General features: G+C 57.9%; 49 protein-coding genes and 2 tRNA genes (1 of these 51 only partly in view). 26 read left to right on the top strand and 25 right to left on the bottom strand.

Features of this window, described 5'->3' with window-relative positions; all coding sequences use genetic code 11:
* The 3 genes from tgt to DSM3645_RS11985 all read right to left on the bottom strand — a co-directional run.
* Window positions 1-523, bottom strand: the start of a protein-coding gene (tgt, locus tag DSM3645_RS11995; protein ID WP_002652442.1) for a tRNA guanosine(34) transglycosylase Tgt. Its footprint begins 596 nt before the window's first position; 523 of the gene's 1119 nt are visible here — the first part of the coding sequence; its start codon is at window positions 521-523; its stop codon lies beyond the left edge, outside the window.
* 151 nt (window positions 524-674) lie between these two features.
* The gene (locus DSM3645_RS11990) at window positions 675-1964 is read right to left on the bottom strand and encodes a DNA-directed RNA polymerase subunit alpha C-terminal domain-containing protein (protein WP_237564807.1); all 1290 of its coding nucleotides are present in this window, start codon (window positions 1962-1964) and stop codon (window positions 675-677) included.
* A gap of 226 nt (window positions 1965-2190) precedes the next feature.
* Window positions 2191-2263: transfer RNA gene (locus DSM3645_RS11985), tRNA-Thr, on the bottom strand.
* Window positions 2264-2959: 696 nt separating this feature from the next.
* Here DSM3645_RS11985 and DSM3645_RS11980 point away from each other — a divergent pair.
* The 3 genes from DSM3645_RS11980 to DSM3645_RS11970 all read left to right on the top strand — a co-directional run bounded on the left by DSM3645_RS11980 (window position 2960) and on the right by DSM3645_RS11970 (window position 6668).
* Entirely contained in the window at window positions 2960-3907 is a 948-nt protein-coding gene (locus DSM3645_RS11980; protein WP_002652440.1) for a diacylglycerol/lipid kinase family protein, read from the top strand.
* A 68-nt stretch (window positions 3908-3975) separates the two neighbouring features.
* Complete coding sequence (gene kdsA, locus DSM3645_RS11975) at window positions 3976-4803, top strand: 3-deoxy-8-phosphooctulonate synthase (protein ID WP_002652439.1); 828 nt, start codon at window positions 3976-3978, stop codon at window positions 4801-4803.
* A 17-nt stretch (window positions 4804-4820) separates the two neighbouring features.
* Window positions 4821-6668, top strand: coding sequence for a hypothetical protein (locus DSM3645_RS11970; protein ID WP_002652438.1), 1848 nt, complete (start codon window positions 4821-4823; stop codon window positions 6666-6668).
* Between the two features lie 53 nt (window positions 6669-6721).
* On the opposite strand, the gene DSM3645_RS11965 is transcribed toward DSM3645_RS11970, so the two are convergent.
* On the bottom strand, window positions 6722-7585 hold the full coding sequence (locus tag DSM3645_RS11965) for a phosphoribosylaminoimidazolesuccinocarboxamide synthase (RefSeq protein ID WP_002652437.1): 864 nt from the start codon (window positions 7583-7585) through the stop codon (window positions 6722-6724).
* A 188-nt stretch (window positions 7586-7773) separates the two neighbouring features.
* On the opposite strand from DSM3645_RS11965, the gene DSM3645_RS11960 reads away from it, so the two are divergent.
* The 4 genes from DSM3645_RS11960 to DSM3645_RS11945 all read left to right on the top strand — a co-directional run bounded on the left by DSM3645_RS11960 (window position 7774) and on the right by DSM3645_RS11945 (window position 11704).
* Entirely contained in the window at window positions 7774-9255 is a 1482-nt protein-coding gene (locus DSM3645_RS11960) for a hypothetical protein (RefSeq protein WP_002652436.1), read from the top strand.
* Between the two features lie 56 nt (window positions 9256-9311).
* Window positions 9312-10226: an SMP-30/gluconolactonase/LRE family protein gene (locus tag DSM3645_RS11955; RefSeq protein WP_002652435.1), complete on the top strand. Its 915-nt coding sequence runs from the start codon at window positions 9312-9314 to the stop codon at window positions 10224-10226.
* A 47-nt stretch (window positions 10227-10273) separates the two neighbouring features.
* The gene (locus DSM3645_RS30895; RefSeq protein WP_002652434.1) at window positions 10274-10462 is read left to right on the top strand and encodes a hypothetical protein; all 189 of its coding nucleotides are present in this window, start codon (window positions 10274-10276) and stop codon (window positions 10460-10462) included.
* Window positions 10463-10711: 249 nt separating this feature from the next.
* A complete protein-coding gene (locus DSM3645_RS11945; RefSeq protein ID WP_050769358.1) occupies window positions 10712-11704 on the top strand; it encodes a 3-keto-disaccharide hydrolase in 993 nt (330 codons plus the stop codon).
* 79 nt (window positions 11705-11783) lie between these two features.
* Here the strand turns inward: DSM3645_RS11945 and DSM3645_RS11940 are convergent, their stop codons facing one another.
* Complete coding sequence (locus DSM3645_RS11940; protein WP_002652432.1) at window positions 11784-13460, bottom strand: SpoIIE family protein phosphatase; 1677 nt, start codon at window positions 13458-13460, stop codon at window positions 11784-11786.
* A gap of 168 nt (window positions 13461-13628) precedes the next feature.
* Here DSM3645_RS11940 and DSM3645_RS11935 point away from each other — a divergent pair.
* From DSM3645_RS11935 to DSM3645_RS11925, 3 genes are all read left to right on the top strand, one after another.
* Window positions 13629-13699: transfer RNA gene (locus DSM3645_RS11935), tRNA-Gln, on the top strand.
* A 56-nt stretch (window positions 13700-13755) separates the two neighbouring features.
* Window positions 13756-14943, top strand: coding sequence for a S1C family serine protease (locus DSM3645_RS11930; RefSeq protein WP_002652431.1), 1188 nt, complete (start codon window positions 13756-13758; stop codon window positions 14941-14943).
* Window positions 14944-14964: 21 nt separating this feature from the next.
* Window positions 14965-15642: an HAD family hydrolase gene (locus tag DSM3645_RS11925; RefSeq protein WP_002652430.1), complete on the top strand. Its 678-nt coding sequence runs from the start codon at window positions 14965-14967 to the stop codon at window positions 15640-15642.
* Window positions 15643-15690: 48 nt separating this feature from the next.
* On the opposite strand, the gene DSM3645_RS11920 is transcribed toward DSM3645_RS11925, so the two are convergent.
* Window positions 15691-16554 (bottom strand): tetratricopeptide repeat protein, encoded by an 864-nt coding sequence (locus tag DSM3645_RS11920; protein WP_002652429.1) that lies wholly within the window; start codon window positions 16552-16554, stop codon window positions 15691-15693.
* A 153-nt stretch (window positions 16555-16707) separates the two neighbouring features.
* Between DSM3645_RS11920 and DSM3645_RS11915 the strand changes: the two genes are divergently transcribed.
* The 4 genes from DSM3645_RS11915 to DSM3645_RS11900 all read left to right on the top strand — a co-directional run bounded on the left by DSM3645_RS11915 (window position 16708) and on the right by DSM3645_RS11900 (window position 21334).
* Complete coding sequence (locus DSM3645_RS11915; protein ID WP_002652428.1) at window positions 16708-17799, top strand: M24 family metallopeptidase; 1092 nt, start codon at window positions 16708-16710, stop codon at window positions 17797-17799.
* 100 nt (window positions 17800-17899) lie between these two features.
* Window positions 17900-18373: an acetyl-CoA carboxylase biotin carboxyl carrier protein gene (gene accB / locus DSM3645_RS11910; RefSeq protein WP_002652427.1), complete on the top strand. Its 474-nt coding sequence runs from the start codon at window positions 17900-17902 to the stop codon at window positions 18371-18373.
* A gap of 33 nt (window positions 18374-18406) precedes the next feature.
* Window positions 18407-19753, top strand: coding sequence for an acetyl-CoA carboxylase biotin carboxylase subunit (accC, locus tag DSM3645_RS11905; RefSeq protein WP_002652426.1), 1347 nt, complete (start codon window positions 18407-18409; stop codon window positions 19751-19753).
* Window positions 19754-20038: 285 nt separating this feature from the next.
* The gene (locus DSM3645_RS11900; RefSeq protein ID WP_002652425.1) at window positions 20039-21334 is read left to right on the top strand and encodes a 6-phosphofructokinase; all 1296 of its coding nucleotides are present in this window, start codon (window positions 20039-20041) and stop codon (window positions 21332-21334) included.
* A 126-nt stretch (window positions 21335-21460) separates the two neighbouring features.
* On the opposite strand, the gene hisB is transcribed toward DSM3645_RS11900, so the two are convergent.
* From hisB to rlmKL, 4 genes are all read right to left on the bottom strand, one after another.
* On the bottom strand, window positions 21461-22054 hold the full coding sequence (gene hisB / locus DSM3645_RS11895) for an imidazoleglycerol-phosphate dehydratase HisB (RefSeq protein ID WP_002652424.1): 594 nt from the start codon (window positions 22052-22054) through the stop codon (window positions 21461-21463).
* A gap of 2 nt (window positions 22055-22056) precedes the next feature.
* Window positions 22057-23118: a histidinol-phosphate transaminase gene (gene hisC / locus DSM3645_RS11890; protein ID WP_002652423.1), complete on the bottom strand. Its 1062-nt coding sequence runs from the start codon at window positions 23116-23118 to the stop codon at window positions 22057-22059.
* A 23-nt stretch (window positions 23119-23141) separates the two neighbouring features.
* Complete coding sequence (hisD, locus tag DSM3645_RS11885; RefSeq protein ID WP_002652422.1) at window positions 23142-24503, bottom strand: histidinol dehydrogenase; 1362 nt, start codon at window positions 24501-24503, stop codon at window positions 23142-23144.
* Window positions 24504-24608: 105 nt separating this feature from the next.
* Entirely contained in the window at window positions 24609-27008 is a 2400-nt protein-coding gene (gene rlmKL, locus DSM3645_RS11880) for a bifunctional 23S rRNA (guanine(2069)-N(7))-methyltransferase RlmK/23S rRNA (guanine(2445)-N(2))-methyltransferase RlmL (protein WP_002652421.1), read from the bottom strand.
* A 179-nt stretch (window positions 27009-27187) separates the two neighbouring features.
* Between rlmKL and DSM3645_RS11875 the strand changes: the two genes are divergently transcribed.
* The 4 genes from DSM3645_RS11875 (at window position 27188) to DSM3645_RS11860 (ending at window position 33657) form a co-directional block, all read left to right on the top strand.
* Complete coding sequence (locus DSM3645_RS11875; protein ID WP_002652420.1) at window positions 27188-28216, top strand: threonine aldolase family protein; 1029 nt, start codon at window positions 27188-27190, stop codon at window positions 28214-28216.
* A 219-nt stretch (window positions 28217-28435) separates the two neighbouring features.
* Entirely contained in the window at window positions 28436-30982 is a 2547-nt protein-coding gene (locus tag DSM3645_RS11870; RefSeq protein ID WP_002652419.1) for a serine/threonine protein kinase, read from the top strand.
* Window positions 30868-31449 carry a hypothetical protein gene (locus tag DSM3645_RS11865; protein WP_131282478.1) on the top strand — a complete coding sequence of 194 codons (582 nt, stop codon included), beginning with the start codon at window positions 30868-30870 and terminating at the stop codon, window positions 31447-31449. Before DSM3645_RS11870 ends, DSM3645_RS11865 begins: the two co-directional genes overlap by 115 nt.
* A gap of 81 nt (window positions 31450-31530) precedes the next feature.
* Window positions 31531-33657, top strand: a complete 2127-nt coding sequence (locus tag DSM3645_RS11860) for a hypothetical protein (protein WP_002652417.1) — start codon at window positions 31531-31533, stop codon at window positions 33655-33657.
* A gap of 17 nt (window positions 33658-33674) precedes the next feature.
* Here DSM3645_RS11860 and aroF read toward each other — a convergent pair whose 3' ends face one another.
* The gene (gene aroF, locus DSM3645_RS11855) at window positions 33675-34676 is read right to left on the bottom strand and encodes a 3-deoxy-7-phosphoheptulonate synthase (protein WP_261339715.1); all 1002 of its coding nucleotides are present in this window, start codon (window positions 34674-34676) and stop codon (window positions 33675-33677) included.
* Window positions 34677-34978: 302 nt separating this feature from the next.
* Complete coding sequence (locus DSM3645_RS11850) at window positions 34979-35695, bottom strand: sensor histidine kinase (protein WP_116344484.1); 717 nt, start codon at window positions 35693-35695, stop codon at window positions 34979-34981.
* A gap of 330 nt (window positions 35696-36025) precedes the next feature.
* Between DSM3645_RS11850 and DSM3645_RS11845 the strand changes: the two genes are divergently transcribed.
* Window positions 36026-36289 (top strand): hypothetical protein, encoded by a 264-nt coding sequence (locus tag DSM3645_RS11845; protein ID WP_002652413.1) that lies wholly within the window; start codon window positions 36026-36028, stop codon window positions 36287-36289.
* Between the two features lie 62 nt (window positions 36290-36351).
* Here the strand turns inward: DSM3645_RS11845 and nadD are convergent, their stop codons facing one another.
* Entirely contained in the window at window positions 36352-36972 is a 621-nt protein-coding gene (gene nadD, locus DSM3645_RS11840; RefSeq protein ID WP_002652412.1) for a nicotinate-nucleotide adenylyltransferase, read from the bottom strand.
* Between the two features lie 38 nt (window positions 36973-37010).
* Between nadD and priA the strand changes: the two genes are divergently transcribed.
* The 3 genes from priA (at window position 37011) to rnhA (ending at window position 41912) form a co-directional block, all read left to right on the top strand.
* The gene (gene priA, locus DSM3645_RS11835) at window positions 37011-39368 is read left to right on the top strand and encodes a replication restart helicase PriA (protein ID WP_131282475.1); all 2358 of its coding nucleotides are present in this window, start codon (window positions 37011-37013) and stop codon (window positions 39366-39368) included.
* A gap of 110 nt (window positions 39369-39478) precedes the next feature.
* Window positions 39479-41389, top strand: coding sequence for a sensor histidine kinase (locus DSM3645_RS11830; protein WP_002652410.1), 1911 nt, complete (start codon window positions 39479-39481; stop codon window positions 41387-41389).
* A 64-nt stretch (window positions 41390-41453) separates the two neighbouring features.
* Window positions 41454-41912, top strand: a complete 459-nt coding sequence (gene rnhA, locus DSM3645_RS11825; protein ID WP_002652409.1) for a ribonuclease HI — start codon at window positions 41454-41456, stop codon at window positions 41910-41912.
* Between the two features lie 94 nt (window positions 41913-42006).
* On the opposite strand, the gene DSM3645_RS11820 is transcribed toward rnhA, so the two are convergent.
* The 3 genes from DSM3645_RS11820 to DSM3645_RS30445 all read right to left on the bottom strand — a co-directional run bounded on the left by DSM3645_RS11820 (window position 42007) and on the right by DSM3645_RS30445 (window position 43972).
* Window positions 42007-42315, bottom strand: coding sequence for a hypothetical protein (locus tag DSM3645_RS11820; RefSeq protein ID WP_002652408.1), 309 nt, complete (start codon window positions 42313-42315; stop codon window positions 42007-42009).
* 53 nt (window positions 42316-42368) lie between these two features.
* Window positions 42369-43385 carry a DUF1559 family PulG-like putative transporter gene (locus DSM3645_RS11815; protein WP_002652407.1) on the bottom strand — a complete coding sequence of 339 codons (1017 nt, stop codon included), beginning with the start codon at window positions 43383-43385 and terminating at the stop codon, window positions 42369-42371.
* A gap of 422 nt (window positions 43386-43807) precedes the next feature.
* Entirely contained in the window at window positions 43808-43972 is a 165-nt protein-coding gene (locus tag DSM3645_RS30445) for a hypothetical protein (protein WP_002652405.1), read from the bottom strand.
* Between DSM3645_RS30445 and recG the strand changes: the two genes are divergently transcribed.
* Together recG and DSM3645_RS11800 are read left to right on the top strand one after the other, a co-directional pair.
* On the top strand, window positions 43971-46064 hold the full coding sequence (gene recG, locus DSM3645_RS11805) for an ATP-dependent DNA helicase RecG (protein WP_002652404.1): 2094 nt from the start codon (window positions 43971-43973) through the stop codon (window positions 46062-46064). The genes DSM3645_RS30445 and recG overlap by 2 nt on opposite strands.
* Window positions 46065-46154: 90 nt before the next feature.
* On the top strand, window positions 46155-46421 hold the full coding sequence (locus tag DSM3645_RS11800; RefSeq protein WP_002652403.1) for a hypothetical protein: 267 nt from the start codon (window positions 46155-46157) through the stop codon (window positions 46419-46421).
* On the opposite strand, the gene DSM3645_RS11795 is transcribed toward DSM3645_RS11800, so the two are convergent.
* The 9 genes from DSM3645_RS11795 to rpmB all read right to left on the bottom strand — a co-directional run bounded on the left by DSM3645_RS11795 (window position 46418) and on the right by rpmB (window position 55226).
* Window positions 46418-47245, bottom strand: a complete 828-nt coding sequence (locus DSM3645_RS11795) for an alpha/beta hydrolase (RefSeq protein ID WP_002652402.1) — start codon at window positions 47243-47245, stop codon at window positions 46418-46420. The genes DSM3645_RS11800 and DSM3645_RS11795 overlap by 4 nt on opposite strands.
* 268 nt (window positions 47246-47513) lie before the next feature.
* Window positions 47514-48668, bottom strand: coding sequence for an aminofutalosine synthase MqnE (mqnE, locus tag DSM3645_RS11790; RefSeq protein WP_002652401.1), 1155 nt, complete (start codon window positions 48666-48668; stop codon window positions 47514-47516).
* Between the two features lie 145 nt (window positions 48669-48813).
* Complete coding sequence (gene bioA / locus DSM3645_RS11785; protein WP_002652400.1) at window positions 48814-50175, bottom strand: adenosylmethionine--8-amino-7-oxononanoate transaminase; 1362 nt, start codon at window positions 50173-50175, stop codon at window positions 48814-48816.
* Window positions 50176-50277: 102 nt separating this feature from the next.
* Window positions 50278-50565, bottom strand: coding sequence for an SAM hydroxide adenosyltransferase (locus tag DSM3645_RS11780; protein WP_002652399.1), 288 nt, complete (start codon window positions 50563-50565; stop codon window positions 50278-50280).
* A 115-nt stretch (window positions 50566-50680) separates the two neighbouring features.
* A complete protein-coding gene (locus DSM3645_RS11775; protein WP_002652398.1) occupies window positions 50681-51469 on the bottom strand; it encodes an SAM hydrolase/SAM-dependent halogenase family protein in 789 nt (262 codons plus the stop codon).
* Between the two features lie 9 nt (window positions 51470-51478).
* On the bottom strand, window positions 51479-52951 hold the full coding sequence (gatB, locus tag DSM3645_RS11770) for an Asp-tRNA(Asn)/Glu-tRNA(Gln) amidotransferase subunit GatB (protein WP_002652397.1): 1473 nt from the start codon (window positions 52949-52951) through the stop codon (window positions 51479-51481).
* Window positions 52948-54489 (bottom strand): Asp-tRNA(Asn)/Glu-tRNA(Gln) amidotransferase subunit GatA, encoded by a 1542-nt coding sequence (gene gatA, locus DSM3645_RS11765; protein ID WP_002652396.1) that lies wholly within the window; start codon window positions 54487-54489, stop codon window positions 52948-52950. Before gatA ends, gatB begins: the two co-directional genes overlap by 4 nt.
* A 126-nt stretch (window positions 54490-54615) precedes the next feature.
* The gene (gatC, locus tag DSM3645_RS11760; protein WP_002652395.1) at window positions 54616-54906 is read right to left on the bottom strand and encodes an Asp-tRNA(Asn)/Glu-tRNA(Gln) amidotransferase subunit GatC; all 291 of its coding nucleotides are present in this window, start codon (window positions 54904-54906) and stop codon (window positions 54616-54618) included.
* Between the two features lie 41 nt (window positions 54907-54947).
* Window positions 54948-55226, bottom strand: a complete 279-nt coding sequence (rpmB, locus tag DSM3645_RS11755) for a 50S ribosomal protein L28 (RefSeq protein WP_002652394.1) — start codon at window positions 55224-55226, stop codon at window positions 54948-54950.
* A gap of 531 nt (window positions 55227-55757) precedes the next feature.
* Between rpmB and DSM3645_RS11750 the strand changes: the two genes are divergently transcribed.
* Complete coding sequence (locus tag DSM3645_RS11750) at window positions 55758-57371, top strand: SulP family inorganic anion transporter (RefSeq protein ID WP_002652393.1); 1614 nt, start codon at window positions 55758-55760, stop codon at window positions 57369-57371.
* Window positions 57365-57514 (top strand): hypothetical protein, encoded by a 150-nt coding sequence (locus DSM3645_RS31315; RefSeq protein ID WP_237564805.1) that lies wholly within the window; start codon window positions 57365-57367, stop codon window positions 57512-57514. Before DSM3645_RS11750 ends, DSM3645_RS31315 begins: the two co-directional genes overlap by 7 nt.
* Window positions 57515-57671 lie beyond the last annotated feature (157 nt).

The raw sequence follows: 57671 nt of genomic DNA, 5'->3' as shown, positions 1-57671 counted from the left end.
GACAGCGCGCGGCCCAGCGAATTGAGCGATCACACGCTTGGCGAATCACGTCGGCTTCGTTTGGCAGTGCGACCACATGGTCCAGCACCATCGCTACGTCGCTGCCGAGCGCTTCCTGGATCTCGATCGAGCGTTCCGGCGACAAGGAGACTTTCGAGCCGTCAATATGCGACCGGAAAACGGCGCCTTCTTCCGTGATTTTCGCCATCTGGGCGAGACTGAAGATCTGGAACCCGCCGCTATCGGTCAGGATCGGTCCACGCCAACCCGAGAACTCGTGCAGCCCTCCTAGCTCGCGGACGATCTGCTCACCGGGGCGGAGCGAGAGATGATAGGTGTTGCCCAAGATCATCTCGGCGCCGGTCTCCCGAACCAGTCCGATCTCTAGCCCTTTGACCGTTCCCTGCGTACCAACCGGCATAAAGGCCGGCGTCTGCACTAGTCCATGCGGCGTATGAAATACGCCGCGTCGCGCCTGGCCGCTTTGTTGCAGCAAATCGTAGCGAAATGGTCGCTCGCTCACAGATATCACCGGCCAACTCTTCTCTTCGTAGCCCGAAGCGCAAGCGAGGGAAATGTGCGCCGAAATGCGAACATGGTTCGAAATAGCTCACCGCATTTCCCTCGCTTGCGCTTCGGGCTACGAAGAAACTGCGGTAGGCGTTCCCAAGACACTAGTCGCCGCGCAACTTTAAGTTGCTGGCGGTCAACTTTTCGCGAACTTCGTTCAAGCTGGTCACGCCGAAGTTTTTGCACTCCAGCAGTTCGTCGCCGGTGCGACGCACCAGTTCGCCGATCGTCGAAATCCCCAGACGAACCATGCACTTGCGAGCACGAACCGACAGGTTGAGCTCCGAAATCGGGCGATCCAGCAACGCTTGCTCGTCGGGCGAAAGCCCGGCGACTTCGATGGTCGGCTCCGGCTGTCCCTTGTCGGACGAGAACTGGCCCAGCTCCAAACCCTTCGAGTTGAGCATCTCGCGAATTTCAACCAGCGAGGTTTCGCCAAAGTTCTTACTAGAGAGCAGCTCTTGCTCGGAGCAACGAGACAGATCGCCCAGCGTCTGGATTCCCATCTTCTGCAGGCAATTGCGACTGCGAACCGACAATTCGAAGTCAGTGACCGGGATGCTGAGGACCTGAGCGATACGATCTCGCTTCTTCTGCGCTTCTTCGTCGTAGAACATGTCGCTCGACGCTTGGGCGTCTTTGAGGAACATGCTGGCGCGAGGTTCGTTCGGATAGGCGTCCAGAATGCGGGAATAGCAATGAGCGGCACGTTCGTACTCGCCGCGATCTTCCGACAGGATGCCCAAGTTGAGCAGCGTGCCGACGTGCGTCGGGAAGCAAGCAGCCGCCTTTTGATAGTAGCCGAGCGCTTCTTCGTCATTGCCGCGGCGATCATTTTCGAGCGCCAGGCCAAACAGGGCGCCAGCATGCGTCGAATCCGACTCGACGGCTCGTTCGTACAACGCGACGACTTCCGAAGGATTTCCACCCAACGCGGCGACCGTGGCCCCGCGCTGATACAGGTAATCGGCCGTTTGCTCGATCGGACCAAACAGATCATCCAGTTGCTTCATCGCGACGTCGTATCGATTGGCGGCGCGAAGCGCTTCGACGATCGCCAATTGACAATCATCGCGGTTGTAGCCGGCGGTTTGCGCGGCCTGATAACCTTCGATCGCTTTATCAAATCGGTTCAAAGCGTAGTTCGCTTTGCCGAGATAGAAATGGGCCAACGCTCCGCCGTCCGCATTCGACAAAACGTCGATCGAACGGATATTGCGGCCCAGGATGTACATGCAAACGCCCAGGCGAACATTGGTCGCCGGCGATCGCTCAGGCTGGCTCGACTCCAACTCGGCCACACTGTCACGCAAGACCGCGAAGCTCGCGTAGTCTTTCGAGAGAAGACGAATGATCTGGCGAATCTCTTCTGGGCCGAATGTCGTGTTGGACATAACGACATGCTTTAAGTCAAATTCCAAACCCTGAACCATCCGTCGATTCTCCCAAATCAAGTGGTCGGCGAAACGCATCGTCGTCCGAGACGAGCGACCGAAATGCCGAAGAGCCCCGAACAATCGCGGGTTACTTCATGGCGAACGGCATAGAAGCGTCGCTTCGAGGGGGAAGCCCTCGCCATGAACTCGGCGAAATTTCTAGCGGAGCATGCGATCACAAAAGAGCCAGCGGTGGGAGTTGAACCCACAACCTCAGCATTACGAATGCTGCGCTCTGCCAATTGAGCTACGCCGGCAATGCCGGAAACGAATAATAGTGCCACAAAGGACACGATTCGTGAAGGGGGGATCAGTCCTAGAAGAATTTTTCGTGCCAAGAAACGCACGCTCGGCAAAAAAACTTCAATTCAACGCCCCGGCCAGATCGGTAGCCAAGAAATAAAACTGGGGCCAACTGCCGCGCCAACACGTGTCAGCACACTGGATCGTCAGGGGCAAGGCAAACCACCCAGTGCAGAACGACAGCGGCCCCACGGGCCAGCTTGCCACCTCCTCCGAGGAGATGGCGAGAAACCGTAGTTGCAACCGGCGGACCAATGACACTGAAATATGCCGCGGAAATCCACAAACAATTACACAGCATGAACTTAAAAATTTCACACAAGCCTCAATCGAGCGTTCTCAATCTGAGACAACCGGAAATCCGTTGGACCTTGCTACATGCGAATGAAACATTCCCCCCATACAGGCCGTTTTCGAGCCTTTTGCGCACATAGCCGTGCATCAAAATTGCGATAAACCGATATCACAAAATGACTTAGAGACACACCAGGCTGTTTCATTTTGAGAATTGCCGAGGAAAGGCCCCCAATCGGCTTAAAATTCGTCTCAATCTGAAACAATATTCGTGAGGAAACCCGGCTATCTCTATCAAGGCCGTTCGATACCATGGAAGTTTCGCGCTTCCGCTAACTCTCCCGCTAAGAGCCAACGTGAATTTTCCGCCATTCCAAGTAGACGAGCCTGGGAGGATCGTCCTGTTCCATAATCCGATCGCTGGCCCTCTGCATCGACATGACAAAATCGATCGTCTGAAGCTAAGGCTGCGGAAGAAGGGATACGACGTTACCAGCGCGACAACGCTGGCCGAACTCGAAACCGTCATCGACTCGTCCGTTCGCTTGGTGATCTCGGCCGGAGGAGATGGAACCGCCGCAGCTGCGGTTGCGCGGATTGGCCCCGACGTGCCGTTGGCGATTTTTCCGACCGGGACCGAAAACGTTTACGGAAAATACCTGGGCATCAGCAATTCGACCGATGCGTTTATTGACTTCCTCTCCAATGCCGTCGTCTGCCAGCTGGACGCTGCGACCGCCAACGGTCAATTGTTTCTATTGATGCTCGGGGTCGGCTATGACGCCGAAGTGGTCCACCAGGTCGCTTCGCAGCGCAAAGGGCATTTGACGCAATCCGCCTATTTCGGCCCGATATTGCAGACTTCGTGGCGCTATCCGTTTCCGGATTTGCAGTTGGAACTAGAAAACGAATCAGGCGAGATCGAACACCATACCGGCAAATGGGTCTTTGTCGTCAACGTGCCGCGATACGCATGGGGCATGAGTTTCGCGCCGCAAGCCATTCCCTGGGATGGGCTGCTCGACGTCTGCATATTGCAGCAGGGAGGTCTAGGACGCGGAATCGGCTATCTTTATTCGCTGCTGCGCGGCGGCTGGAACGCGCGTCGCGACATCACTTATCGACGATGTCGTCGCGTGCAAATTGCCAGCGACGCGCAGGACGTTCGCTTTCAAACTGACGGCGATCCAGGAGGAGCTTTGCCGGTGGAGATCGTGGTCGATCCGGCCCGGTTCCGCTGTTTAGTTCCACGCGAATTTGCCGAAAACCTACGACAAATCGCGAGTAGCGCGACGGTTTTATGAAGTTCTCGCGCGGCCCTGGGCAAGCGTTCCAAGTAGAATCAAACTGAAACTTATCCGAAGGAGCGAACGTGGGCGGAACGGCCAAAATCAACAACCTAACGTGCGGCGACGGTCAACCTTTACTGGTTGTCGCCGGACCTTGCGTGATCGAGAGTCTAGATCTGACGCTGTCGATCGCTTCCCGGCTCAAAGAGATCGCCGCCAACTTGCCGATCCAACTGGTCTTCAAAGCGTCGTTTGACAAGGCGAACCGCACCAGCGGCGGCGCTTTTCGCGGCGTCGGCATCGACGAAGGACTTCGCGTGCTGGACGAAGTCCGCCGGCAACTCGAGCTGCCGGTGACGACCGACATTCATGAATCGACCCAAGCGGCGAAAGTCGCCGAGGTGTGCGATCTGCTGCAGATCCCCGCTTTCTTGGCCCGGCAGACCGATTTGCTGCTTGCCGCGGCGAACACCGGCAAAGCGATTAACGTAAAAAAAGGGCAGTTCATGGCCCCTTGGGACATGAAGCATGTCGTCGCCAAGCTGAAGGAGGCCGGCAATCCCAACGTGATGCTGACCGAACGCGGTACTTTTTTTGGCTACGGCCGGCTGGTCAATGACATGCGCGCGCTGCTGGAGATGTCGTCTCTCGGCGTACCGGTCATTTACGATGCGACCCATAGCGTCCAAGAACCAGGCGGACTGGGCGGCGCGACCGGCGGCAACCGAGCGATGGTGCCTCCCATGGCGCGAGCGGCGGCGGCGGTCGGTATCGACGGCCTCTTTTTTGAAACTCATCCCGATCCTGACAAATCGCCCAGTGACGGACCGAACATGGTTCCGTTGGATGCGGCGGAAAAACTCCTTCGACAGGTGCTCGCGGTTCGCGAAGCTGTTTCCCAAAACCAATAGCCCACGATTCGACAACCATGCGTTTCTCTTCCTTATTCGCTTTGCTGACGTTGACTTCGCTCATCTTGGGTTGCGGTGGTTCAAAACCGAAACCCAAGCCCTCCAGCGGATCAAGTTCTGCGGCGACGACCGCCGCCCAAAAAACGTCGAGCGACGCCCAAGCGGACGTGCTGCAACAAGCGCTAGTGCTGCTCGAAGATCTCGATCAATTCAACGCTGAAGTTGTGCAGCGCGAAGTCTTGCAATCGCTAAATCGCTGGTTGCACAATCGCAAACTCGACGCAGAGTGGACGCCCGATCCAATGATCGCGGAGTTGCCGGAAGAAGTTCGCAACATGTTGCGGATGCAAAATCTGGCGACCAGTTATTTTCGCGATCCCAAGTATCCCAATACGTTTCGCGGCAGCGACTATGACTACATCGAAGGCTGCGTCTGGGCCTTCTCACTCTCCAACTACATTCGCCAACAGGGCGTGATGTCGGCGGATATGACCGACTGGTTCAAGTCGCTGCCAGAGTCCTTCTCGAACAACCAGCGCGAAGACTTGAAGACGGCTTACTTGCTGTTCGACTGGACCATCCGCAATATCCAGCTTCGCAACGAGGCCAGCCAGTTTGCCCCCGGCACAGCGCGAGAACCTTGGGAGGCCTTGCAAATTGGCTATGGAGATTCGGTCGAGCGAGCGCGGATCTTCATCAATCTGGCCCGGCAGCAAGGTCTTAACGCCTTCGCTTTGGAACTCGCCGACGCCGACGGAAAACCGCAGTCCAGCGTTGTCGGCGTCGAAATCGCCGGCCAGATTTATCTGTTCGATGCGGCCTATGGTTTGCCTGTTTCGGCAGGGAAGGGCATCGCAACGCTTGCCGAAGCACGGCAAGCAGACGCGGTCAGCAAAGCGATGACTTCATCGAAATACGCCTATCCCTACTCGACCGAGAGCTTTCAAAACGCGACCGCATTGATTGACGCGTGCAGCACTTCGTTGCTACAAGCCGCCGCGGCGTTTGAATCGCAACTGACCGGCAAACTCCGCTTGCGACTGGCCGTCGAACCGCGCAAGGTCGCCGAAAGCTTGCAGAACGCCGGCATCGAGCAGGTGCGGATCTGGGATGTTCCGATTGTGGCCGAAGATGGCCTTCGTCTGCGACTGCGGGATTTGCCGGTCGCCGGCGCCGCGGAACCATCCCAGGCCCAACTCTTCTATCAGGAGCGCCAACTCTATGACCAAAGCTCTCCTCTGGCGATCGGCCGTTTGCTGCACCTGATGGGGCGATTCAACAACGAAGTCCAGCGCCCCGGCGCTCGTAAGATGTACTTGTTTGCTCGTAGTTTCGAGCTGCAGGTCAACAAGCTCAACTTCCGTGAGCAAGTCGAAGCGCTTCAATCCCAAGGGATGCGCCTGCCGCGCGATGTCGAGCAGCAACGATTCTTTGTGGAGCAGATGATCCAGAACGCCAAAGGAATCAAGATGATCGCCAGTTATCAACTGGGACAGATCGCACTCGACAGCGCCCAGTATCCATCGGCGATCGATTACTTCGAGATCCGCACGCTGAAAGAATTTCCGCTCATCCCGTTCGCTTCGCAAGCTCGTTACGGATTAGCCCGAGCCGATATGGCGATTTCGGAAGATCCGAAGCTGACGCCAGAAGAGCAGACCGCCGCTCTTCAGACCGCTGTTGATTGGCTCACTTCCGTCGACGATCTCGCATCGCCGCAACGACGCGGCAATACTTTATTGGCGGAACGCCTAATTCCGCCGGCAGCGGCGCCCGAGAAAGAGCCGCTTGACGACAAAACGTCGACGGACACTTCCGAAGACGCAAAACCCGCTGCCGATAAGACGCCCGCCGACAGCGAATAAGTCGGCGGGGCCCTATTGCACGTCGAGCTACGAAGAAATACGCAACGTCGACGTTATTTCCACGGGAACGTCTGGCCGGTCAGTTCCTCGAACGCTTCGATGTATTTCGCTCGCGTTTGGTTAACGACCGCTTCCGGCAACTGCGGCGGCGTGCTGTTTTTGTCCCAGCTGGTCGTTTCGAGGTAATCGCGGACGATCTGTTTGTCGAAGGACGGAGGACTGACGCCAACTTGGTACTGATCTTCGGGCCAGAAGCGCGAGCTGTCGGGGGTCAAGACTTCGTCGATCAGCAACAACTCGCCGTCAACGATCCCCCACTCGAACTTCGTATCGGCGATGATGATCCCTTTTTCACGCGCAAAAGCGGCGCCGCGCGTGTAGATATCGAGACTTTTCTCTCGCAGGGTCGAAGCCAACTCTTCCCCCACGATTTCGCACATCCGCTCGTACGAGATGTTGATATCGTGACCAGACTCTTCCTTGGTCGCCGGCGTAAAAATTGGCGTTTCCAGCTGGGCGCTCTGATCGAGTCCCGCAGGCAAGGGGATGCCGCAGACAGTGGAGCTCTGGCCATATTCTTTCCAGCCCGATCCGGCGAGATAGCCGCGCACCACGCATTCGATCGGCACGACTTCGGTCTTGCGGACCAGCATGCTGCGTCCATCGAGCGAAGCCAGATCGGTTCCGCTGGGCAGATCGGCGTCGGCCACATTGATCGAAATCATATGGTTCGCCACGCCGAGCTTCTCAAACCAGAAGCGACTGATTTGCGTTAATACCCGACCTTTGTCAGGTATTACTGACGGCAGCACATAGTCAAATGCACTAGTGCGATCGGAAGCGACCAGGAGCAACTTGTCTCCCAGATCGTAGATATCACGAACCTTGCCATGTCGGACGGGCAAATCGATAGTCATTTCAAGCCACTTGCGATTGAGTCAGAAACCCCCTAAGGCCGGCAATCTTAACAGACAGGCAAAAGGATTGGCTAGCACGGGTCAAAAAGCATAGATGCACGATTTCCGTAAACCGATTAGACTAGAGAGCTTACGTGCCAAAATCTGCGGCCATTCCTGTTTCCGCTTATGCAAGAGGTTCGCGCCCCGTGGGAGCACTGCGATTCTATGCGCCGCCGATAGAGCGACTTTCGCGGCGTTTCGACGCTGCCTATGTCGTTGATTACGACCAAGTTCCGCGCCGATCCAAGGTGCAGCACGACGGCAAAATCCTCTCCATCGATTTCGAGGGAGACGATTCGGTCAAATTGCGCATCCCCTGGAACGTGGACGAGTTCCAGTCGTACTTTCTCGCGACCTGCTCCTTGCGACCTCGTACCGAGCCCTATCATCTGGCGTTGGAAGTTGCGCGGGGGGTTCTTTCTCGCCTAAAAGCGTTGATCGCGGTCTGCGATGGCGCCGACATCGAACAAACCGAAGCCTTCTATGCGGCGCTGGGGGAAGCGATCGAAGCGTTTACCATCGCCGCTACCTCCGACCATCACAGCGAAGCGTCGCAAATCGCCTCCCAAGAATGCATTGGCCATACGGCCGAAGCGTTCGCGCAGCTCACCAACGTCTATCGCGACGCGGCGATCGACTTCATTCAAGAGCATGCGCCTCACCGGACTTTTTTGTACGGCGTGAACATTCGCAACGAACACCCATCGGCGGACGCTTCGGCGCTGCTGCGACCGGCTTTTAACACGGCCGTCGTCTCTCCGGTCTGGAAAGATTGCGAGCCGAACGAGGGGCGCTTCGACTTTGAAAAAGTCCGCGAGCAAATTCGCTGGTGCCGCAGCCAAGGAATGCGGGTCGTCGGCGGACCGGTCGCCAATCTGGACGACTTGAACGTCCCCGACTGGCTTTATCTGTGGGATAACGACTTCAACAGTCTGCTCGGTTTTCAGTTGCAGTACGTCGAGACCGCGACGCGCAATCTGCATGGGATGACCGATCTCTGGTATTGTTCGTCCGGCGTCAATACGACGCGGGCCTTTCATCTGACCGAAGAACAGCAATTGCGTTTGCTGGTAGGCTCGATTGAAACGATGCGCCGCAACGATCCGCAAACTCCGGTGCTGGTCAGCTTTGACCATCCTTGGGGCGACTACCTGAGTCATGCTCACCGAGATCTAGCGCCGATTCACTTTGCTGAAGAAATCGTACGCGCCAATCTGGGCGTGACCGGCGTCGGCGTCGAGTTGAATTTTAACGATTGTGAGGGCGCCATTTTCCCTCGTGATCCGTTTGAGGTGATTCGCCTGCTCGATCAATGGGGAATGCTGGGGCTGCCGCTCTTTGTAACGCTAACGTTTCCCAGTTCGCGCCGGTTTGACAAACGCGCGGCGCATCAGATTTCGGACCACGAATCGCCGACTTTCCCGATCAGTCGCCGTCGCCAGCGGCAATTTGTCGAGTCGCTTGTGCCCCTGATTTTGTCGCATCCCCAAACGCAGGCGATCTTCTGGAATCAGTTCACGGATGCGACGGCGCACGTTTATCCCAATGCCGGTTTGTTCGATCGTCGGGATCGTCCTAAGTCAACGCTACGAAGTTTACGAGAAATTCGTCAGCACTATTTGACTTAACTCTCTCGCCGGGTTCCACTAGCAGGAAGTTCCGCCCCCATGACGTTAGGCCCCCCATGTACAAGTCCGCTTTCGCCGCAGGCATCTTCTGCCTAACGACCATCTCGCTTTGCTTCGCTGAGCCGATCGCCGGAATTGGTCCGATTGGTGAAGTCCGTACTTTGCAAAAGGACTTTGGGTTCACCGAAGGCGCCGCTTCCGATGGCGTAGGCAATCTCTACTTCACCGATATCCCCAACAATCGCATTTATCGCCGGACGCCCGACGGTACGATCGCTGTTTTTCTGGAGCCATCGGGCCATACCAACGGCACGATGGTTCGCGACGATCGACTGCTGATCTGTCAGATGGATGGGCAGTTGGCCAGCGTTTCGTTAAGCGGCGATGATTTACAAGTACTCGCGGGCAAGTACCAAAACGAACGATTCAACGCGCCGAACGACTTGGTTTGCGATCACTACGGCGGCGTCTACTTCACCGATCCCCGCTATCGAGCGCCGACTCCTTGGCCGCAAAAGGTCGAAGCCGTTTATTATCTCTCGGCGGATAACGTCGTGACGCGATTGATCGACGATATCATCGCACCCAACGGCGTGATCCTGTCACCCAACGAAAAAACGCTGTACGTCGTTCCTTCGATGGAAACCAAACTGTACGCCTACGATGTTTTAGGACCGGGGAAAATTGGCGAAAAGCGGGTCTTGTGCCAATTTCGTCAGCCCGAGGGCGAAGACAATCAAGGCGGCGACGGTCTGACGATCGACGAACATGGCAATCTGTACGTAACGACCAAACTCGGCGTACAGGTGATCAGCCCGAAAGGGGAGATCCTTGGAATCATTGAATTTCCTGAGCATCCGGCAAACGCAACGTTTGGCGGTCCCAAGGGAAAGACATTGTTTGTGACGGCCCGTACCGGGCTTTACTCTGTGGAAATGAGCGTTCGGGGACACCAATTCCCAGGCGAATAACGCGCGCTCAGCTTTTAGTTTCTCATATATTTTGGGGGAAGTTACGTATGAAGATGTGGATCTCTGCTGCGATGTTCTGCGGCGCGGCTTTGTTGGTTGGTTGTGGCGGTACTGCCGAAACTCCGTCGGAAACTCCGGCCGAAACGCCGGAAGTGACGTTGCCGGCCGAATCGACCGAAGCTCCGGCGACTCCCGCCGCCGAAGACAAGCCGATGGAAGAAGCCAAACCTGAATAAGGCGGCGCTTCTGCTGATTTAAACGACGATGAAAAGAGGCTGGGGCCCACCAAGGTCGCAGCCTCTTTTTTTGCGCCAATCGCACCGCGGAAGTCTCAATTTGCTCGATTTCTTGCAAGCACGCTCTAACACCTTGCAATTGGTCACAATGCAAAGCAGACTATTCTAGGCTTTTTGCCTAAACGTCCCGTGCACTTTGATCGCTACGCCTGCCCTATGCTTCGCAATATCACACCGCTTTTCGTGCTCATGTTTCTTTCGTCACTCTGCTTGGCCGCCGAGCAGGATCCCCGCGTCTTTGTGGATCCTGACAACGTCAACGACCCCGACTTCGTCTACCAGGGCGAATTCTACGGGCCGCTTCGTTTGCCCAACGGCAGCTACGAAATGACCGGTCTGCAAGTCGTGGCTCTCGGAGACGGCAAGTTTTCGGCGTTGCAATACAAAGGGGGACTGCCCGGCAATGGCTGGGACAATGGTCCCAAACTGGCCCTGCAGGGCGAGATGCAAAGCGGCCTGATTCAGTTGCAGCATGACGCCTATACGATTGCCGTCGATCCCAATCATGCCGTGGTCATCAACACCGCGGGACAGCAACTCGGCGATCTGCCGAAGGTTCGCCGCAAGAGTTTGACCTTAGGGCATCGACCGCCGCATGATGCTCGCGTGCTGTTTGACGGTACGTCGACCGAATTCTTCCGTGATGGCAAACTGACAGCCGATGGGCTGCTGAAAGCCGGCACGATCACGACGTTCCCAGTCTCCGACTTCCAATTGCATCTCGAGTTCCGCACTCCGTATATGCCCGACCGCGGCTCGCAAGCGCGCGGCAATAGCGGCGTCTACATTCAAGAGCGCTACGAAGTGCAAATCCTCGACTCGTTCGGTAAAACGCCCGAGTTCAATGACTCGGCGTCGATCTATCGCACCAAGCCGCCAGAAATGAACATGTGCTTCCCGCCGCTGCAGTGGCAAACCTATGACATCTATTTCAACGCCGCTCGCTTTGACGACGCCGGCGACAAGGTGAGCGACGCTCGCTTGACCGTCTTCCACAACGGCATCGCGGTCCAACGTGACGTCCGCATCCCGAACAAAACGGGCGCCGGCAAAAAAGAAGGCGCCGAGCCAATGCCGATCAAATTGCAGGATCACAAAGATCCGGTCGTCTTCCGCAACATCTGGATCATCGAACCGTCAGCGCCGATGAATTTTGCCGCGGAGACTTGCGTTTGCCGATAGAGTCGCCAGGTTGCTCACAGTTCACGCTTAGGTGGCGTGAGCTGCGTGAAGCGTCGGGAAACTCGGCGACGACGGCAGACTATTCCAGCCGCTCGTAGCAGACGAGACACATGTCGTCGAACTGCGAGCCCATAAACTCGCGAACGTCTTTGACGATCGCCTGGCCGAGTTGTGCGACCGACGGGAATTGCTCTTGGGCGCGTTCTCGCACGCGAGGAATGCCAAACTGCTCACCGTCGGCGTCCATTGCTTCGTTGATGCCGTCGGTATAAAGAATGATGCGTTCCCCTACGGCGATCGGGATGGTGACCTTCTCATATTCCAAATCAGGAAACACGCCCAGCGGCAGGCTAATCTCAGGCTCCCCAATTTCGTCGACCGTCCCATCGTTGCGGCGAAGCATCGGCGGCATGTGACCGGCGTTCAGCACGGTCATCTCGTGCGTCTCGAAATTCAAGATATTCAAGACTAGAGTCACAAACTGATCGTCCGGAATGCTCTCGCTGAAGGTGTTATTCAGCGTCGCAAAAGCAACCGCCGGATCTTCAATCGAAGCGAGCGTATACCGCGCGTCCGCCGAGAGTTTCGCCATCAACAGCGAAGCGGCGACGCCATGGCCGACGACATCTCCCAACAAAATCGCCATCCGGCCATTCGGCAGCGGAATATAGTCGTAGTAGTCGCCGCCGACCGAATTGGCGGCGCGATAGTAATCAAAGAAATCGTACCCAGCGGCGGCCGGTTTTCCCTTCGGCAAAAAGCCGATCTGCACCTGGCTAGCGAGCTTCAGGTCACGCTCCATTTCCTGCTGACGCAACGCGCGCTGGTGAAGCTGGGCGTTGTCGATCGAGATCGCCGCTTGCGTCGCAACGCTCATCAGCACTTCCAGATCTTCCTGTTGGAAACGCTTCCGTTGGTCCAGCGTATCAATTTGGAGCGCGCCAAACGCTTTGCCGTCGCTATCAATCAGCGGGGCGCACATGATCGAGCGAATCTGGAAATCGGTGATGCTCTGGCTCATCTCGAACCGCGAGTCCGCCGCCGCATCGGCCGAGAGAATCGCCTGCTTTTTCTCGATCACATGATTGATGACCGTGCGGCTGATCCGGATATTTTCGTCGCCAGGGCGACGCGTCTTGGTCCACCGCGGCGTTAATTTCCCTTTTTCATCCTGCAAAATGATAAATCCGCGGTCGGCCTGCAAAAAGATCTTGAACAGGCTGTTCAGCACCTGCGGAAAGACATCCTCCGGAGCGATGACGCCGCCGAGATTCTTGGTAATTTCGAGCAAAGCGGCCAGCTTTACTTCAGCGCTGGCCTGCAACGTGACGCCGCCGGTTTGCGACGAGACTTCCAACTGCGACATGATGGTCGACGGCGCCGAATCATCATCGACCATGATCGTGCCGTAGGCGCCTGCTCCGGTTTGTCCCAGATTCCGGGCCGAGGGAGGGGCGAACGGCTGATCCAGATGGAAGGTAAACGTCACGTCGCAAACGCGGATCGAATCGCCATCTTTCAACTTTTGCAGCGAATTAATCGCCGTGTCGTTGACGAAAGTGCCGTTCCGGCTGCCCAGGTCCTCAATCAAAAGATCCTGGTTCTTCCGGGTGATCTGGGCGTGATGGCGGCTGACAGCGCCGGCATCCACCAAGATATCGCACTCCGGGTGGCGTCCCATGACGAACTTTTCGCCCGCCAGGTAGATTTTTTTTCCGGCGTCGGATCCGTTGACCGCGACTAGATAACTGCTCATCGGCGTGGCTGCGTCAGTGGAATAGCGAAAGGGGCGGAAGTAGCTGCGCGAACCACTCGCTCGTTTCCCCCACTAGTTTTGACATAGTTTATCAGCCGCAGCGCTAGATAGCCAGCGGCTGAATCCCTTGACGACAAGCGACTTACGCAATACTCTTTACAAACCGATTGGGGAATAGTGTAACGGTAGCACTACAGACTCTGACTCTGTCAGTCTAGGTTCAAATCCTAGTTCCCCAGCTTCTTTTTATGAGCGGTGGCGATTCCCCTCGCCCCCCAACGCCTAGAGAGGCTCCATGAGCGCTGAAATGCCGCCAGAGCGGCGGGCGCAGCCGAGTGCGATCGCATTTCTGCGACTGTTTGTCTTCTGCTTCGCGATCGCCTTAGGCGTCTCCTGGGTCGTCAGCAGCTTTATGCTGTCAGATCAGCCCCCCAGAATCGATCCCAGCGCCGTCCCGCGTCAAGTAACCGCCAGGGGAGATTTGGCCGCAGATGAAAAGTCCACGATCGAGTTGTTTGAATCGGCCTCGCCGTCAGTCGTCTTCATCACCACCACGGCGCTCTCACGCCGCTCGATGAACGTCAATCCGGTCGAGATCCCAGCTGGCGCCGGCAGCGGTTTTGTCTGGGACGAAAAAGGGCACATCGTCACCAACTACCACGTCATTCGAGATGTCGAGCAGGGCAATGGAGGCCGCGCCATCGTCACCTTCGCCGATCACACTTCGCACGAGGCGCGCGTCTTGGGGGGCTCGCCCGACAATGACCTCGCCGTGCTGCAGTTGGTCGATCCGCAAAACGCAACGCTCATTCCAATTCGCGTCGGCGAATCGAAGGATCTGAAAGTCGGCCAGAAAACCTTCGCGATCGGCAACCCGTTTGGCTTTGATCAAACGCTCACGACCGGCGTGATCAGCGGTCTCGGACGATCGATCCGCAGCGAGTCTGGCCAGCCGATCAACGACCTGATTCAAACCGATGCGGCGATCAATCCCGGCAATTCCGGCGGTCCATTGTTGGACAGCAGCGGTCTGTTGATCGGTGTAAACACCGCGATCTACAGCCCTTCCGGCGCCTACTCGGGCATCGGCCTGGCGATACCAGTTGATACCGTCAACGCTGTCGCGACCGAGATTTTGCGCACCGGCAAAGTCTCGAAGCCCTACTTGGGAGTCGCGTTGTTACCGGCGTCGGCCGTCGCCCAACTCAATCTGCAAGGCGCTCTGATCGGCGAAGTGGTCGAAGGAAGTCCAGCCGCCAACGCCGGCCTGCAGCCGACCATTGTTACCGAGCAAGGCATCGAAGAGATGGGCGATGTGATTATCGCCGTCGACGGAAAACCGGTCACCAATCATTCCGATGTCGTGGGCCAACTCATTCAGCACAAAGTGGGCGACACGATCCAAGTCACCATCATCCGCGGCGCCGGAACCGACAATGCCGAAAAATTGGATGTGGACGTTACTTTGTCCGAAGCACGCTAACGCCGCGTTAAAGAAATACGTATGAAAATCTGCCTGTTCGATATCGATGGAACGTTGATCAACACCGCCGCCGCCGGCAAAGATGCGATGATCGCTTCGTTTCAATCGACTGCCGGAATTGACGTGCTGACGACCGAAGTTCGCGTCAGCGGCAAGACCGATCGCGGCATCGCGCAAGAACTATTTGACGCGCATGACATGCCGTTGACCGACGAAGCGTGGAACAAATTCCTCAGCAGCTACATGGCGGGACTCGCCCGCAATCTGCCGCTGCGCGACGGACGCGTCTTGCCCGGTATCGAAGCGCTGCTCAATCAACTTGCCGAACGAGACGACATCGTTTTGGGACTTCTGACCGGCAACGTCGCCCAAGGCGCCTACCTGAAGCTGACGCACTACGACTTGATGCATCATTTCGAGTTCGGCGGATACGGCGATCAGCATCCCGATCGCAACGATGTCGCCCAAGCGGCGAAGGACGCCTGCGAAGCTCATCTTGGCCACGCCGTCCGCGGCGATCAAATCTGGGTCATCGGCGACACCGCGAACGACGTCCGCTGCGCCCGAGCGATCGGGGCCAAAGCGGCGGCAGTTGCGACCGGAGTTTTCCTCCGCGAAGAGCTGGCGATGAGCGAACCCGATTTGTTGTTTGATGATTTGGAAAACGCGGATGCGTTGTTGGCCGAATTGACGGGATAAGACCGAAAGAAAACCGCGATACTAGTATTCGTATCGAAATGCCGCGCTCTAATACAACGCCGTCGCCAATTTCCGCCGATAATTGTTCACCAACTCTTCGTCATCGGCCAACTGTCGGAAGACATCCACCATCAACTGTCGCGCGGTTTCGCCGTGGCCGGCGCGGTCTTTGCGGACAACCGCGAGAGCAGTTTCGAGCGATTCTTCAAATTGGCCGGCGGCGGCCAGAGACTCGGCCAGTTTCAGCATCTTCTCGGCGTCGTCGGGACTGACGGCCATTTCGGCGCGGCATGCTTCGACTCCGCCGGCCGCGTCCCCTAGTTTGCGTAGCTCGAGCGCCGCTTTCACCTTTTCCGCTTCCGGCTCGAGAAAACCGCGTTCTTCGAGCGTCGCGATCATCGCCGTCGCTTCGTCGTTACGCTGTTGGTCGTAGTAGTGCTCGGCCAGCATGATTTTCGCGACATCCAGCTTCGGGTCGAGCTCGATCGCTTGCTGTAATTTCGCTTCGACAGCTGACGGCTCAGCGCCCAGCGTATTGCGAACTTCGGCCAATAGCGTCTCGGCCTGGTTCGGAAGTTGCCGCTCGATCCAGCCGCGTACGAACTCTTCGGGCCGCATGCCGTCAAAGAAATCGACGACTGCTCCGTCGCGCAGCGCGAAGACGGCCGGAACCCCTTGGACGTTGAACTGAGCGGCCAATTGCGGAACGACCTCGGTATCGGCTTTGGCCAGATAAAACTTCCCCGCCATCTCAACGGCCAGCTTTTCCAAGATCGGCATCAGCATTTGGCAAGGCTGACACCAAGCGCCCCAAAAATCGACAACCACCGGCGCTTCACGAGACCGTTCCAGCACTTCGGTTTCAAAGTTTTCAGGCGTTACTTCAACTATCCAGGGGCTCTGCTGCGGCATGTTTGCTCGTCGCGTTACGAAATAAAAAAGGGGATTGTCGTCGTTGGACCGCTTCACCAACCTTGCGGAGAAACGAAAAAGCCGAAAAATCGGATCTGGGACGGCTACTGCTTAGCGAGTTTACACCAATCTCCCCAATCCGCCGAATCACCGATGCCGCCAGCTGACAACGATCGCTTCGCCGCCAGACGCAACAAGCTTCGCAAGTTGGTCAAGAAAGCCGCCGCCGATGCGATCTTGGTGACCAACGTCCACAACGTCAGCTATCTGACCGGCTTTACTGGGCACGATAGCTACCTATTGGTCACCCCCGATACCGAGGTATTGCTCAGCGATCCGCGTTATACGCAGCAATTGGAAGAAGAGTGCCCGGGGCTGAATCTCGAGAGCCGTACGCCGGGAAAGTCGATTCTGACTTCCGTCCAAAAAATGATCCAAGCGTCCGGCGTCACGCAGTTGGCGTTTGAGTCGACTTCGCTCACCGTCGCGCTGCGCGATCAACTTGCCGGCAAGCTGGCCAAAATTGCGCTGATTCCGGCCGCCGGACTGGTCGAAGAGTTGCGCGAGATCAAAGACGCCGAGGAAATCGCCGCCATCCGCCAGGCGATCTACTGCGCCGAGGAAGCGTTCGCCGTGGTCCGCGCCGGGCTTCACCCCGATCAAACCGAACGCCAAATCGCCGCTGACCTGGAATACCAAGTCCGAAGATTCGGCGGTAAAGCGCTTAGTTTCCCCCCGATCGTCGGCGTGGGAGAGCGAGCCGCATTGCCGCATGGAGTCCCCAGCGAGAAGAAAGTGGGCGAAGACAGTTTCGTCCTGATCGACTGGGGCGCGCTCGCAGGGGGGTACGTGAGCGACTTGACGCGTGTTTTAGCGACCGGTAAAATTTCGCCAAAAATCAAGCGTATTTACGACATTGTCTTAAAAGCTCAGCTCCGTGCGATCGCTGCGATCAAGCCTGGTGCGCTGATGTGCGATGTCGACAAAGCGGCTCGTGAAGAGATCGCCAGCGCTGGTTTCGGCAAACGTTTTGGTCATGGCCTCGGCCATGGCATCGGCCTCGAAGTCCATGAGGCGCCCCGATTTAATAGTTCTCAAACCCGCCCCCTACAGGTAGGCATGGTGGTCACCGTGGAGCCGGGCATCTATATTCCTGGGTTTGGCGGCGTCCGCATTGAGGACGATGTGCTGGTGACAAAACACGGACACGAAGTTTTGACCAGCGTACCCAAAGATTTCGATTGAGCCCTAAAGATTTCAACGAGAGCGTCATCGGCAAATCGCTGACGCTTCCTTTCCCACAAGACTAAGCGGCCCTACGCCGCGTTCTGGAGACCTTCGATCCATGGCCAAGTCTGAGCCCGCTGCGAGCGGCGTCTTTGATCTCGATCGGTTGCGAGAAATCATCGAATTGATGAAAGAACACGAGCTTTCAGAGATCGATCTCCGGGAAGGGGAACGCCAGATCCAAATGAAACGGGGCGCGACCGTCGCTTATGCTCCGGCCCCAATGGCCGCCGCTCCGGCCCCCGTCGCCAGCGCACCGGCCGCTGCTCCGGCTGCCGACGATTCGCACTTGGTGACGATCAATAGCCCGATGGTCGGCACGTTCTACTCGAAGCCGAAGCCCGACTCAGAGAACTTCGCCAAAGTGGGCGATCATATCGGCGAAGAATCGGTCGTTTGCATCATCGAGGCGATGAAGGTCTTTAACGAGATCAAAGCCGAATTGACCGGCAAGATCGTCTCCGTCATGGTCAAAAACGAAGATCCGGTCGAGTACGGCCAGCCATTGTTCAAGGTCGACCCGCGCGGCTAAGAGCGCGTTACTGTCCCGCACCCGGACCAACTCATGTACAACCGCATTCTGATTGCGAATCGCGGCGAGATCGCCCTGCGAATCATCCGCGCTTGCAAAGAGCTTGGCGTCGAAACGGTCGCTATTTTTAGCGAAGCCGATCGCGGCGCTTCCTATCTGGAGCTCGCGGACGAAGCGTATTGCGTCGGCCCCGCCAAAAGCGCCCAGAGCTATCTGAAGATCGATCGCGTCATCAGCGCCGCCGAAGTCGGCAACGTTGAAGCGATTCATCCCGGCTATGGTTTTCTGGCCGAAAACGCCCAATTCAACGAGATCTGTCGCAGCTGCAACATCGACTTTATCGGCCCCTCGCCCGAAGCGATGCTGCGACTCGGCGACAAGAACGAAGCCCGCAAAATGGCCCGTGCGGCCGAAGTGCCGGTCGTTCCCGGTTCGGACGGACTGATCGAAGATCACGAAGAAGCGTTGAAGACCGCCCACGAGATCGGTTTTCCGGTCTTGATCAAAGCGACCGCCGGCGGCGGTGGCAAAGGGATGCGCGTCGCGGCGAACGACCTGGTGCTGAAGACCGCGCTGCAGCAAGCCCAAAACGAAGCCCAAGCGGCGTTCGGCAACGGCGGCGTTTATCTAGAAAAGTACGTCGAACACCCGCGTCACGTCGAAGTGCAGGTCGTCGCCGATCATCATGGCAACGTCGTTCACCTGTTTGAGCGCGAATGCTCGACGCAGCGTCGTCATCAAAAGCTGATCGAAGAGAGCCCGGCGCCGAATCTGTCGGCCAAAACGCGCGATGCAATTTGCGCCGCCGCGGTTCGCATGATTCAAGGCGCCGACTACACGAACGCCGGCACGGTCGAGTTTATCGTCGACAAGGACGAGAACTTCTACTTCATCGAAGTGAACGCTCGCATTCAGGTCGAGCATCCCGTTACCGAAATGGTGACCGGCGTCGATCTGATTCAAACGCAGATCCGAATCGCAGCCGGCGAACGCTTACCGTTCACGCAGGACGATATTCAAGTCACCGGCGCCGCGATCGAGTGTCGCATCAACGCTGAAGATCCTGATCGCAACTTCATGCCGTGCCCCGGCAAGATCGAGCGATTTATCGCCCCCGGCGGCCCCGGCGTCCGGTTTGATTCGCACGTCTTCAGCGGCTACACCGTTCCGCCTCACTACGATTCGATGATCGGCAAGTTGATCGTCCATCGCAAAACGCGTGAAGACGCAATCCGCTGCATGCAGCGTGCGTTAGACGAAATTCGGGTCGACGGGATTCGCACGACCGCGTCGTTCCATAAAAAGCTGCTAAGCCACTCGGCGTTTGCCGAAGGGAAGATCGACACGACATTTGTCGAACGGACCTTTTTGCAGTCGTAACGACTGCCGGTCCTGCCGGCGCGACGAAAAAAAATTGCGTTTGCGTGGATCTGCAACGCGCGACGCAGCGCCTCACGCTCGCTGTTGCGGCGTTTGGATTCCCATACGGCTTGGGGAAGCGTCAGTAGGGGGAATTTTCGTCCCCCTGGTCAAAGTGCGTAAACTTGTGGCCCGCGCAACGCTCAATACAATCAGATCTTTGACCCATCTTGCCGTTTTATCGGCAGTAGTTTCCATCAACGCCGAAACGCGTCCGCTTTCACCGGTCCGTCAGGAGTCACCTCGATGCCCAACACGTTGGCCCGCCCCCCGAAAAAGCAACACAACTTCCGCCGCGTGGCGATCCTGTTCGCCGGTGGTCCGGCGCCGGCCGCGAATGCCGTGATTTCGACTGCGGCCGTTTCGTTTCTCCGAAACGACGTCGAAGTCCTCGGCATCAAGCATGGTTACTCGAACCTGATGCAGTTTGGTCCCGATCGCCCGATGGAACTGGGCCGCGACTACATCATGCTCGATCATCAAGCCCTCTCGCGCTCGCGTGCTCAGCAGGGCATCATGATCGGCACCGCACGGGCCAACCCCGGCAAGCAAGTCTCGCATCCCGATCACTTGAAAGATCCAGAGCGTTCGGCGCCGCTGCAGACCACGTACGACGCGCTCTGCTCGTTGGGGGTCGACGCATTAATCTCGATCGGCGGCGACGACACGCTAAAGACGGCTAACAAATTCAAGCTGTTTCAAGAGACCTTGCCGGAAGGCAGCCAGAAGATCCCGGTCGTGCATTTGCCCAAGACGATCGACAACGACTACATGGGGATCGACTTTACCTTCGGTTACTTCACCGCGGTCGATTTCCTGGCCGGCGAAGTCCGCAACTTGCTCTACGATGCGGAAGCGGGCCAAGCCTACTTCCTGGTCGAATGCATGGGCCGCAGCGCCGGTTGGTTGCCGTACGGCACGGCGATCGCGGGGGAAGCGAGTCTGGTGATTAGCGTCGAAGACATCATCGGCGACTATGTCGGCAAAGAGGAAGAAGTGGACGGCCGCACGAAAAAGGTGATGAACGTCGATAAAGTCGTCGACCGCATCGTCAAAACGATGCTCGCCCGCGAAGCGGAAGGGAAAAAATTCGGCGTCATCATCCTGGCCGAAGGCTTGGCCGAAATGTTGCCGCCAGAATACCTGGAAGGGATCAAACGGGACGATCACGGTCACATCTCGATCACCGAAGTGAGCTTGGGCCGCCAGTTCGCCAAATGGATCTCGAAACGCTACGAAGAACAGACCGGCCGCAGCCGCAAAGTGACCGGCCTGCAGTTGGGCTACGAAGCTCGCTGCTCGAAGCCGCACGCGTTTGACGTGATGCTCGGCAGCCAACTGGGCGTCGGCGCCTATCGCGCCCTCGTCGAAGAAGGGCTGAACGGCGTGATGGTCTCGGTCTCGGGTCAGTTAAACCTGCACTACGTCGCGTTCGAGAATCTGGTTGATCCAGAAACGTTGGTCACGGTCGTTCGCTACATCAACCCGATGAGCGATTTCCATCGCTTGGCTCGCTTCCTCGAGACTTACATCAACGACTAACAAGTTGTTAAGTTCGCCAATCCAAAAACGGCCGGTCGTTCAAAAGAACAGCCGGCCGTTTTTTTGTAGTTCGTCCAACAAAACACTAGCCCGCTGCGCGAGCGAGGGAATTTCCGCTTTTCTTCCTTACTCCGACAACGTCCCTTTGGTGCTTGGAACACCCGGCATTCGCGGATCCCGCTCCACCGCCATCCGCAGCGCTCTTGCGGCCGACTTGAAGATTGCTTCGGCGACGTGGTGGCTGTTGCGGCTGTAAAAGACGTTGACGTGCAGATTGCACAGCGCGTTGGCGGCGGTCGATTGCCAGAAATCTTCGACCAGTTCGCTATCGAACTCGCCGATCTTGGACGAATGAAACTGGGCGTTGAAGACCAGGAAGTAACGACCTGACAGATCGATCGCGGTGGTGCAGAGGGTCTCTTCCATCGGCAGCGTGAAGTGCCCGTAGCGACGGATTCCCTTCTTGTCGCCGATCGCCTGGCGGATCGCCTGGCCCAAGCAGATGCCGACATCTTCGACGGTGTGATGCTGATCGACGTGCAAGTCGCCGTTCGCTTTGACCTTCAGATCGAAGCAGCCATGTCGCGTGAACAACTCAAGCATGTGGTCGAAGAAACCGACGCCGGTGGCGATCTCGCTTTTTCCTTCGCCGTCAAGGTTCAGTTCTAATTCGATTTGCGTTTCGGCCGTTTGGCGGCTGATTTTCGCGGTGCGCGACATAGTTAGGCGATTCCTTGAGCCAAAGCGGTTTCGATCAACATCAGACAGGCGTCGATCTGATCTTCGCCGCCAACCGAGATTCGAATTCCCGGTTCATAGTTTGGATAGTGCATGTATCGGACGAGCACTCGATTCTGTTTGAGAAACTCGTACAGCGCCTTCAGATTCCGACCGGGGAAGGTTCCCCAGACGAAATTTGCTTGCGAGTCAGGTACGGTGAAGCCGATTTCTCGCATTTTATCGGTCATCCGCTTCCGCGTTTTGATCACCTTGGCCCGATTGTCGGCGAGCCACTGTTGATCATCAATCGCCGCCGTAGCGCCCGCGATCGACAGCGCGTCGCAGTTGTACGAGTCTTTGACCTTTAGCAGTTGCGCGATCACATGCGGCTGCGCGACGACATAACCAAACCGCAGTCCGGCCAGCGCGTACGATTTGCTCAGCGTGCGGGAGACGAGGATCTTGTCGTTTTGCTTGACCAGATCCACGCAATTCTCTTCGGCGAAATCAACATACGCCTCATCGACCAGAAAAGGGCAGGGGAGCGCGTCGGCCGCGGCGGCGATTTGCGCCTTCGGTACGATGGTGCCGGACGGGCTGTTCGGATTCGGCAAAAAGGCGAGACGCAATTGATTGCTGCCGGTCGAGAACTCGGTCGGTAACGACCAATCGTCGTTGAACGCGATCTCTTCGCTGTCGGATCCTTGAATCTCGGCCAGCGTTTTGTAGAGAACATAGCTGGGAGTCGGCAATCGTAACCATTGCCCCGTACCGACAAAGGCTCGCGTGACGATGGTTAGAATGTCATCGCTACCGTTGCCGCACATAATCCAATCAGGCTCGACGCCCAACACTTCGGCGGCCCGCATCCGGAATGATGTCGCCATCGGATCGGGATAGCGTTCGAGCCCCTGATCGAGCCGTTCTTTGATAGCGCGATTGACGGCCGGCGACGGCGGATACGGGTTCTCGTTGGTGTTCAGCTTGATGAACTTGCCGGCCTGCGGCTGTTCGCCGGGAACATAACCGGCCATCGCGTCGATCTCTGGTCGCACGAAAGACATAGCGAAAGCTCGAGGGTAGGGAACTAGGAAACGCGAATATCAACGCTGCGGCGATGGGCGGTCAGCCCTTCTTTGTCGGCCATGCGCTGCACGTGGGGCGCGATCGCGCGAATGCCGGCTTCGCTATAGTGAATCACGCTGCTGGAGCGGAGAAAGTCATTGGCCGACAGTCCGCTCGCCCATCGCGCCGTTCCGCCGGTCGGCAACACGTGCGAAGGTCCCGCGGCGTAATCGCCTAATGCGACTGGAGCATAATTGCCCAAGAAGGTTGCGCCCGCATTGGGGATCTGGTCCAACAGCGACTCGGCGTTGTCGGTCGCAATATGCAGATGTTCCGGCGCGATCTCGTTGGCCAATCGACAGGCCTGTTCGGCGTCTTCGGCCAAGATCAAACAGCCGAACGCTTCGAGACTTTGCACCGTCAGATCGCAGCGCTCAAGCTGGGCGACTTGCCGGTTCAGCTCGGCGTAAGTCGCTTCTAACGTTTCGGGGCTCCACGTGATCAAGATGCTGGCGCCGGGCGCGTGTTCGGCTTGGGCTAACAGGTCGGCGGCCGTGTAATCGGGACGCGTCGTCTCGTCGGCGATCACGACCACTTCGCTTGGTCCGGCGATCGAGTCGATGTCGACCTCGCCGTAGACATGCTTCTTGGCGAGCGCGACAAACAAGTTGCCGGGGCCAACGATCTTGTCGACCTGCGGAATCCCTTCGACTCCGTAAGCCATCGCGGCGACCGCTTGAGCGCCCCCCATGCGATAAACTTCGGTCACGCCCAACTCATGACAGGTCGCCAACAGATCGGCGTTGTACGAACCAAACGGAGTCGGCGGAGCGACCACGACCAGCTCTTTTACGCCGGCGGCCAAGGCCGGCACGGCGGTCATTAATACGGTCGACGGATAAGCGGCGGCGCCGCCGGGTACGCAGAGCCCGGCTCTTTGCAGCGGCAAATAGCGCTGTCGCAAATAGACGCCGTCGGCGCGATCAACTTGAACGTCTTGGTGCAGGATCGCGGTTTGAAATTGCCAGATGTTCTCGCGAATCTTGCGAATCGTTTCCAGGAACTCCGGCGCCGCGGCAGCATGCGCCGCTACGAGTTCGGCCTGCGGCACGCGAATCGTTTCGGCCGTTAGCTGTTTACCGTCGAGCTTTTCGCCGTAACGGAGCACGGCGGCCAAACCTTCGGTTTGAACCTCGTGACAGATTCGCTCAACCACTTGCTGCGGCGAGAGGGGCTCGCCAAACGTGTCGATCGTCCGGCGGCGGCCAGCTTCGCTCACCACATTGCCGCGGGGGCTCAGCTTTTCGCGGAGCGCGGCAAGTTCGGCGACAACGTCGTCGCGGCGAGCGTCGATGCGGGCAATATTCAAAGCGATTTCGGCCATCTTGCTTTCAGGCGGCGGCTAGGTGGGGCGGACGGTGGATTGGACAGGGGAGCGTCCTATTTTGTTCGCTCGGAAGCGATCACGAAAGACCCGTCCCCGCCTAAATTAGGGGCGTACAATCATCCGCCAGCAGCGATGGATTCGCTTGTTGCGGAAGTCTTCGGGGATTGTCTTCTTCGAGATTTCGCGAATCGAAACCCCCTCGAAGAGCGATTCGTCGAATTTAAAGCGGCGAAAATTGGTCGAAAAATAGATCACGCCTTCCGGCGACATTCGCGAAATCAACAACTCGAGCGCCTCGATATAGTCCAGTTGCACGTCCCAGACGGTTTCGGTGCGTTTGCTGTTCGAGAAGGTCGGCACGTCGATCACCGCCAAATCGTAGGTCTCATCAACTGGAGCGCGGAGCCACTCCATCACGTCCCCCTGCAGCAGGCGATGCTCGTTGCCCCGAAATCCATTGCGGCGCAAATTGCGATCGGCCCAAGCGACGTAAGTGGGAGAGAGATCGACCGACGTCGTACTGGCTGCTCCGCCGCCGGCGGCATAAACCGAGAATGCGCCGGTGTAGCAGAAGAGATTGAGAAAGTGCTTCCCTTTCGCTTCGTCGCGAACCATCCCGCGGGCAATACGATGATCGAGGAAGAGTCCGGTGTCGACATAGTCGGACATGTTGACCTCAAACTGGAAGCCCCCTTCCTCGGCGTTGATCGTCAATCGACGATCGTCTTGTCGCTGATGCTGCTGGTCGCCGCGCTGCACGACGCGGGTCTTGCCGTAAACGTTTTCACGCGGAAGCTCCAGCGAGTCGGCGGCGACATCGCACATGCGATCCAACCACTCGGCATGTTGAGCCGGCGTGCGATCGTGCGGACGTTCATACTCGCCGATGTGCAAATAGTCGTGATAGCGATCGACCACCAACGGGATCTCGGGGATATCACGCTCATACAAGCGATAACAATGGACTCCCCGTTTTGGCCAGCGGCGCAGATGACGCTGCAGTTTGACCAAGCGATTGCGGAAGAGTTCGGCCTGCTCTTCGCCTTTGGCCGAGATTCCACCAAAAGCCGGTTTGAAGGCCGGCTCGGGGGGAGACTTGCGCGGTGGAGCTTCGTTGGGCGGACCGTCGTCCGCCGCGACTTCAATTTGCGGAGTTTCGCCTGGTGCGATATCGTCTTCGGTAACTTCGCTAGGCGTGGATGTGTGAGACGCGGCCTCGCTTTCCGGCGATTTACGACGCGGCGACGGCTTCACCGCTATCTTAGGCGATTGAACCTGAGCGTCGTCATCCTCCTCCTCGTCCCACGCATCGGCGATGGTCGGGGGAGTCGAGGTCGGTTTCGCCGGCGACGCAATTGCGTCCTGCGTTTTTGGGGGTCGTGGTCCGTAGAACTGATAAAGTTGGCACTCGATCCGGCCGTTGTAGATCTTACGGCGACGGTCAGCGCGCTGGCCGATCAGGTTCTCGAACTGCGACTCGGCGGTCAGCACATAGTGCGACCAGGTCGGCAGACGTCGCAGCACATGCGGGAACGATTTGTACAACTCGATCAGTTCGCGGGGATCGCCGATTCGTTCGCCATACGGCGGATTGGTGATGACGCAGCCATATTCATCGTCGTTCTGCAAATCGCGAAAGTCACGTTGCTCAAAACGAACATCATGCGCCACGCCGGCCGCGTTGGCATGCTGTCTCGCGAGTCGCAAGACGTCGGCGTCAGCGTCAAAGCCCAGCAGCGGGCGCTCCAATTTTTTCAACTTCGCTTTTCGCGCGTCGGCGCGCAGGTCCGAGATTAACTCGGGCGGCGTGATCGGCCAGCTTTCAAAATCGAACTCGCGCGTCAGACCGGGGGCGATGTTCCGCGCGACCAGCGCCGCTTCGATCGGGATCGTGCCGCTGCCGCAGAAGGGATCAATCAGCGGCCGACCCGGCTTCCAATAGCTGAGATCGATCATCGCAGCGGCCAACGTTTCCTTCAGCGGCGCCGTGCCAACCAAGGTGCGATAGCCGCGCTTGTGCAAACTAGAGCCGGTCGTGTCGATCGTTAGGATCGCTTCGTCTTCTAGCATCGCCACTTCGACCGTGACGCGCGGGCCGGTTTCGGGCAGTTCGGTGACGTTGTGTTCGGCCAAGAGTCGTTCGACGATCGCCTTTTTGACGATTTTCTGGCAGGCCGGAACGCTGGAAAGTTGCGATTTCAGCGAACGTCCGTTGACCGGAAAGCAGCCGTCAGCCGGGATGAACTTTTCCCACGGCAACGCGCGAACGCCGTCAAACAGCAGACCAAAGTCGTCGGCATGAAACGTACCGAGCCGGATCAGCACGCGATCGGCGGTCCGGAGCCAAAGGTTGGTTTTCGCCACGTCGGCCATCGTGCCGCGGAACAGGATCTTGCCGGAACCGATGATTTTCGGCTCGTAGCCAAGTTGCTCGATCTGGCGCGCGGCGACCTTCTCGATGCCGAACGCGGCGGCGGCCAATAAGTCGTATGCGTCGTCCAACGAACTCTCTATGGTTAGCGAAAGGCTGCGGGGAAACCGTTCATCCTACCCGATTGGCCCCTATTGGCGAATGAGTTGGCCCCCGCGAACCCGCCGTCGGCTTGGCTCTCAGCGCAGAAAGCGGATAATTGAAGAACGGGACTTCCCATTTTCGATGATTCCCAGCTTAGAGGACCGCGATGATTGATCTCCGCAGCGATACCGTCACCCAACCGACCGCGGCGATGCGGCAAGCGATGGCCAACGCCGAAGTGGGGGATGCCGTGATCGATGTCGATCCAACAGTCGATCGGCTCGAGCGGCTCACCGCCGAATTGCTGGGGAAAGAAGCGGCGGTCTACATGCCTTCGGGCAGCATGACCAACCAGATCGCGCTTCGGATTCACTGTAAACCGGGGGATGAATTCCTCTGTGAGGTCGGCTGTCATGTTTACAACTATGAGCAAGCCGCCTTCGCCCAACTGAGCGGAATTGCGACGCACACGCTGGAAGGGGAATATGGCGTTTTGACGCCGGAACAGTTCCATGACGGACTCATTCGGCCCGAAAACGACCACATGGTTCGCACGCGACTGGTCTGTCTCGAGAACACCCACAATCGCGGCGCCGGCAAGGTTCAGCCTTACGAATATGTCGAAAAGATCTGCCGTTGGGCCCACGCCGCCGGACTACAGACCCATCTGGATGGGGCGCGGCTCTTTAACGCGGTCGCGGCGACCGGCGTTTCGTTGGCCGATTGGGGAAAGCATTTTGACACGGTTAGCGTCTGCTTCAGCAAAGGGCTCGGCGCGCCGGTCGGTTCGTGTCTGGCCGGCCCGGCCGACATGATGCGCGAGGCTCGACGCCATCGGAAGCTGTTTGGCGGCGGGATGCGTCAGGCCGGCATCATCGCGGCCGGAGCGCTCTACGGACTTCAGCACAACCGTGAGCGGCTGACCGAAGATCATGAGCACGCCCAGATGTTGGCCAACGCCGTCCAAAACACGGCAGGGCTCTCGCTGACGCCGGAGACAGTGGATACCAACATCATCATTTTCCGTGTCGATCCGCGAATCGGAACGGCTGCCCAGTTCGTCTCTCATCTGAAAGAAGCTGGCGTCGCAATGATGGCGATCAGCGCCCAAGCGGTGCGAGCCGTCACCCATTTGGACGTAAATCGCCCACAAATCGAAGCAGCGGCGGCCACCTTGAAGAAACTGGGAAGTTAGCGATCGCATGCCCCCCGGAAATAGCGGGAGGGGTGAATAATTGCTATAACCAGGGAAGATTTTCCCCGTGAGGGGCGAAAACCGCAGTTGGATCCGATTTTTGCATTCTCTTTGCCGAGAACCCCCAAAAGAATGTAAGCTAAACAGTCCTAGAGACTTAACTGCTGCTGACGCTCTGTTTCCGTCCCACGATTTCCTCCCCGCAAGACTTCCCAGCGCATGGCCGTCGCCAACACTCATGAATTCTGGAAACTGTTGCTGAAAAGCAACTTGCTGCCCAAGGAGCGCTGCCAGCAGCTTCACGAAAGCTACAAGCAACTTGCCGAAGGGGAGAGCGATCCTCGAAAGCTCGCCAAATGGCTCATCGGCGAGTCGGCGATCACTCCCTATCAAGCGCGGATTATCCTGGCCGGCAAGTCAGGCCCTTTTCAATTAGGCGCCTACAAGCTGCTTGATCGGATCGACTCCGGCATGCTCTCCGGCGCCTATCGGTCCGAGCATATCGCATCGGGACAGCCGGTTCTGCTGCACAAGATTCCGAAGTCGACGATCGAAGACGCGCAGAAATGGGCCGTCGTACAGCAACAGATTCGCAGTCGCTGCGCCGCGTCACACGCGCATCTATGGCGCTGCTACGAACTAGTGGAAGTGAGCGGCAATTACTTTTTGGCGACCGAAGAGCCAACCGGGAATCCGTTGCAAGAAAGTCGTCCAGGTCCGGGACAACCGGTCCCGCCGGCTGACTGCACGCGGCTGGTCCGCCAAGCGACGCAGGCCGTGGATCGCCTGCATAGTGCGGGGATGATTCAGGGCGATCTAACTACCGACGCGTTGTGGTTAGAAGCCAACGGCAACTTGAAGTTGATGCACAACCCGCTGGCGCTGCCGACGCCTGCCGACTGGAGCAAGAGTGACGAAGCGACGCTCCGCCGCGCCGATTTCACGGCGCCAGAGCTGTCGACTCCCGGGACGGCGCCAACGCGGCTCAGCGATATTTATGCGCTCGGTTGCATCCTGTTCGATCTGTTGACCGGAAATCCGCCGTTCGCCGGCGGCGATCTCGCCCAAAAATTCAGTCGACATGCGGCCGAGCCGATCGCCCAGGCGCCGTCAATTCCGCCGCAACTGTTTCAATCGATCGCCTACATGATGGCGAAGAACCCGACGGTGCGTTATCAGTCGGCGAGCGATGTGGTCAACGCACTGACGCCGCTGGTCGATCCGACCCAACTCAATCCTCCGGTGGTGACAGCGCCGCCGACCCTGGGCAGTTATTTACAAACGCTGCCGCAGATGTCGCCTCCCCCTAGCGCGACTCCGCCACAGGGAATGCCGCAACATTTTTCACCGCCGACGGCCGCTCCCTTTCCGGGCGCGCCAGGGATGCCATTTCCCGGCGCACCGGGAATGCCGACGCCGGGGGCGCCTCCAACGATGCCCGGCTATGGTGCTCCGCCGATGGCCGTACCGGTGGCGACTCCAGTCGCGGCGCCGGTCGCGATGCCTGTTGGCGGCGCTGCTTTAGGCGGCGTGCAAGGAGAAAGTCGCGCGACCGGCTTGGCCGAACGCGTCCGCAAACGGAAAAAAGCGAAGCGGATCACCCAACTGGTCGTCCTGGGCTTGCTGGCCATCGGCATGCTGGGCGCCGGCGTATGGGTGCTGCAGAACATGCCGGATGAGAACGAGCAGATCGCCGATAACGATCCGCCGCCGGTTGCCGTCGATCCGACCGATCCGCCTGCCAATCCAGATGGCGGCGGCCCCACCAATCCCATGCCGCAGCCGCCGACCGGCGACAATCCGGTGCAACTGATCGCCGACGATCAAAGAACGCTGTGGGCGTCGCCGACCCAGGGAGAACCGATCACGCTCGCTGGATTGCCGGCCGGATTGAAAAGCGTTCTGACCCTCCGCGTCCCCGAATTGACCGGCAGCGAAGCAGGCCGCCAAGCGTTGGAGTCGCTAGGTCCGCAGTTTAACGCGGTCTGGAAAGGGTGGGAAACGACGAGCGGATTTGGCTGGAACGAAGTCGAAACGGCGACCGTCGCTTATGGGCCGACAACGCCGCCTGCCCAACCGACGATGGTCGTTCGCCTAAAAGGAGCGACCAACTTAATGTCGAAGTGGGGCGGAGCACAGACCGTCGGTCAAGCTCCGGCGCAATACTTCAAGCTGGGCGCCTGGTCGTTTTATCCGCTGCCGTCCGAGAGTGGACGCAGCTTTGTGATGGGCGCCGAAAGCGACATCTCGGCAATCGCGGCCACCGGCGGAGCCGCACCCCTATTGCCGCTTGAGCTGGAACAACTGCGACGCAGTTCGGATGATCAGCGGACGCTTAATTTGCTGTTTGACGCCCGCTATTTGCAGTCGGCGCAGTCGCCGCTTAGCTCTGGTGCGCTCGCCGGTTTGAAAGAACCGGTCGGCTGGTTTCTGGGCGATATGATTCAGGCCGGGCTCGTCAGTTGCCAGCTGGACGACACCTATTGCTATACCGAAGGACGTTTTATCGGCTCCCTCGCGGCCGAGCCGTTCTCGTTGGCCGAATCGTTGAGAGCTCGAATTTTGGGCGGGTCGAAGTTGATCTCGAATGCGATCACGCTGCTGGGGCCCACCCCCCCTATTGGCAATCGCTGGGAAGTAAATTTCCGACGATGTTGGAGTTCGCTCACAAATTTGCCCGGACCGGCGAGGATGGAAAACAGGCGATCATCAACATCGCGCTTCCTTCGTACGCCGCGCCCAACTTGCTGGCGGCTACCGAGTTAACCATCTCGGCCTCTTCCGGCGGAAGCGCCGCAGCGCCCCCTACGACCGTTGCCGGCGGCGGGAGCGGGGGACCGCAAACGATCGAAGACAAGCTGAAAAAGAAGATCAGCTTGGCCTTTCCGCAAAATTCGCTCGATTTTGCAATGCGTGATTTCGGCGATGAAGTCGGTGTGCCGGTCAAACTGGTCGGCGGCGACTTGCAGTTGGACGGCATCACCCAAAACCAGCAGATCCGCCAGTTCAACATGATGGACAAGCCGGCCGAAGAGGTGCTGATTGCGCTGCTAATGAAGGCGAATCCGATCACGACTGTCAAGTCGCCGGACGAAGCTGACCAAAAACTTGTTTATGTAATTGGTCCCGATCCGGAGAAACCGGACGGGGACAAGGTTATATTGATAACTACGCGAGCCGTGTCGACCAAAAAGGGAATTCCCTTGCCGACGCCCTTTCAGCTGAAAAAATAACATTGCCGGACGTTGACCCAAAGCCGTAACGACGTGGAACCTTTCTCGATCCGATGCACGACCTGCCAAGCGCCTCTCCGCGTGAAACATGCGGAGTTGATCGGACAGATTTTACCTTGTCCGAAATGCGGCAGCATGGTGCAGATCATCGCGCCCGGCGCGGCTTCCGATCTATCGGCGGCGGACGCAGCCAACGCAAAGACGGTTCATCTACCGCCTACCGAAGCGCCGCCAAAGAGCAGCGCCAAGTCAAACGCCGCTAAAAAAACGCCGTCGAGTAAAACCGCCGCTACGTCCCGGCCAGCAGTAGCGCCGTGCCCGGCCGCCGCCGCAGCGTCGCCCGCCGAGAGCTCTGAAGAGCTGTTCGCCAACGCCGCCCAGATGCTCTCGGACGACGTGCCGCCAGAAAATCCGTCGCCTGCCGAAGCGACGCCGCAGTCTTCATCGACGGCAGCCAAGCCTTCGCCAAGCGAGACTCCCGCCGCGATCCCCGTGGCGCCAAAATTTGCGACGTATCGTCTGATCGCGATGATCGGCGGCGGCGTGGTCGTGGGTGGTCTGCTGATGGCGCTGGTCGTGAGAGCGATCTTGCTTGACGATACTCCAGTCGCTCAGAGTGATGCGCCGATCGCGACGTCGCCGGTCGACTCGGCTCCCCAGTCGCCTGCCGAAAAACCAGCGCCCGCAGCGGAGACGCCTGACGAGAAAATCGCCGTGGAGACGCCGGTCGAGAATCAAGCGACGGATGAAGCAGCGCCAGTCGAAGCGGCCATGCCGGCAGACGCCGATCCTATGCCGATGAAGGCGGCGGTCGCCAAGGCCGATCCGGTGGAGATGCCGCTCGACGAGACCCAACCCCAAGAGAATCCGTTCCTGTTTGATGATCCGGTTCGAGCCAAACCTTCGATCGAAGACGCCGCGGTTGAAGCGCCCGAGACGACCGACGAACAGCGGATGAAGTTCGCGAACGATCCGCTCACCGGCGTGTTGGGCGAAGCGTTCCCGTTGTTTGACGAATCGATGTTCGACGCTCCCACGTCGGATTCGATCGTCGATACGGATGAGCCTGTCCCTGCAGTCCCCGAATCGGATGAGCCGCTGCCGCCGGGGCCGATCGTCGAAAAGCCGGCGCCGCGAACGGTCAACATCTCCGCCCGGTTGAATGACCCGTATCTCAGCGCCAAGTTTCGGAAGATCCCGCTCATGGATCATTTACGCAACTTAATCCGCTGGAGTACGATTCCGATCTCGGTCGATCCGCTGGCGCTGCAATCGGCTGACGTCGCAGGGGACAAGAAGATTGACATCAACCTCAGCGGGACCAATACCGGAAATCTCCTCCGCGCGGCGGTCGAACCGTTGCGGATGTCGGTCGATGTAACGGCCGATCACATTCGGATCGTGCCGTTGAAACAGTCCGGCGACAAACCTCCCACGATTCGCTTTCCGGCCGACGACCTGGCGACGGACGAAAAAGCGATGGCCGAACTCGCCTATACGCTGACGCATCTGGTCGAACCGACCTCGTGGCAAGGCGCAGGCGGAACCTACACTTGCCGCACCGGCAAAAAGGAATTGCTGTTGTCGGCCGACTCGAAAACAATCTTTCAGGCGATGGTGACGGTTGAAAAGCTGCGTGTCGCTCGCGGCAAATCGCCGCTGAGTCGCTACGACGCCAAGCTATTCAAGCTGCAGCCGCGCAGCGAACAAGCGGCGGCGATGCTCGACAAAAAAGTGCAGCTCAGTTTCGCCGAACCGGCCGAACTGCTCGAGATTGTCGAACAACTGGAAGATGCGACCGGAACAGTCATCTTGATCGACTGGGAGTCGCTACTGCGAGAAGGCTGGAATCCCGATACCAAGGGAACGATGTTTGCGATCGACGTCACATTGCGTGAAGCGCTGGAGTCGCTGCTGAAACCGCTGGAAATGGACTTCCGCATGATCGACGAGCGCACGCTGCAGATCGCGATGAAGTCCGACATCGCGCAGAACGGTTTTGTCGAACTCTATCCCATCAACGAACTCGCCGACGGCCCTACGCAAGCCGCCGCTTTGATCCATCGCTTGAAGACCGAACTTGCGATCGCCGACGATCCAGAATTCGCACTGCTCTACGACGAACCGAGCAAACATCTGCTCGTTCGCTTGCCGCAGCCGCAACAACAGGAACTGGCCGAGGCGCTCGCCAAAATGCGAGCGCCGTAAAGCCGGACCCTACCGGCCTACATCTGGATATCCAGCGCATCGGCCACTTTGCGGCACTTGGCCATCGTTTGGGCGAACTGCGGCAGCGTCAGTGATTGATAGCCGTCGCTCATCGCTTCTTCCGGCTTCGGATGAACTTCGATGATCAAGCCATCTGCGCCCACTGCGACGCTCGCGGCGCACATATCTTCGACCAGGTAAGCGTGCCCGGTGCCGTGGCTCGGATCGATCACGACCGGCAAGTGAGTCTTCTGGTGCAAGTAAGGAACGGTCGCCAGCGGCAACGTGAAGCGCGTATGCGCCTCGAAGGTGCGGATCCCTCGTTCGCACAGCATGACGTTCTGGTTTCCTTCGTTCAGGATGTACTCAGCCGCCAACAGCAGTTCATCAATCGTCGCGGCCGGTCCGCGCTTCAACAGCACCGCTCGGTCGACGCGGCCGCATGCTTCCAACAAGCGATAGTTCTGCATATTGCGAGCGCCGATCTGCAACACATCGGCGTACTTGGCGACCAGTTCGACATCTTCGGGAGACATCACTTCGGTCACGATCGCCAGACCGGTTTCTTCCCGAGCGTTGGCCAGCAGCTTCAGTCCTTCTTCCTTCATCCCTTGGAACGCGTAAGGACTGGTGCGCGGCTTGAACGCTCCCCCGCGCAGCGCCGTCGCGCCAGCCGCTTTGACCGCACGGGCAGTCGTGATCAGTTGCTCTTCACTTTCGACCGAACAAGGTCCGGCGATCACGCCCAACGAACCGGCGCCAACTTTTAAATCGCGGACGACCACCTGCGTTGACTCTGGTTTCACCTCGCGACTCGCAACTTTGTAAGGCGCAAGGATCGGCATCACCGCGGCGACGCCGGGCCCGCTTTCCAGCGATTCTTTCATCTCTTCACGTTTGTCGCCGATCGCCGCGATCACGGTCCGTTCCTCGCCGACAATCACGTGCGCTTTCAGTCCTAAATTCTCGACTCGCTTTACCATGTGTTCGATCTCCGCCTGTCCGGCTCCACGCTGCATTACCACGATCATTGCCTGGGTGCTCCGATTGAAAAACGCTGTAGTTAAACGAAAAAGGCCCTGAACTTCTAAGGAAGTTCAGGGCCTGAAAGTGACTCGTATTAGCGATTGTGCGTCTACGCAGCTCCTCCAGGCCCACCGGTAAAGTAGGTAAAGGACTGCCAAAAGTAGCTGTTTCGCACGATCATGTTGGTCATTATGACTGTCCGAGCGGCGAACGCAAGTCGTTCTGCTCGGCGCTATCGCATTCTTCGCTAATCATAAGGAAAACGTCCAAACGGGGACGCAGCTTCAGGTCTTTACTATCGCGTTGCAGCCGACGAAGTCACACTGGCTGCAGGCTTGATGACCGCCTGCGGCACGATTGGGTTCACAGCGGGAAGCCGTATCGTAAACGCCGTGCCGACGCCGACGGTGCTTTGCACGCGGATCTTCCCCTCGTGCGCCTCGATGATATCGCGGCAAGTCGCAAGTCCCAGCCCGGTGCCTCCTTTGCCGCTTTCGTCTGGTCCACTTTTCGTCGAGAAGAAAGGATCGAAAATTTTTGGCAATTGATCAGCCGGGATGCCGGTGCCGCTATCACGCACCATCAAGCTGACAACGCCTTCGGCGGCGTCATGCGATAAGCGAACGACCAAACGGCCTCCCTTGGGCATCGCTTGGCGAGCATTGATCAACAGGTTGAGCAACACCTGTTGAATCTGATTGCCGATCGCCAGGGCAGGGGGGACGTCGTCCAGCTGAACGTCCAATTCGACGCGATACTTTTGCATCTCCCGTTCCAGCAGCATGATCGCGTCTTTGACCAGCGGCGTCAGATCGGTCGGTTCGCGACGATCACTGCGGTTTTTGGCCAGGCCCAACACGCCGGTGGTGATCTTTGCGGCCCGCTGGCCGGCGGCCAGAATTTTGTCAAAGCAGCGATTGCGGGTCGCTTCGTCCTGATGGCGCAGCCCCATCTGGGCGTAGTTGATGACCGATGTCAGGACATTGTTGAATTCGTGTGTAGTGGAGCTCATCAGTTCACCAAGTGCGGTGAACTTTTGGGCTTCAGCCAGACGCCGTTTGAGCGTTTCGACTTGCTCTTCGAGCGATGGCTGGTTGGGGGAATCTGTGTCCGCCGACGTCTTCCTTGACACGCGCGTCCTGCCTTTCCTTCTAGAAACTTCCCACCCTGCTGGACTTCACAAAGCTGCCGAATCTTCCCTGTCGGCGTCTCTTAAAGTCATGGGAAATGGAGTTTTACCGCATATGAACGTATCGTCGTTTTCCTCTTCGCGACTCAAACCGAACCCGCTACAATCGGCGCCCCCGATACAGATCCCCCAATGTCGCAAAGGATTCTGCGCATGCATACGCTCGATTTGCTGGAACAAGCTGTTACCGCCGCCGAGCAACTGGGGTATCAAGTCCGCCGCGAATGGCTCGACGGCAGCGGCGGCGGAAGCTGCGAAGTCGCCGGCAAAAAATGGATCTTCCTGGATCTCTCGCTCGATTCGCACGAACAACTGATGCAAGTCTTGGATGCGATCGCCCAAGATGAAGCGCTCGCGACAATCCCGCTGCCGGCGTCGCTGCAATCGCTCACGAGCCGCACGAGACGAGCCGCTTAGACGACATTTTTTCGCGCACAATCCTTACCACGCAACGCCGTGGCAATGGCGCCCGAATTTTTCTACGGCAGTCCCGCAAAACCGAACAGCCGCTTGGTCTGAATGTACATTTCGACCGAGCGGGGAAGCTGATAGCGGATCGTCTCGCCGGCGGCGCAGCGGCGGCGGATTTCGGTGCTGCTGAGTCCAATTCCCGGCACATCAACCAGATTGCCGGCAAAAACAGCCAGGCGCTCGGCCGAGCAATAGGGCGCCAAGACGCTCCAATCGGGTTCCGGCGAACCAGGACGTCGCATCACTGCTGGCGCCGCCAGCTGACAAACTTTCTCTGGACTGCGCCAGGTCGAGAATTCGGCCAGCGTGTCGCCGCCGATCAACAGAAACAGCTCTGCCTGCGGCCACCGCTTGCGGATCTCGGCCAGCGTGTCGACGGTGAAGCTAACCCCACCGCGTTCCAGTTCCAGCGGACAGACGCTAAACGCTTCGTTTCCGGCGATCGCGAGTTGCAACATTGCAACTCGATCGGCGTCGGCGGCCAATTGCTGGTCGAGCTTGTGCGGAGGAATCGCGGCCGGCGTGAACCAAACTTCGTCTAGCGAAAGCTGCTCTCGTGCATATTCGGCCAACAGCAAATGGCCAAAATGAACCGGCGAAAACGAGCCTCCAAAGATTCCCAGACGCATTGAACTCTTTCGCTTTTTCTAGATCGCCGCCGGACGCAGTGCAGAAGTCGTTACAATTCAATGTAACTCCCCACTTCCGCGTCGACCATCCAAGCGCTGATCTGCACCCACCATCGCTCGTGAAGCAACAAGACCTATTCAACACCGCGCCGGCGCCCTGGGAAGTCGACGACCTTGTTTCGCACGTCGTCGCCAAGATCGTCTTCTCGACCGGGCCGCAGCAACCGTTCGACTATCTGGTGCCAGAAAATCTGGCGCCCGTCGCCGTCGCCGGTCGTCGCATGCGCGTCCCTTTTGGTCGCGGCGATCGCTTGGTGCAAGGATACTGCGTTGAAGTTGGCGCCAAACAGGTCCTGCCCAACAAATTGAAGTCGATCCATGAAGTGGTCGACGACGTCACGCTCCTCAGTCGCACCATGCTGGGGCTGACGCGTTGGATGGCCGAATATTATCTTTGCCCATGGGGTCAGGTATTAGAAGCGGTCGTCCCCGCAGCGGTCCGCGGAAACGCCGGTACGCGCGAAGTAACGCTGCTGACGGTGCCGCGGGAAACGGCGATGCAACTAGCGACGCTCAAATTGCCCCCCAAGCAACATGCCGCGCTGACCATCTTGGCCGCCGCGGGCAAAGCGTTCACTCCTCCAGAACTAGCGCAAGCCGCCGGCTGCACGCTAGCGCCGATCATGGCGCTGCGAAAGAAAAAACTGGTCCACGTCGAAGTCCGCCGCGTCAGCTTCGCCCACTTTGATGACACGCCGGCCGAAGCCGAGCCCTCGAAACAGTTGAACGAAGATCAAGCCGCGGCCCTGAAAACTATCTTGCACGCCGTCGACGAAGAGCGACATCAAACGGTGCTGCTACACGGCGTGACCGGCAGCGGCAAGACCGAGGTCTATTTGCAAGCGATTGATCGTGTCGTCGCCGCCGGCAAACAGGCGATCGTGCTGGTGCCGGAGATCAGTTTGACGCCGCAAACCAAGCAGCGATTTCGGGCCCGCTTTAGCCAAATTGCGCTGCTGCACAGCCACATGAACGACGTCGAGCGGCATTGGCAGTGGAAACGGATCGCCAGCGGTCATATTCCGGTGGTGGTCGGCGCTCGCAGCGCGATCTTCGCCCCCACGCCGCGTCTGGGAATGATCATCTTGGACGAAGAGCACGACTCATCGTTCAAGCAAGACTCGTCCCCCCGCTATCATGCACGGGATGTCGCCGCCTGGCGGGCGGAAAGTGAAAACGCGCCGCTCATCCTCGGGTCAGCGACTCCTTCGCTCGAAAGTTGGCGGCAAACGCAAACCGGCGCGATCACGCTGGTTTCGATGCCGCGCCGAGTGAATAACTATCCGCTGCCCGACGTGAAGACGGTCGATCTGCGGGTCGATCGAAAAAGCATCGGCCGTGGCGCAATCAGTCGCCCCCTGTATCAAGCGATGCGGCGGACGATTGAAGAAGACGGTCAGATGATTTTGCTCCTCAATCGTCGCGGCTATGCGACCCACATTCAATGTCCTGCGTGCGGCGAAAAAGTAGTTTGCCCTGAGTGCGAAATCGCGCTGACGCACCACTTGGCCGACAACATGGCGATTTGTCATTACTGCGACTATCGCCAAGCGGCGCCCAAGAGCTGTCCGTCATGCGGTTTTACCGGAATTCACTTTTTCGGCTATGGAACGCAAAAGCTGGAAGCGGAAGTCAAAGCCCGTTTTCCAGGTGTCGAGTGTCTGCGGATGGATAGCGACACGATGAAAAAGCCAGGTTCGCACGAAGCGGCGCTTGAGCGTTTCCGCTGCGGCGACGCGAAGATCTTGGTCGGCACGCAGATGATCGCCAAAGGACTCGATTTTCCCAATGTCACCTTGGTCGGAGTGATCAACGCCGATACGGCTTTGCACTTTCCCGACGTGCGGGCCGGCGAACGAACGTTCCAGCTGATCACCCAGGTCGCCGGGCGAACCGGTCGTGGGCACAAGGGTGGCCAAGTCTTGGTGCAAACGCTCAGCCCTGATCACCCGGCGATTGAAGCGGCGGCGCGGCACGATTACACCCTCTTCGCGGGCCGCGAGCTTCCTTTTCGCGAGAAATTCCTGTTCAGCCCGTTCGCCAAGATGGTTCGCCTGGTCGCTCGGGGCGAGACCGCGGCGGCCCCTGAAGCGTTTCTGGATGAGTTCGCCAAACAGCTGCAAAAGGTCGCGATTCAACTAGAACTGGAGCTGCATTTGCAAGGTCCCGCGGCCGCGCCGATTGAAAAACTGCGGGGCCAATATCGCTTTCATCTGCTGCTGAAATCACTCGACGGCGAGAAGCTGCGCAAGGCGGTGCAGATGGTCGCCGTGAAGACGAAATCGCCGGACGAGGTGATCTGGACCATCGATGTCGACCCGGTCGATATGATGTAAATCGCGCCAGACCAGTACTTCCGGGGGTGCGAATCTGTCTGGCTCCGAGCGGTCCAAACCTCTAGAATGCTTACGAGTACCCTAAATTTCCGTATCTTTTTCGGCAGAGCATGTCTTACCGCTCGCTAAAACGCGTTCTCGGCGAAACCAATCTCGAGCGAAAGTGCCGCTTTCTGTTCGGGACTTGCTTGCTGTTGCTCATCATGGGCAGCTTCACCTGGTACGGCCAATCGACCGAACAATTGGTGCACGAAAAGAACGAAGCGACCGGCCGTTTGCTGGTCGATGCGGTCCTGCTGAAGATTCACTGGCAAAGCAACGAGAAGACGTCGCAGCCCGGCTACGACGCCTATGTCGCCGAGACCGGTTTGGAGCTGGAGTACATTGACTACGACTGGGAAATCCTCGTTCGTGATCCTGAGGCCCGGGCTTTGGCGCGGACGCTGAACAAAGAGGAAAAAATCTCGCTGCCTGCCAACGAGGAAGAATATCAAACGCTGGCCGAACTGCAGTACGAGCAAGAGACTCGCGACAAAGAAATCTTGCAACGCTTTTTAGCGACTCCCGAGCTGGAAACGAAGGTCGTCGACGAAGAGTGGGTGAAGTTCAAACCGCAGACCGATGACAAAAACTTGATCGAATATTCGCCGGTCTCGCGTTCTTCGTACAACGACAGCAGCAAAACCTACGTTTACTACCAGCCGATCTATTGGAAGTATTCGTGCACGCTCTGTCATAACAACGATGTTGCGGCTGCGTTTCCGGCGGGGCAACCGGCGACCGAAGATCGCCTGCCGTTCACCGTCGTCAAAATCACCAAACCAGATGACGTAACGCAACTGGCGCTGAATAAGAACTTTGCGTTCCTTGTGGCGACCGGCATTATCACGGTAGCCCTGTCGATGGCGGCGCTCTACCTGATTGTCAAATATGTGATCGTCAAGCCGCTTAATCACTTGCGTGAGGTGAGCGAACAAGTGACCAGCGGCAATACGTCGGTCCGTGCAGACATCCGCACCAACGACGAGTTTGAAGATCTCGCCGCGTCGTTCAACAAAATGCTGCGCCACTTGATTGATGCGCAAAATCAATTGCACCTGGCCAACGACGATCTCGATAACAAGGTTGACGAGCTGGCCCGCGTCAACGTGCAGTTGTACGAAATGAACCGCGTCAAAAGCGACTTTTTGGCGAACATGAGTCATGAGCTGCGCACGCCGCTCAACAGTATCCTCGGCTTTTCTGACGTGCTTAGCGACATCGACAGTCTGAACGACAAACAAAAACGCTACGTGCAAAACATTCAAAAGTCAGGACGCCTGCTGCTGGACATGATCAACGATATTCTTGATCTGGCGAAGATTGAAAGCGGACGCATGGAGGTTCGCCCCAGCGAGTTTTCAGTCGCGGCGGTCGTGCGCGCCAACTGCGACATGGTTCGTTCATTGATCGAAGAAAAGAATCTCGACCTCGAGTGCGACGTGCATGACGGAGGCGAGCCGATGTTCCAGGATCAAACGAAGCTGCAGCAGATATTGACCAATCTGCTCTCCAACGCGATCAAGTTTACTCCAGAAGGGGGCCGCATCACTTGTCGCGTCTCGCGTGAAGCGGACATGATGAAGCTGGCGGTGGAAGACACCGGCGTCGGCATCGCCGAAGAAGATCGCGAGATCATTTTCGAGAAATTCCGCCAAGGCGCCGTTTCGCCCCGCAACGACTCGCTGACGCGAGAGTTCTCCGGCACCGGACTCGGACTTTCGATCGTCATGGAAATCTGTAAGCTGCTCGACGGATCGATCGAGATGGAAAGCCAACTCGGCTCTGGCAGCACCTTCACGATTCGCATTCCTTGGATCGCGGACGAAGGACCCGACCTTTCGCAATCGACATTTCGCAGTAAGCTTAACGATCTGAGTAAATCGAGCGGCGAGTTTCCCCGCATCAACGGACCAACTTCGCCTAACGGCAATTCGACCACAGACGCCGCCGCCGCTCCTTCTCAGCGAAGCTTGTCGTAGCCGATCGCACATGCCTGCGATTGCACGTCGTTAGTTCGTTCACCCTCTGCTTAGCGACTGCCCTATGCCGTTCGAGCCCGAAGTCTCCCTGTTCACCGATGGCGCTTGCAGCGGCAATCCCGGCCCCGGCGGTTGGGCGTTTATCCTGCGTCATCACGGCACCGGCAAAGAGTTGGAAGGTTCCGGCGGCGAAGAAGTCTCGACCAACAACCGCATGGAGTTGCAAGCGGTGATCGAAGGGCTCGGCACGCTCAATCGTCCGTGTCGCGTCGAGTTGTTTACCGACAGCGTCTACGTCGGCAAAGGAATGTCGGAGTGGATGCCGAAATGGAAACAAAACGGCTGGCGGCGCAAAGAAGGCAAAGCCTGGAAGCCGGTGAAGAATGAAGAACTTTGGCGCAAGCTGGACGAACTGTTGCTGAAGCACCAAGTCAAATATACCCGCGTCGCCGGTCACAGCGGACATCCCGAGAATGAACGCTGTGACGAGCTTGCGGTCGAAGCATGCCAGAAGTTTAAGTAGCTGTAGCTGTAGGGTCCGCTATGCGGACCGAGAATCGCTAGAGATTCCAATGGTCCGCATAGCGGACCCTACGGACCTGGCGGACCTTAGCGACTTACAACTTGTCCGCCATCTCTTGGGCTTTGGCTTTGATGGCCGCCGGATCTTTCTCGGCCGACAGTTGCTTAAAATCGGCCATCAACTCTTCGGCCTGTTGCGGCCTGGCCTCGCGCATTCCATCGATTTCTTCATAGAGCCGCTGCTTGACGGCTTTTAGATTCCCGCTTGTAGCAATCTGCTGAAGCGTTTCCTTCGCATCCGGGGCTGGCGGAACAACCCTTACCGCTCCGTCCCCCGACATGCCGCAGCCCAGCAGACAACCCACCAATAACAACAAACCGATAGAACGAAACAATCGAGACATACTGCGCTTCCTTAACTGAAATAGAACAAGAGTTGAATCAGCAGCAACCATCCCTAAGGCAGTTGCGCCACTTCTCCTCCGTTGCGGCTTCCCATCGCGTGGTACGTCTGCAAATTAATCGTATCGGTCAGAAAGCGGACCGAACCGTCCGCTAGCGTGACGTTCACGCCGCCGGGGTGGCGACTGCGAGCCGCATAAATTCCGGACGAGCTGCCGTGATTACTAGTGCTGCTAGAGGTCATACAACTGGGATACTTCCAGTTGGGCGTCGCCATCGTGTTGAACATCACATACTCAAAAGTGCCTCGGTTCCAACGCAATGCGGAGTAGCTGCTATGGTTCGATTTGTTGCCTTCGCACGCGGAACCTGCGGCGTCGAGCGTGGCTTGAGTGATTGCTCCCTGCGACGTCGATTCGTTCCCTGACCACGAAAGTCCCCGGACAACGTCGGACACGACTCGGTAGATCGTGTCATTCGCATCTCCCGTCAGGTGCTCGCCGACCATGATCGTGTTCGTCGTCCCGTCGGTGATCGCCGCGAAGTTGTTCTCGCTGTCGAAATTGAAAACGCCGTTCTGCAACGTTTGCGAAATCGTCCATCCGATATTCGATCCTGCCGAAAACGGATAGTTGCAATTGCCTTCTCGCGTCGAGTCCGGAAAGACGCCGTCCGAAGGACAAACAAATCCGGAAATTCGGTTGTTCTGAATCAAGGATTCCGCGTTACTCGCATTTTGGTAGAAGTTCCCCGTCGCCGTCTTGATTTGATCGTACACGGCAGTTTGTTCGATAAACGGCAACATCTTTACGTGCGGGCCGCAGGAATAGGAAGTCGAAGCGCCCGAGACTTCTCCTTTTTGGTTGTACCGCGGAAAGGTCAAAAACGTGTCGTGGTAGTTGTGCAGCGCCAACCCCAACTGCTTCTGGTTGTTGGTGCAAGACATCCGGCGCGCGGCTTCACGCGCCATTTGAACCGCCGGCAACAGCAGTGCGATCAAGACGCCGATGATCGCGATCACCACCAGCAGTTCGACAAGGGTGAAACCAGAACAAGACTTTGTGCGACGCATAGCGGCTCCAACTAAATAGCGACAAATGGGGGGATAATTAGACAGGAATAGACTGCGGAGAAAGCATGAAGCACAAATCGCATGCCAAGCATCGGATTGCACCAATTACCTCATCACGCTCTGGTAATGCATGAGAGTTTCGCCAAGCGGCAACAGAGTGATGAACACCACTAACGCGATCACAATGTGTGACATTTCGCAATATCCGCGAATACTGCAACTTAAGATATAATTTGCGTCCAACTTATTTCATGAGTGGATGGGAGCCAAACGTCCATCACTGTTCAAAAAACTATTGAGAAACTGCCCGATTCCTAAGCAATACCCGCGGCGCGAATCCTGCAAAACGTCCCCCGACAAATGGGGAAATACCCCCGCCCAAAGTGCGAGACGCGCTCCCAGAAGCGAGCCGGCTTCGCATCTCATGCGAGGATCTGATTTTTGATCGTCCCAACCACAAGAGTGAGCCCTGCGACCGGTTCGCTTTGCTGAGCAAGTTTCTCGACCTGGCGTTCGACATGGGCGACGCGGCGCCGACATCCAATGCCCGTCGCATCCCACGAATCTCTCGCTAAAATGGCGAGCATGTCGTCTCCCAGCGTCAATCCATCGCTCGAACGTCTCCGTACTCCCGTGCAGTTTCTGAAGGGAGTCGGACCGCAGCGCGCCGAGAAGCTGGCGAAGCTCAATATTTTTACGGCGCTCGATCTCCTCTTTTTCTTCCCGCGTGACTACCAAGATGTCCGCGACGTGATTCCGATCGCGCAACTGGTCGAAGACGAAATTGCCAGCGTGATCGGCACGGTCGAAGAGATCTCGCTTCGCAACACCGCCCCTGGACGATCCGTGCTAGGCGTTTTGATTCGCAGCGACGAGCAATATCTGCGGGCAATCTGGTTCAATCAACCTTTTTTGCGGCGCCGTTTCAGCGAAGGTCGCCGCGTATTGATGTCCGGCAAACCAACCCTCAATGGGCTCCGCTGGGAAATGGCCCATCCGATCGCTGAAGTACTGGAAGATGAACAGGAAGAAATCGGCGGCAAGATTCTCCCGGTCTATTCGTTGACCGAAGGAATCCGCCAAGGTGCGATGCGGCGGCTGGTCCATCATGCGGTCGAAGATTATCGCAAAGAGATCGAAGAAGTGCTGCCGCAAACGTTTCTGGACGAGCATGGCCTAATGCCGGTGCATGACGCGATCTTGCAGATCCATGCTCCCGATGATCACGACGCGCGAGCCGCGGCGCAGCGGCGTTTTATCTATCAAGAGCTGCTTGTCTTGCAACTTGCTTTGGCGGTGCGGCGATATCAATTAACGTCGAACCGGCATTCGATGTCGATCCCGATTGATGGCCGCATCGACGAACGGATCCGCCGCCTGATCCCCTTTGAGTTGACCGAAGCGCAAAACCAGGCGGTCGCCGAAGTCACCAGAGACCTGGCGCTCGACGTGCCGATGAATCGCCTGTTGCAGGGAGACGTCGGTTCCGGCAAGACGATTGTCGCGCTGTATGCGATGCTGGCCGCCGTCGCCGCTGGCGCTCAAGCGGCGCTGATGGCGCCGACTGAAGTCTTGGCCCGGCAACATGTACGCACGCTGGGCAAACTGCTGGCCAAAGCGAAAGTGAACGTGGGCCTGTTGACCGGCACGCTGACCGAAAAACAACGCCGTGAGCTGCTCGCGCAACTTGCCGCCGGCGAAGTGCAACTTTTGGTCGGAACCCAAGCGATCATCGCCAGCGAAATCGAATTCCATAAATTGGGGCTGGTCGTCATCGACGAACAGCACAAGTTTGGCGTCAAACAGCGTGGGCAATTGCGCGGCGCCGGTCTCGATCCGCATTACCTGGTGATGACCGCGACGCCGATTCCGCGGACGATCGCGATGTCGCTGTTTGGTGATCTCGACGTCTCTTCGATTCGTGAAGCTCCCCCTGGACGACAACCGGTTCATACCTACATCGGAACCGAGGAAGAGCGGGAAAAGTGGTGGAAGTTCTTTCGCAAAAAGCTGCGTGAAGGACGACAAGGCTACGTCGTCGCGCCATTGGTCGACGAATCGTCATCGGCCGACAGCGCCAGCGCCGAGCAATTGCTGGAGACCTTGTCCAACGGCGAGCTCGAGGAGTTTCGGCTCGGGCTTTTGCATGGCCGGATGAGCGCCGAAGACAAAGAAGAGACGATGCGCAAGTTTCGCGCAGGTGAGATTCAAGCGCTCGTCTCCACTTCGGTAATCGAAGTGGGCGTCGACGTTCCTAACGCCGTCGTTATGACGATCGAAGGGGGCGAACGCTTCGGATTGGCCCAGTTGCATCAGCTGCGCGGTCGGATCAGTCGCGGTAGTCACGCTGGCTTCCTCTGCATCTTCGCCGACCCGAAGACCGATCATTCTCGCGAACGCCTGGAAGCGCTCGCCAAATCGAACGACGGCTTTGAATTGGCGGAACTCGACTTTCGTCTCCGCGGCCCCGGCGACCTGTTCGGTTTCAAACAGCATGGGATGCCGCCGCTGCGGATCGCCGATCTGCAGCGCGACGGCGACCTGCTCGAAAAAGCTCGAGCCGACGCGCGGTCGATTATCGCCGCCGATCCGGCGCTGGCCGACGCCAAGTGGGAAAAGCTGCGGCGAATGGTCTTCATTCGCTACGGAAAATCGTTAGAAATCGGCGATATCGCGTAAATCTCCCCGCCCGGATTTTGCCCACAGAAGGTTTTCGAGGTAGATTTCCCCAAGTAGCCCGCCTTCTGGTCAATTTGGAGCCAACCGACCATGGACTTTTCGCTGCCCACTTTCTCGCTGCTGGTTTCGTTGCTTGGCCTTTCCGCCGTCGCCGGAATCGTAGCCGTAGTATGTCCCAGCTGTTTCCAACGTCTGGCAGGTATCAGCGGCAGCTGGGTAGATACCGATCGTTGGTGGGCCGTATTGGATCAACGTGTCGACATTGATCAATTCGTACTGCGACGACCGCGTCTGTTTGGCTCGGTCGTGATCGCCGCTTCGGCCTATCTGGGTTACTTGCTCTATTTGAGATTCTAGTCGTCGGCCGAGTACTTCTTCACAAATTTAACCACCAACTGGCAGCCGGGATCGACCGTGCCGCCGTGGTCGAACCCACCCATTTCGTACAGTTCGACCTGTTTGTTTCCCAAACCTTTCATCATGCGCCAGAGATAGGCGTTCTCTTCGTAGCGTCCTAGCATGTCAAGCTCGCGATCGCCGGTGACCAAAATCATCGGCGGTGCGTCTTGGCGAGCATGATACGCCGGAGCAAGCTCATCGATAATCGCTTGATTCGGGCCGATGCCCCGTTCGCCCCGGATTGTAAAGTGGGTGAATGCGTGTCCGCTTAACGGAGCAAGTCCGGCGATCTTGTTGGCGTCAATCTCATGCGCGGCCAACCAACGTTTATCGAGCCCGACGATGCTGGTGAGATAGCCGCCTGCCGACGAGCCGCTGACGAAGATCTTGTTCGGATCGCCGCCAAATCGCTGGATGTTTTTAAATGTCCAAGCGACCGCCGCCGCCGCGTCTTCGATGTAGGCTGGCGCCTTCACCTGGGGGCTCAGTCGATAATTGACCGTCACCACCGCGAACCCTTTGTTCTGCAGTCCCTTGGGAACCGATTTGCGACCACCGGTCAATCCGCCTCCATGAAACCAGACGACGGTTGTGAAGTTCTTTGTGTCGGCCGGGTAATAAACGTCGAGCTTGCAGCGTTCCTGCTCGTAGTCGGTAAGCGTCTCCCCCTCGCGATATGGAATATCGCTTTCGGTCTGATACTCGGCGGCGACGACGGACGTTTGCCAAGCGGAAGAAACCAACAGAGTCAGCGCAAGGGAAGCGGCGTAACAGAATCGCATTAGATCGGTCTTTCGGCAAGAGTTTTGTCTTCATAGCCCGAAGCGCGAGTAAGGGAAATGCGGCTCGCCACTTCGCTCCGAGTTAGCATCGCCAACCGAATTCCCTCGCTGGCGCTGCGGGCTAGTGTCCAATCGGTTCGAATAAATCGCACCCGTTCAAAACGTGCGCAACGGGCGACGAAGAATCTGGCGATATGGGAGAGTCCCATTGTCGACTGCCGTGACGCGGCGTTCAAGAGTGCGCCGCGATTCGATTTCTGCAGGCTGTCTAGCTGCCGACGGCAACTTGTTCGCCCACCGTCCAAGCGGATGGGTTATCGCCGTCACGCTCGACGCGACGATAGAGCGTGTCTCGCTCGATCGGCTCGCGCCCCGTTTCGACGATCAGGCGACGAATGTCGTCGACCGACAAGACCTCAGGCGTCGTCGCACCGGCGTCGTGATAGATCAGCTCGTGCCGAACCGTGCCGTCGAGATCATCGGCGCCATACGCGAGCGCGGTCTGGGCGGTCTCGATGCCGAGCATGATCCAGTAGGCTTTGATGTGGTCGAAGTTATCGAGCATCAGTCGCGAGATCGCCATCGTCCGCAGGTCCATCACCACCGACGGCTTTTTCAAATTTCGCAGCGCGGCCAGTTCGGTATTGTCGGGATGGAACGCGAGCGGAATGAACGTCTGGAATCCGCCGGTCTGGTCTTGCAATTCACGCAGCCGAATTAGATGGTCGATCCGGTGAAACGCATTTTCGATATGGCCGTATAGCATGGTCGCATTGGTGCGAATGCCCATCTTGTGCGCGGTGCTATGAACCTCGAACCATTTGTTCGAGTTCGCTTTGTGTTCGCAGATTTGATCCCGGACTTCACGATGGAAGATTTCGGCGCCGCCGCCGGGCATGCTGCCGAGGCCGGCATCGAGCAAATCGGTCAGCACTTCTTCCACTGACTTCTTCGTCAAGAACTCAAACCAGTTGATCTCGACCGCCGTCCAACCCTTCAGGTGTAACGTCGGAAAAGCGTCATGCAGCAGACGCAGCACGTTAACGTACCACTCGTACTTCTTCTGATGATGCAAACCGCCGACGATGTGCATCTCGGTGCAACCGTTGTCGACCGCTTCCTGGCCGCGGGCAATGATTTGCTCGTCGCTCATCGCGTAACCGCGGGGGTCGCGCAGGTCGGCCCGAAACGCGCAAAAATTGCACCGATAGACGCAGATGTTGGTCGCGTTCAGGTGCGTGTTGATGTTGTAGTAGGCGAAATTGCCGTTCTTCCGCTCGCGGACGAGATTGGCCAACGCGGCGACATCGTTCAGCGGCACGTCGTCCTGATAGAGGTAAACCCCTTCGTCCAACGTGAGCCGATCACCGTTTTCGACTTTTTTGGCGATCGTATCGAGCGAAATTCGGCCAGGTGCAGTCATGGGAGTACAGCTTCCTACTTCAAATCCAGAATCAATCAATGATCAGAAAATGGGGGCAGGTCCCAATTTCTGGCTCCGCATCAGCTATTGTCAGAACCGCACTGCCGCAGCGAATGCAACCAATCCTTTATGTTCTAACGAACCGTCACTCCCCGCAAGGGGCGACCGCATGGCCGATTCCCGCTTTTGCGGCGTCGCAAATGCGGTCAATCTCGGCCAAAGTGATCGAAAGCGGCGGCATGATCACGATCACATTCCCCAGGGGACGGAGCCAGACGCCGTTTTGGGTCGCATGTCGACAGGCCCGCCAACCACGCCGCTCGGTCCAGGGATACGCCTGGCCGCTTTCCTTATCAGCAACCAGTTCGACTCCCGCGATCAGACCGCATTGCCGCACCGAAGCGACATGGGGATGGTCGATCAGTTCGGCCAACCGCATTTCGAGATGCGCGATCTTCGCCGGCAATTGATCCAGGATCTTTTCTTCTGCAAAAATATCAAGCGTCGCCAGCGCCGCCGCGCACAACAGTGGGTTGCCGCTGAACGTGTGCCCATGGAAGAAAGTCTTCCGCTCGGCATAGGCGCCCAAAAAAGCGTTCCAAACTTCGGTCGTCGCCACCGTGACGCTGAGCGGCAAATAACCGCCGGTCAGTCCTTTGCCCAAACAGAGAAAATCGGGCGTCACCGCTTCTTGCTGACATGCGAACATCGTGCCGGTTCGTCCCATGCCGACGGCGATCTCATCAAAGATCAGCAACACGTCATACTTGGTCGTCAACTCACGCAGACCGCGCAAGTAGCCCTCTGGCTGCATCAACATGCCGGCGGCGCCTTGCACCAGCGGCTCAATCACCAAAGCGGCGATCGTCTCGTGATGCTCTTTCAGCACCGCTTCTAGCTGATCGAGATAGTAGCGGCAAGCCGTTTCGGACGTGACCCCAGCCGGCAGATGATCACGATCCGGCGATGGCAACCGATGGACCGAGAAGAGCAGGGGGCGGAACATGTCGTGAAACATCTCGACCCCGCCCACGCTAACGGCGCCCAACGTGTCGCCGTGGTACGCTTCGTGAAACGCGATGTAGCTTGTCTTCTTCGGCCGCGGATCGTCGCGCTGTCGCCAATATTGAAACGCCATCTTCAGCGCCACTTCGACCGCCGACGAACCATCGCACGCGTAGAAGACGTGGTTTAATTCACCCGGCGTCAGATCGACAATTCGCTTGGTCAACTCAACCGCTGGAACGCTGGAGCACCCCAGATTGGTGACGTGCGCCACTTTGTCCAGCTGATCGCGAATCGCTTGGTCTATCTTGGGGTGGCGATGGCCGAAGGTGTTGCACCACAGGCTGCTCACCCCGTCGAGGTAGGCGTTGCCATCGATGTCGTACAACATGCAGCCTTCGCCGCGCTCGATTATCAGCGGCTCGTATTCGGCCATCTGCGTGAACGAATGCCAATGGGCCGAACGGTCCCAGTCGCGCAGCTGCTGGTGAGTTAAATTCATCACGATCGCAAGAGAGTGAGTTTCAAAGTTCAGTAGCCAGGCGCCACGGCCAGCGCCATGCTCTTACCGCGTCTTCGTAACGATCACCCGACGCTCCGCAGGTTACCAGGAAATCTCAACTTTCGCGCCGGGGCGAATGCCGAGAAACGCTGCGGCGCTTTCGCCGACGATGCAAAGTTCGAGAAAGCCGCTTCCTCCCATGACCGCGACGTAGGTCATCTCGGGTTGCTGATGATCGGCCGGATAGATCCCTAGCGTACGATGTTCATCGCAGGTGATGGTCGTCTTTTCATCTCGCGGCGCATCGGCTAACTGGTCATGCGAGATGTCGCTGATGAGGTCGCCGGATTCCGAGATTGCGGTGATGCTGCCGACTAGTTTCGCCGCCACAGGTCGGGCCTCAGATGAAGGGAGAAAGGATTTCACATGAAGAGCGTCAGCGGCGATTCTAGCCAGATTGCGCTATTTCGCCAAGCGTCTTGCCTGCACCTAAAGTGAAGACCAGTCAACTCTTAACTTCAATTGTGATCCTACCGGCAAATCCCCCCCCCATCCAAGTGGCCGCATTACCGCCGACGATGGAGATCTCCAGCTGCCCGCTCGACCCCCACAATGCGATCGAAGAGCCGATGCTCCGCTCACTATAGGTCGACGCAAGCGACCCGACATCCCGTTCATCGATGGAGATCGACGAAATCGCGTGATCCGCAAGATCGCCCTTGGTGAGATTGGTCACCAAGTTGCCCAGCGAATCGGCGTAAAGCACCTCTCCGCGAATAGTGCCGTCGCTGTGCGAAACCGTTGGAAAATCCAAGCGTGTCATTGCGCCAAGCGTTGGCCCAACTTCGGCAAAATCTCCTCCTGCGGCTAGATAGGCGGCGACCGGCCCCATTACATCCCGTCCATGAAAGGTCGCGGAAACGTTGCTGCGCCATAGCCGGGGATTGGCAACTTCGCGAAGTTGCGAAGTTTTGCGCGACGCGGCGACCACCGACAACAGCCCATTGTCGGGCAAGACAAACATTTGCCCTTCGATCTCGGCCGCGATGATCTTCCGCTGACTGCCAACGCCGGGATCGACGACGCCGACATGGACGGCGCCATACGGAAAGCTGCGATAGGTTCGGTCCAACAGATAGGCGCCGTGCCGAATATTTTGGGGCGCGACGCTATGGGTCAAATCGATGATCGTCGCACGGCGAAAGACCGAGAGGATCGCTCCCTTCATTTCGGCGACGTAGGGACTGTCAGCGCCGAAGTCGGTCAGCAGCGTGATGATCCCCGAGGCGGCCATCGCAGACTTCTACATTTTGGCGGACATATCGATGCACATCTGACGGAATGTGCCGGGATCGATATTGGGATTTTTCTTTTTCGCCTGACCGATCAAAGCGCCAACCGCTTTGTGCGTTCCCTCTTTGAGGTCGGCCAATACCTTGGGATTCGCTTCGAGCAGTTCGCGGCAAAGGTTTTCGAGTTCGGAGTCGTCGACCTTTTCGATGCCCATTTCCTTCATCACTTCCGGCGCCGACTTGCCCGAGTCGAGCATCTCGGCAAAGACATCCTTGGCCCGCGTGCCGTCAATCTCTTTGCCGGCGACCGCTTTGACAAGTTCGGCCAGGCGCTCGGTCGAAATCGGAAACGCGTCGATCTCGAGCGAACGCTCTTTCAGCACGCGCAACACTTCCTGCTGCACCCAGTTGCTGGCCAATTTGCCGTCGCCTGAGTTCTTGGCGAGGGTTTCGTAGTAGTTGACCGTGGTCTGACCCTGGTTGACGATCACGTCAGCGTCGTACGCGGGAATCTTGTACTGCGCTTCGAGACGATCACGAATCTGCCGCGGCAGTTCGCCCAATTCCGCTTTCACAGCGGCGATCTCTTCATCGGTCGTGGTGACCGGCGCCAAGTCCGGCTCTGGGAAGTAGCGATAGTCGCTCGATTCTTCTTTGTAACGCTGGGCGCGCGTGACTTGGGCCTGATCGTCCCAACCGCGGGTCTGCTTCGCGACGTCGCCGATCTTTTGCTTCGTTTCCAGCCAGACTTCGTACTGACGTTCCGCTTCAAAGGCGATCGCGCGCTCGACGGCGCGGAAGCTGTTCATGTTTTTGATCTCGACGATCGGCGTCGCCACTTTGCCTTCCGGCGTCTGCAGATGCAGATTGACGTTGGCGTCAACGCGAAGCGATCCTTCCTGCATGTTGCAGTCCGAAACGCCGAGATACTCAAGAATCAACTTCAGCTCGGTCAGATAGGCCTTCGCTTCCAGCGGCGAACGCATGTCCGGCTCGCTGACGATCTCCAGCAGCGGCGTACCAGTGCGGTTCAGGTCGATACGGCTATCAGCTTTGCCGGCCGCTTCGTCATGCATGCTCTTGCCGGCGTCTTCTTCCAGGTGAGCGCGGATGATGCCGACCTTACGCGGCTCAAACTGCCCCTTCGGATCGGTGATCAGCAAAAAGCCGTCTTGCGACATCGGCAAATCGTACTGGCTGATCTGGTAGCCCTTCGGCAAGTCGGGGTAGTAGTAGTTTTTGCGATCCCACTTCGTAAAGTTGGGAATCTGCAAGTTGAGCGCACACGCGGTCTTCAGTCCCAGCTGAAACGCGGTGCGATTCATCACCGGCAGCGAACCAGGCATCGCCAAGCAAACCGGGCAGGTCTGCGTGTTGGGCGGCGCACCGTATTGCGTGCTGCAGCGACAGAACAGCTTGGTCTGCGTCGCCAGCTGAACGTGGACTTCGAGTCCGATGACAATTTCGTAAAGCGACTCGCTCATGACAGTTCCGGTCTCCGCTGGTGCCAGTCGGTCGCAGTTTGAAACATATGGGCCGCTTGCAGCAGACGCTCTTCGGCCAGCGGCGGACCTTGCAGTTGCAAGCCAATCGGCAGGCCCGCCTTCGAGAAGCCGCACGGAATCGAAATTCCGCCGATCCCCGCCAGGTTGGCGGTCACGGTATACAAGTCGCCCAGATACATCGACAACGGATCGTCGGTCTTGGTTCCGGCGGCGAATGACGGCGTTGGCGCCGTCGGTCCGATGACCAGATCGACATCCTTGAACGCCGCGTCATAGTCTTGCCGGATCAAGCGGCGAACCTTCAGCGCCTTCAAATAATAGGCGTCGTAGTAGCCGGCGCTCAGCGTGTAAGTCCCCAGCATGATGCGGCGTTTGACTTCCGGTCCGAAGCCCTCGGCTCGGCTTTGGCGATACATGCGAACAAGCGACGTATCGAGTTTCGCCAGGCCGACTTCGTCGCCAGCCGCTTCGAGCGCGGCTCGTTCTTGGGCGAGTTGCTCGAGCATCGCCGCTTCGTTGGTTCGATGCCCATAGTGAGCGCCGTCAAAGCGAGCCAGGTTACTCGAAGCTTCGCTCGGAGCGATGATGTAATAGACGGCGATGCCGTACTTGCTGTGGGGGAGCGAAACGTCGGTCACCGTCGCGCCTAGCGACTTGTAGACATTGATCGCTTCGCGAGTCGCTTGTTCGACTTCGCTGTCGAGCCCATCGCCAAAGTGTTCTTTCACCACGCCCAGCCGCAAACCTTTGAGCGGCTGTTTGACCGACTGCGAGTAGGCAGGCGTTTTCACATTGGCCGAGGTCGAATCGTGCGGGTCATAACCGGCGATCGCTTCTAGCAAAATGGCGGCGTCTTCGGCGGTGCGGGCCATCGGACCAATCTGGTCGAGACTGCTGGCGAACGCGATCAGGCCAAATCGGCTAACCACGCCGTAGGTCGGTTTCAATCCGACCACGCCGCAGAACGAAGCCGGCTGGCGAATCGAACCGCCGGTGTCGGTACCGATCGACAGCGGCGCCATCGAAGCGGCCAAACAAGCGGCTGCACCGCCGCTTGATCCGCCGGGCACGCACTTCAAATCCCACGGATTACGGGTCACGCCGAGAGCCGAGTTTTCGGTCGAGCCGCCCATCGCGAACTCGTCCATGTTTGTCTTGCCGATCAAAACGGCGTCGGCCGCTTTCAGCTTCGCGATCACCGTGGCGTCATACGGAGGAACGAAGTTCTCCAGCATTTTCGACGCACACGTGGTCGTTTCCCCTTTGGTGCAAAGCAGATCTTTGATCGCCACCGGAACCCCGGCCAGACGACCCAGCTTTTCTCCTTTTTTGCGCCGCGTGTCGACGCTTTCGGCTTGCTCCAAAGCAGACTCGCTCATGACCTTCAGAAAGGCGCCAACTTGTTTGTCGGCGACATCGATCTGGGCCAGGCAGGCCTTGGTCAGTTCGACCGAGGTAATCTCGCCCGACTCAAGCTGCGTCAGCAGTTGTGCGGCGGAGGCGTGGATCAAAGACATCAGTTCCCCGGAGTCCGCAAGTTGGGTGGTGGAGCGTCAAGATACAACGTGCTTAAGCGTCAAGAAACACTGCCCACACGATACCGCTGCAGCGCCATGTCGCCAAGTGTACGACGGTTCGCGAAACTATTCGCCCAATACGGCAGGGACGCGAAAACATTCGTCGTCCCGCTTGGGAGCGTTCGCCAGCGCCTCGTCGCGAGAGAGGGAAGGCGCACGCTCATCGGCGGCGAACACGTTGAACTGTTCGACCGCGTGGGCCATCGGTTCGACGTCGGTCGTATCGAGCTCATTCAGTTGCTCGACATAGCCGACGATATCACTCATCTGCTCGGTCATCGTCGTCAACTCCTCCTCAGTGAGAAGCAGCCGCGACAATAGCGACACTTTTTTGACGTCGTCTTGAGAAAGGCTCATCGCAAATCTCCAGCGTCCGAGCTTCAGGGAAACAACCGTACCTACTTCGCCGCTTTTTCTTCAGACGGCAACTTGAACGGCTTGTGACGAACGACCTTCTTCACACGGCCGCTGCGGATGCACTGGGTGCAAACCTGCATCGATTTGTGCTCGCCGCTCGGCTTCACCGCTTTGACAATCTGCAAGTTCGGCTTGAATTTACGGCGCGTGATGCCCGTGATTTTCGTACCAACGCCGCCGAGGTACTTCGCTTTACCACGGAGGGTCACTTGATTGCCGACCTGCGGACCCTTGCCGCAGATTTCACATGTCTTGGCCATAGCCGTTTCATCCTGACTACATAGATCTTGTACTGGCGCGGAAACCGCCAATATAGCAATTCGCGGGTAGACAGCAACCGGCGAACGCGATCCGCATGCCGGAAAAAGGGGACAGAAGATGGAGTCAGGTCGCCACGTCGCTGCCATAGGGGGACCTGACCCCATCTTCTGCGGCCATCCACCGACCAAGCTTTTCAGCTGGCATGCGTGCAAACGGGGGCACAGAGGAAACAACTCCCCCGCTAACACCCGCTTAACAAAATCAACGGAAATTAATTTTCCGCAGCACTTATTTTCCACCTTGCGAGTCGTCGATCAGCCAAGTAGCCTGACACAACTATGACGCCCAGCCACGCTGACCAATTTTTGATTCCCTCTGCACGGTTCTCTCCGCCGTAGCACGCTGGTCCGCGTCGATCCTCTACCGGCAGCGCTCCAGGTCGATCCGATCCTGAGGGACGAAAGTCGACCGACTTTTCGCCCCGGTTCGATTCCGCCTTCCTTTGCCCCACAACCCATAAAACAATACCGATGCTTCATTTTTTCCAATCGCAGCAACAAAACTTCAAAAACGACATCCTCTCGGGGCTAACCGTCGCGCTGGCGCTGGTGCCGGAAGCGGTTGCGTTCGCCTTCGTCGCTGGGGTCTCACCGGTGATCGGGCTCTACTCCGCTTTCTTCCTGGGTCTGCTGACTGCAATCTTTGGCGGCCGGCCGGGGATGATCTCTGGAGCCACCGGAGCGATGGCGGTGATCGTCGTTTCGCTGGTCGCGATGCATGGGATTGAATATCTCTTTCCCGCCGTTATTTTGTGCGGAATTTTGCAGATCGCCTTCGGACTAACCCGCTTGGGCGTATTGATCCGGATGGTGCCGCATTCGGTCATGCTCGGTTTTGTGAACGGCCTGGCGATCGTGATCGGCATGGCCCAGTTCGGCAGTTTTCAAACGATCAATGACCTCGGCGTTCTGACTTATCTGCGCGGCCCGGTCCTTTGGATCATGCTGGCGCTGACGGCGCTGACGATGGCGATCATCTGGCTGCTGCCGAAGTTCACCCGAGCGATTCCATCCTCGCTCGCCGCGCTGCTCTTGGTGACCATCGCTTCGGTCGTGCTCAATCAAACGCTCGACACGTCGCTGGCGGCGAAAAATCAAGATCATGTCGTGATGACGGTCGGCGACATGCTGGTGACCAACGCGAAATCAAAAGCGGCCGACGCCGCTCGCGGTGGTGAACCGACCGACGGGCATGGACCGGCGGTCGTCGTCGCCGACGCCGAACTCACGCCGGAAGTCGCCGCGGCGATCGCGAGCGTCACGCCAGAAACGACCGGCCTCTCAGGCGGCCTGCCGCAGCTCTTCTTTTTGCAGTATATGTTGCCGCCGCTCACTTTGGCGACGCTCTGGATCATCTTGCCTTATTCGTTGGTTTTGGCGGCGGTCGGCTTGATCGAATCATTGATGACGCTTTCGCTGGTCGACGAAATCACCGAGACGCAAGGCAGCGGCAATCGCGAGTGCGTAGGGCAGGGGATCGCCAACGTCGTCTGCGGCCTGTTTGGCGGCATGGGCGGTTGTGCGATGATCGGGCAGTCGCTGATTAACGTGAACTCTGGCGGTCGCGGGCGATTGTCAGGGATCACGGCGGCGGTTTGCCTGCTGGCGTTCGTGCTGTTTTTGGCCCCTTGGATCGAGATGATCCCGATGGCCGCGCTCGTGGGCGTGATGTTCATGGTCGTCATCGGCACGTTCGAGTGGGCGTCGATCCAAACGTTCGGCAAAGTGCCGATCAGCGATTATTTCGTGATGCTGGTCGTCGCCGGCTACACGGCCGTGATGCACGATCTGGCGACGGCGGTGATCTTGGGCGTGATCGTCTCGGCGCTTGTTTTCGCCTGGCAACACTCTAAGAACATCGGCGCCGACATCAAGGTCAACGAACTGGGGGGCAAAGTCTATCAGTTGCATGGACCGCTCTTCTTCGCTTCGGTCAGCAGCTTCAAAAAGCTGTTCGATCCCGAGAACGATCCAGACGATGTCGTGATCGACTTCTACTACACGCGGGTCTATGACCAATCGGGCCTAGAAGCAATCACCGGCCTGACCGAGAAGTACGAGCAACAGGGAAACATCTGGTGTTGACCCACCTGAGCCCTGAGTGCCGCCAGATGCTCGACCGGGCCCACGCGATCGTCACGGTCAACCACGCCGAAGAACCGCAGTACCACGTGACGACCGAACGAATCTTGAAGATCGAAAAGTCGAAAGACGACGTGACGACGTAAGACTTGGGTGGCCCGGCCAGTTCGCCCAGAACTGGTTGGGTTGCTTTAGCAACAAGATGCTGCGCCATCCGGTGTTGACTCAAGAGAGTCAGGAACGGGCTAGAATTCATTTCAGCAATCTGAACAAATAGTCCCCATTCGCTCCCGCTTCGACCAC

The sequence above is a fragment of the Blastopirellula marina DSM 3645 genome, assembly GCF_000153105.1.
Classification (GTDB): domain Bacteria; phylum Planctomycetota; class Planctomycetia; order Pirellulales; family Pirellulaceae; genus Blastopirellula; species Blastopirellula marina.
This window is presented reverse-complemented; position numbering and strand designations above follow the sequence as displayed.

Excerpts from the sequence above, each read along its gene's own strand:
- DSM3645_RS30895 (WP_002652434.1), top strand. The coding sequence starts at position 10,274 with ATGAAGATGTGGATCTCTGCTGCGATGTTCTGCGGCGCGGCTTTGTTG.
- DSM3645_RS11990 (WP_237564807.1), bottom strand. The coding sequence starts at position 1,964 with ATGTCCAACACGACATTCGGCCCAGAAGAGATTCGCCAGATCATTCGT.
- DSM3645_RS11955 (WP_002652435.1), top strand. The coding sequence starts at position 9,312 with ATGTACAAGTCCGCTTTCGCCGCAGGCATCTTCTGCCTAACGACCATC.
- accC (WP_002652426.1), top strand. The coding sequence starts at position 18,407 with ATGTACAACCGCATTCTGATTGCGAATCGCGGCGAGATCGCCCTGCGA.
- accB (WP_002652427.1), top strand. The coding sequence starts at position 17,900 with ATGGCCAAGTCTGAGCCCGCTGCGAGCGGCGTCTTTGATCTCGATCGG.
- DSM3645_RS11815 (WP_002652407.1), bottom strand. The coding sequence starts at position 43,385 with ATGCGTCGCACAAAGTCTTGTTCTGGTTTCACCCTTGTCGAACTGCTG.
- hisD (WP_002652422.1), bottom strand. The coding sequence starts at position 24,503 with ATGGCCGAAATCGCTTTGAATATTGCCCGCATCGACGCTCGCCGCGAC.
- DSM3645_RS11795 (WP_002652402.1), bottom strand. The coding sequence starts at position 47,245 with ATGCGATTCTGTTACGCCGCTTCCCTTGCGCTGACTCTGTTGGTTTCT.
- DSM3645_RS11800 (WP_002652403.1), top strand. The coding sequence starts at position 46,155 with ATGGACTTTTCGCTGCCCACTTTCTCGCTGCTGGTTTCGTTGCTTGGC.
- DSM3645_RS11845 (WP_002652413.1), top strand. The coding sequence starts at position 36,026 with ATGCATACGCTCGATTTGCTGGAACAAGCTGTTACCGCCGCCGAGCAA.
- rnhA (WP_002652409.1), top strand. The coding sequence starts at position 41,454 with ATGCCGTTCGAGCCCGAAGTCTCCCTGTTCACCGATGGCGCTTGCAGC.
- DSM3645_RS11865 (WP_131282478.1), top strand. The coding sequence starts at position 30,868 with ATGTTGGAGTTCGCTCACAAATTTGCCCGGACCGGCGAGGATGGAAAA.
- mqnE (WP_002652401.1), bottom strand. The coding sequence starts at position 48,668 with ATGACTGCACCTGGCCGAATTTCGCTCGATACGATCGCCAAAAAAGTC.
- DSM3645_RS30445 (WP_002652405.1), bottom strand. The coding sequence starts at position 43,972 with ATGCTCGCCATTTTAGCGAGAGATTCGTGGGATGCGACGGGCATTGGA.
- hisC (WP_002652423.1), bottom strand. The coding sequence starts at position 23,118 with ATGTCTTTCGTGCGACCAGAGATCGACGCGATGGCCGGTTATGTTCCC.
- DSM3645_RS11930 (WP_002652431.1), top strand. The coding sequence starts at position 13,756 with ATGAGCGCTGAAATGCCGCCAGAGCGGCGGGCGCAGCCGAGTGCGATC.
- hisB (WP_002652424.1), bottom strand. The coding sequence starts at position 22,054 with ATGTCGCGCACCGCGAAAATCAGCCGCCAAACGGCCGAAACGCAAATC.
- DSM3645_RS11775 (WP_002652398.1), bottom strand. The coding sequence starts at position 51,469 with ATGGCCGCCTCGGGGATCATCACGCTGCTGACCGACTTCGGCGCTGAC.
- DSM3645_RS11970 (WP_002652438.1), top strand. The coding sequence starts at position 4,821 with ATGCGTTTCTCTTCCTTATTCGCTTTGCTGACGTTGACTTCGCTCATC.
- DSM3645_RS11875 (WP_002652420.1), top strand. The coding sequence starts at position 27,188 with ATGATTGATCTCCGCAGCGATACCGTCACCCAACCGACCGCGGCGATG.
- gatB (WP_002652397.1), bottom strand. The coding sequence starts at position 52,951 with ATGAGCGAGTCGCTTTACGAAATTGTCATCGGACTCGAAGTCCACGTT.
- DSM3645_RS11965 (WP_002652437.1), bottom strand. The coding sequence starts at position 7,585 with ATGACTATCGATTTGCCCGTCCGACATGGCAAGGTTCGTGATATCTAC.
- DSM3645_RS11830 (WP_002652410.1), top strand. The coding sequence starts at position 39,479 with ATGTCTTACCGCTCGCTAAAACGCGTTCTCGGCGAAACCAATCTCGAG.
- bioA (WP_002652400.1), bottom strand. The coding sequence starts at position 50,175 with ATGAATTTAACTCACCAGCAGCTGCGCGACTGGGACCGTTCGGCCCAT.
- DSM3645_RS11900 (WP_002652425.1), top strand. The coding sequence starts at position 20,039 with ATGCCCAACACGTTGGCCCGCCCCCCGAAAAAGCAACACAACTTCCGC.
- DSM3645_RS11820 (WP_002652408.1), bottom strand. The coding sequence starts at position 42,315 with ATGTCTCGATTGTTTCGTTCTATCGGTTTGTTGTTATTGGTGGGTTGT.
- aroF (WP_261339715.1), bottom strand. The coding sequence starts at position 34,676 with ATGCAGCGTGGAGCCGGACAGGCGGAGATCGAACACATGGTAAAGCGA.
- DSM3645_RS11870 (WP_002652419.1), top strand. The coding sequence starts at position 28,436 with ATGGCCGTCGCCAACACTCATGAATTCTGGAAACTGTTGCTGAAAAGC.
- DSM3645_RS11925 (WP_002652430.1), top strand. The coding sequence starts at position 14,965 with ATGAAAATCTGCCTGTTCGATATCGATGGAACGTTGATCAACACCGCC.
- nadD (WP_002652412.1), bottom strand. The coding sequence starts at position 36,972 with ATGCGTCTGGGAATCTTTGGAGGCTCGTTTTCGCCGGTTCATTTTGGC.
- DSM3645_RS11750 (WP_002652393.1), top strand. The coding sequence starts at position 55,758 with ATGCTTCATTTTTTCCAATCGCAGCAACAAAACTTCAAAAACGACATC.
- DSM3645_RS11940 (WP_002652432.1), bottom strand. The coding sequence starts at position 13,460 with ATGAGCAGTTATCTAGTCGCGGTCAACGGATCCGACGCCGGAAAAAAA.
- DSM3645_RS11920 (WP_002652429.1), bottom strand. The coding sequence starts at position 16,554 with ATGCCGCAGCAGAGCCCCTGGATAGTTGAAGTAACGCCTGAAAACTTT.
- DSM3645_RS11945 (WP_050769358.1), top strand. The coding sequence starts at position 10,712 with ATGTTTCTTTCGTCACTCTGCTTGGCCGCCGAGCAGGATCCCCGCGTC.
- DSM3645_RS11850 (WP_116344484.1), bottom strand. The coding sequence starts at position 35,695 with ATGAGCTCCACTACACACGAATTCAACAATGTCCTGACATCGGTCATC.
- gatC (WP_002652395.1), bottom strand. The coding sequence starts at position 54,906 with ATGAGCCTTTCTCAAGACGACGTCAAAAAAGTGTCGCTATTGTCGCGG.
- rpmB (WP_002652394.1), bottom strand. The coding sequence starts at position 55,226 with ATGGCCAAGACATGTGAAATCTGCGGCAAGGGTCCGCAGGTCGGCAAT.
- gatA (WP_002652396.1), bottom strand. The coding sequence starts at position 54,489 with ATGTCTTTGATCCACGCCTCCGCCGCACAACTGCTGACGCAGCTTGAG.
- recG (WP_002652404.1), top strand. The coding sequence starts at position 43,971 with ATGTCGTCTCCCAGCGTCAATCCATCGCTCGAACGTCTCCGTACTCCC.
- DSM3645_RS11915 (WP_002652428.1), top strand. The coding sequence starts at position 16,708 with ATGCCGCCAGCTGACAACGATCGCTTCGCCGCCAGACGCAACAAGCTT.